Source organism: Azospirillum melinis, from assembly GCF_013340935.1.
Taxonomy (GTDB): Bacteria; Pseudomonadota; Alphaproteobacteria; order Azospirillales; family Azospirillaceae; genus Azospirillum; species Azospirillum melinis.
Genome location: NZ_WHOS01000017.1, coordinates 55,471 through 110,655 on the forward strand (window position 1 = coordinate 55,471; position 55,185 = coordinate 110,655).

The 55,185-nt window shown below is 68.9% G+C and carries 54 protein-coding genes and 1 riboswitch (2 of these 55 cut by a window edge); of the genes, 25 read left to right on the forward strand and 29 right to left on the reverse strand.

What is annotated here, in order from left to right; genetic code table 11:
• Positions 1–467, reverse strand: partial view of a trimeric intracellular cation channel family protein gene (locus GBZ48_RS15000; RefSeq protein ID WP_174471768.1) — the 5' portion only. 178 nt of this gene lie to the left of the window's left edge; only the first 467 of its 645 coding nucleotides appear in the window; it begins with the start codon at positions 465–467; its stop codon lies off the left edge, out of view.
• A gap of 88 nt (positions 468–555) precedes the next feature.
• On the reverse strand, positions 556–1,116 hold the full coding sequence (locus GBZ48_RS15005; protein WP_174471769.1) for a hypothetical protein: 561 nt from the start codon (positions 1,114–1,116) through the stop codon (positions 556–558).
• 178 nt (positions 1,117–1,294) lie between these two features.
• On the opposite strand from GBZ48_RS15005, the gene GBZ48_RS15010 reads away from it, so the two are divergent.
• On the forward strand, positions 1,295–3,733 hold the full coding sequence (locus GBZ48_RS15010) for a heavy metal translocating P-type ATPase (RefSeq protein ID WP_174471770.1): 2,439 nt from the start codon (positions 1,295–1,297) through the stop codon (positions 3,731–3,733).
• Entirely contained in the window at positions 3,730–4,131 is a 402-nt protein-coding gene (gene cueR, locus GBZ48_RS15015) for a Cu(I)-responsive transcriptional regulator (protein ID WP_425485996.1), read from the forward strand. The genes GBZ48_RS15010 and cueR overlap by 4 nt, the downstream gene beginning before the upstream one ends.
• A gap of 172 nt (positions 4,132–4,303) precedes the next feature.
• Here the strand turns inward: cueR and GBZ48_RS15020 are convergent, their stop codons facing one another.
• Entirely contained in the window at positions 4,304–4,501 is a 198-nt protein-coding gene (locus GBZ48_RS15020) for a hypothetical protein (RefSeq protein ID WP_174471771.1), read from the reverse strand.
• 3 nt (positions 4,502–4,504) lie between these two features.
• Positions 4,505–4,705, reverse strand: a complete 201-nt coding sequence (locus GBZ48_RS15025) for a hypothetical protein (protein WP_174471772.1) — start codon at positions 4,703–4,705, stop codon at positions 4,505–4,507.
• Between the two features lie 161 nt (positions 4,706–4,866).
• On the opposite strand from GBZ48_RS15025, the gene GBZ48_RS15030 reads away from it, so the two are divergent.
• Positions 4,867–6,282 (forward strand): MFS transporter, encoded by a 1,416-nt coding sequence (locus GBZ48_RS15030; protein WP_174471773.1) that lies wholly within the window; start codon positions 4,867–4,869, stop codon positions 6,280–6,282.
• 4 nt (positions 6,283–6,286) lie between these two features.
• Here GBZ48_RS15030 and GBZ48_RS15035 read toward each other — a convergent pair whose 3' ends face one another.
• The 4 genes from GBZ48_RS15035 to metX form a co-directional block, all read right to left on the reverse strand.
• On the reverse strand, positions 6,287–6,856 hold the full coding sequence (locus GBZ48_RS15035; RefSeq protein WP_174471774.1) for a PRC-barrel domain-containing protein: 570 nt from the start codon (positions 6,854–6,856) through the stop codon (positions 6,287–6,289).
• 74 nt (positions 6,857–6,930) lie between these two features.
• Positions 6,931–7,200 carry a DUF3072 domain-containing protein gene (locus GBZ48_RS15040; RefSeq protein WP_174471775.1) on the reverse strand — a complete coding sequence of 90 codons (270 nt, stop codon included), beginning with the start codon at positions 7,198–7,200 and terminating at the stop codon, positions 6,931–6,933.
• 77 nt (positions 7,201–7,277) lie between these two features.
• Entirely contained in the window at positions 7,278–7,886 is a 609-nt protein-coding gene (gene metW, locus GBZ48_RS15045; protein ID WP_174471776.1) for a methionine biosynthesis protein MetW, read from the reverse strand.
• Between the two features lie 20 nt (positions 7,887–7,906).
• A complete protein-coding gene (gene metX / locus GBZ48_RS15050) occupies positions 7,907–9,121 on the reverse strand; it encodes a homoserine O-acetyltransferase MetX (RefSeq protein WP_246307197.1) in 1,215 nt (404 codons plus the stop codon).
• A 177-nt stretch (positions 9,122–9,298) separates the two neighbouring features.
• Between metX and pheA the strand changes: the two genes are divergently transcribed.
• Positions 9,299–10,195: a chorismate mutase gene (gene pheA / locus GBZ48_RS15055; protein ID WP_098737531.1), complete on the forward strand. Its 897-nt coding sequence runs from the start codon at positions 9,299–9,301 to the stop codon at positions 10,193–10,195.
• Positions 10,196–10,346: 151 nt separating this feature from the next.
• Entirely contained in the window at positions 10,347–11,438 is a 1,092-nt protein-coding gene (gene hisC / locus GBZ48_RS15060; protein ID WP_174471777.1) for a histidinol-phosphate transaminase, read from the forward strand.
• A gap of 62 nt (positions 11,439–11,500) precedes the next feature.
• Here hisC and GBZ48_RS15065 read toward each other — a convergent pair whose 3' ends face one another.
• The 8 genes from GBZ48_RS15065 to GBZ48_RS15100 form a co-directional block, all read right to left on the reverse strand.
• Complete coding sequence (locus GBZ48_RS15065) at positions 11,501–11,692, reverse strand: DUF2283 domain-containing protein (RefSeq protein ID WP_014188100.1); 192 nt, start codon at positions 11,690–11,692, stop codon at positions 11,501–11,503.
• 256 nt (positions 11,693–11,948) lie between these two features.
• Complete coding sequence (locus tag GBZ48_RS15070) at positions 11,949–13,229, reverse strand: amidohydrolase family protein (protein ID WP_174471778.1); 1,281 nt, start codon at positions 13,227–13,229, stop codon at positions 11,949–11,951.
• On the reverse strand, positions 13,229–14,152 hold the full coding sequence (locus GBZ48_RS15075) for an ABC transporter permease (protein WP_109050142.1): 924 nt from the start codon (positions 14,150–14,152) through the stop codon (positions 13,229–13,231). The genes GBZ48_RS15070 and GBZ48_RS15075 overlap by 1 nt, the downstream gene beginning before the upstream one ends.
• A 6-nt stretch (positions 14,153–14,158) precedes the next feature.
• The gene (locus tag GBZ48_RS15080; RefSeq protein ID WP_174471779.1) at positions 14,159–15,208 is read right to left on the reverse strand and encodes an ABC transporter permease; all 1,050 of its coding nucleotides are present in this window, start codon (positions 15,206–15,208) and stop codon (positions 14,159–14,161) included.
• The gene (locus tag GBZ48_RS15085) at positions 15,198–16,766 is read right to left on the reverse strand and encodes an ABC transporter ATP-binding protein (RefSeq protein ID WP_174471780.1); all 1,569 of its coding nucleotides are present in this window, start codon (positions 16,764–16,766) and stop codon (positions 15,198–15,200) included. The genes GBZ48_RS15080 and GBZ48_RS15085 overlap by 11 nt, the downstream gene beginning before the upstream one ends.
• 17 nt (positions 16,767–16,783) lie before the next feature.
• On the reverse strand, positions 16,784–17,779 hold the full coding sequence (locus GBZ48_RS15090; RefSeq protein WP_174471781.1) for a BMP family protein: 996 nt from the start codon (positions 17,777–17,779) through the stop codon (positions 16,784–16,786).
• A 317-nt stretch (positions 17,780–18,096) separates the two neighbouring features.
• A complete protein-coding gene (locus GBZ48_RS15095; protein ID WP_174471782.1) occupies positions 18,097–18,276 on the reverse strand; it encodes a DUF2256 domain-containing protein in 180 nt (59 codons plus the stop codon).
• Complete coding sequence (locus tag GBZ48_RS15100) at positions 18,273–19,160, reverse strand: IclR family transcriptional regulator (protein WP_209798297.1); 888 nt, start codon at positions 19,158–19,160, stop codon at positions 18,273–18,275. The genes GBZ48_RS15095 and GBZ48_RS15100 overlap by 4 nt, the downstream gene beginning before the upstream one ends.
• A 189-nt stretch (positions 19,161–19,349) precedes the next feature.
• Between GBZ48_RS15100 and GBZ48_RS15105 the strand changes: the two genes are divergently transcribed.
• Genes GBZ48_RS15105 through GBZ48_RS15135 form a run of 7 tightly spaced genes read left to right on the forward strand, consistent with a single transcriptional unit; the run spans position 19,350 to position 26,073 of the window.
• Positions 19,350–20,444: an ATP-binding cassette domain-containing protein gene (locus tag GBZ48_RS15105; protein ID WP_174471783.1), complete on the forward strand. Its 1,095-nt coding sequence runs from the start codon at positions 19,350–19,352 to the stop codon at positions 20,442–20,444.
• A complete protein-coding gene (locus GBZ48_RS15110; RefSeq protein ID WP_209798298.1) occupies positions 20,441–21,346 on the forward strand; it encodes an ABC transporter permease in 906 nt (301 codons plus the stop codon). Before GBZ48_RS15105 ends, GBZ48_RS15110 begins: the two co-directional genes overlap by 4 nt.
• Positions 21,347–21,353: 7 nt before the next feature.
• Complete coding sequence (locus tag GBZ48_RS15115; protein ID WP_174471784.1) at positions 21,354–22,148, forward strand: ABC transporter permease; 795 nt, start codon at positions 21,354–21,356, stop codon at positions 22,146–22,148.
• Between the two features lie 40 nt (positions 22,149–22,188).
• Entirely contained in the window at positions 22,189–22,479 is a 291-nt protein-coding gene (locus GBZ48_RS15120; protein ID WP_174471785.1) for a (2Fe-2S)-binding protein, read from the forward strand.
• Positions 22,476–23,861: an FAD/NAD(P)-dependent oxidoreductase gene (locus tag GBZ48_RS15125; RefSeq protein ID WP_174471786.1), complete on the forward strand. Its 1,386-nt coding sequence runs from the start codon at positions 22,476–22,478 to the stop codon at positions 23,859–23,861. Before GBZ48_RS15120 ends, GBZ48_RS15125 begins: the two co-directional genes overlap by 4 nt.
• Positions 23,861–24,979: an NAD(P)/FAD-dependent oxidoreductase gene (locus tag GBZ48_RS15130; RefSeq protein ID WP_174471787.1), complete on the forward strand. Its 1,119-nt coding sequence runs from the start codon at positions 23,861–23,863 to the stop codon at positions 24,977–24,979. Before GBZ48_RS15125 ends, GBZ48_RS15130 begins: the two co-directional genes overlap by 1 nt.
• A gap of 32 nt (positions 24,980–25,011) precedes the next feature.
• The gene (locus GBZ48_RS15135) at positions 25,012–26,073 is read left to right on the forward strand and encodes an ABC transporter substrate-binding protein (protein ID WP_174471788.1); all 1,062 of its coding nucleotides are present in this window, start codon (positions 25,012–25,014) and stop codon (positions 26,071–26,073) included.
• A 77-nt stretch (positions 26,074–26,150) separates the two neighbouring features.
• Here GBZ48_RS15135 and GBZ48_RS15140 read toward each other — a convergent pair whose 3' ends face one another.
• Positions 26,151–27,542 (reverse strand): class II 3-deoxy-7-phosphoheptulonate synthase, encoded by a 1,392-nt coding sequence (locus tag GBZ48_RS15140; RefSeq protein WP_174471789.1) that lies wholly within the window; start codon positions 27,540–27,542, stop codon positions 26,151–26,153.
• A 320-nt stretch (positions 27,543–27,862) separates the two neighbouring features.
• On the opposite strand from GBZ48_RS15140, the gene GBZ48_RS15145 reads away from it, so the two are divergent.
• A complete protein-coding gene (locus GBZ48_RS15145) occupies positions 27,863–29,227 on the forward strand; it encodes an AmpG family muropeptide MFS transporter (RefSeq protein ID WP_174471790.1) in 1,365 nt (454 codons plus the stop codon).
• A 49-nt stretch (positions 29,228–29,276) separates the two neighbouring features.
• On the opposite strand, the gene GBZ48_RS15150 is transcribed toward GBZ48_RS15145, so the two are convergent.
• From GBZ48_RS15150 to GBZ48_RS15165, 4 genes are all read right to left on the reverse strand, one after another.
• On the reverse strand, positions 29,277–30,173 hold the full coding sequence (locus GBZ48_RS15150; RefSeq protein WP_174471791.1) for a manganese catalase family protein: 897 nt from the start codon (positions 30,171–30,173) through the stop codon (positions 29,277–29,279).
• Between the two features lie 275 nt (positions 30,174–30,448).
• Positions 30,449–30,931 carry a hypothetical protein gene (locus GBZ48_RS15155; protein WP_174471792.1) on the reverse strand — a complete coding sequence of 161 codons (483 nt, stop codon included), beginning with the start codon at positions 30,929–30,931 and terminating at the stop codon, positions 30,449–30,451.
• Positions 30,932–31,106: 175 nt separating this feature from the next.
• The gene (gene gor, locus GBZ48_RS15160; RefSeq protein WP_174471793.1) at positions 31,107–32,474 is read right to left on the reverse strand and encodes a glutathione-disulfide reductase; all 1,368 of its coding nucleotides are present in this window, start codon (positions 32,472–32,474) and stop codon (positions 31,107–31,109) included.
• A 132-nt stretch (positions 32,475–32,606) separates the two neighbouring features.
• Positions 32,607–33,101: a flagellar basal body-associated FliL family protein gene (locus GBZ48_RS15165; RefSeq protein ID WP_246307198.1), complete on the reverse strand. Its 495-nt coding sequence runs from the start codon at positions 33,099–33,101 to the stop codon at positions 32,607–32,609.
• 432 nt (positions 33,102–33,533) lie between these two features.
• On the opposite strand from GBZ48_RS15165, the gene GBZ48_RS15170 reads away from it, so the two are divergent.
• Entirely contained in the window at positions 33,534–34,727 is a 1,194-nt protein-coding gene (locus GBZ48_RS15170; RefSeq protein WP_174471795.1) for a nicotinate phosphoribosyltransferase, read from the forward strand.
• 51 nt (positions 34,728–34,778) lie between these two features.
• Here the strand turns inward: GBZ48_RS15170 and deoA are convergent, their stop codons facing one another.
• The 6 genes from deoA to GBZ48_RS15200 are packed head-to-tail and all read right to left on the reverse strand — an operon-like array spanning position 34,779 to position 40,343.
• Positions 34,779–36,098 carry a thymidine phosphorylase gene (gene deoA / locus GBZ48_RS15175; protein WP_174471796.1) on the reverse strand — a complete coding sequence of 440 codons (1,320 nt, stop codon included), beginning with the start codon at positions 36,096–36,098 and terminating at the stop codon, positions 34,779–34,781.
• 3 nt (positions 36,099–36,101) lie between these two features.
• Positions 36,102–36,941 (reverse strand): deoxyribose-phosphate aldolase, encoded by an 840-nt coding sequence (deoC, locus tag GBZ48_RS15180; RefSeq protein WP_174471797.1) that lies wholly within the window; start codon positions 36,939–36,941, stop codon positions 36,102–36,104.
• The gene (locus GBZ48_RS15185) at positions 36,938–37,771 is read right to left on the reverse strand and encodes a purine-nucleoside phosphorylase (RefSeq protein WP_174471798.1); all 834 of its coding nucleotides are present in this window, start codon (positions 37,769–37,771) and stop codon (positions 36,938–36,940) included. The genes deoC and GBZ48_RS15185 overlap by 4 nt, the downstream gene beginning before the upstream one ends.
• 15 nt (positions 37,772–37,786) lie before the next feature.
• Positions 37,787–38,206, reverse strand: coding sequence for a cytidine deaminase (cdd, locus tag GBZ48_RS15190; protein ID WP_174471799.1), 420 nt, complete (start codon positions 38,204–38,206; stop codon positions 37,787–37,789).
• A 4-nt stretch (positions 38,207–38,210) separates the two neighbouring features.
• A complete protein-coding gene (locus tag GBZ48_RS15195; RefSeq protein ID WP_174471800.1) occupies positions 38,211–39,185 on the reverse strand; it encodes an ABC transporter permease in 975 nt (324 codons plus the stop codon).
• 3 nt (positions 39,186–39,188) lie between these two features.
• Positions 39,189–40,343, reverse strand: coding sequence for an ABC transporter permease subunit (locus GBZ48_RS15200; protein WP_174471826.1), 1,155 nt, complete (start codon positions 40,341–40,343; stop codon positions 39,189–39,191).
• Positions 40,344–40,529: 186 nt separating this feature from the next.
• On the opposite strand from GBZ48_RS15200, the gene GBZ48_RS15205 reads away from it, so the two are divergent.
• The 8 genes from GBZ48_RS15205 (at position 40,530) to GBZ48_RS15240 (ending at position 49,975) form a co-directional block, all read left to right on the forward strand.
• Positions 40,530–40,862: a (2Fe-2S) ferredoxin domain-containing protein gene (locus GBZ48_RS15205; protein WP_174471801.1), complete on the forward strand. Its 333-nt coding sequence runs from the start codon at positions 40,530–40,532 to the stop codon at positions 40,860–40,862.
• Between the two features lie 131 nt (positions 40,863–40,993).
• Entirely contained in the window at positions 40,994–41,908 is a 915-nt protein-coding gene (locus GBZ48_RS15210) for a DMT family transporter (RefSeq protein WP_174471802.1), read from the forward strand.
• 33 nt (positions 41,909–41,941) lie between these two features.
• Positions 41,942–42,056: riboswitch (TPP riboswitch) on the forward strand.
• A gap of 81 nt (positions 42,057–42,137) precedes the next feature.
• Positions 42,138–43,274, forward strand: a complete 1,137-nt coding sequence (locus tag GBZ48_RS15215) for an ABC transporter substrate-binding protein (protein WP_174471803.1) — start codon at positions 42,138–42,140, stop codon at positions 43,272–43,274.
• Between the two features lie 4 nt (positions 43,275–43,278).
• Complete coding sequence (locus tag GBZ48_RS15220; protein ID WP_174471804.1) at positions 43,279–44,151, forward strand: branched-chain amino acid ABC transporter permease; 873 nt, start codon at positions 43,279–43,281, stop codon at positions 44,149–44,151.
• On the forward strand, positions 44,144–45,859 hold the full coding sequence (locus GBZ48_RS15225) for an ABC transporter permease subunit (protein ID WP_174471805.1): 1,716 nt from the start codon (positions 44,144–44,146) through the stop codon (positions 45,857–45,859). Before GBZ48_RS15220 ends, GBZ48_RS15225 begins: the two co-directional genes overlap by 8 nt.
• Positions 45,856–46,557 (forward strand): ABC transporter ATP-binding protein, encoded by a 702-nt coding sequence (locus tag GBZ48_RS15230; protein ID WP_174471806.1) that lies wholly within the window; start codon positions 45,856–45,858, stop codon positions 46,555–46,557. The genes GBZ48_RS15225 and GBZ48_RS15230 overlap by 4 nt, the downstream gene beginning before the upstream one ends.
• Positions 46,558–46,683: 126 nt before the next feature.
• Positions 46,684–48,072 carry a hypothetical protein gene (locus GBZ48_RS15235; protein ID WP_174471807.1) on the forward strand — a complete coding sequence of 463 codons (1,389 nt, stop codon included), beginning with the start codon at positions 46,684–46,686 and terminating at the stop codon, positions 48,070–48,072.
• 61 nt (positions 48,073–48,133) lie between these two features.
• Positions 48,134–49,975 carry a chloride channel protein gene (locus GBZ48_RS15240; RefSeq protein ID WP_174471808.1) on the forward strand — a complete coding sequence of 614 codons (1,842 nt, stop codon included), beginning with the start codon at positions 48,134–48,136 and terminating at the stop codon, positions 49,973–49,975.
• A gap of 113 nt (positions 49,976–50,088) precedes the next feature.
• Here the strand turns inward: GBZ48_RS15240 and GBZ48_RS15245 are convergent, their stop codons facing one another.
• On the reverse strand, positions 50,089–50,724 hold the full coding sequence (locus tag GBZ48_RS15245; RefSeq protein ID WP_174471809.1) for a peptidoglycan-binding domain-containing protein: 636 nt from the start codon (positions 50,722–50,724) through the stop codon (positions 50,089–50,091).
• Positions 50,725–51,165: 441 nt separating this feature from the next.
• Here GBZ48_RS15245 and GBZ48_RS15250 point away from each other — a divergent pair, with 441 nt between their 5' ends.
• Together GBZ48_RS15250 and GBZ48_RS15255 are read left to right on the forward strand one after the other, a co-directional pair.
• Positions 51,166–51,753, forward strand: coding sequence for an efflux RND transporter permease subunit (locus tag GBZ48_RS15250; protein ID WP_343049550.1), 588 nt, complete (start codon positions 51,166–51,168; stop codon positions 51,751–51,753).
• A gap of 226 nt (positions 51,754–51,979) precedes the next feature.
• Positions 51,980–52,936 carry an RNA polymerase factor sigma-32 gene (locus tag GBZ48_RS15255; RefSeq protein WP_174471810.1) on the forward strand — a complete coding sequence of 319 codons (957 nt, stop codon included), beginning with the start codon at positions 51,980–51,982 and terminating at the stop codon, positions 52,934–52,936.
• Here GBZ48_RS15255 and GBZ48_RS15260 read toward each other — a convergent pair.
• Positions 52,881–53,762, reverse strand: coding sequence for a DUF2243 domain-containing protein (locus GBZ48_RS15260; RefSeq protein ID WP_174471811.1), 882 nt, complete (start codon positions 53,760–53,762; stop codon positions 52,881–52,883). The genes GBZ48_RS15255 and GBZ48_RS15260 overlap by 56 nt on opposite strands.
• A gap of 329 nt (positions 53,763–54,091) precedes the next feature.
• Here GBZ48_RS15260 and GBZ48_RS15265 point away from each other — a divergent pair, with 329 nt between their 5' ends.
• Positions 54,092–55,185, forward strand: the 5' portion of a protein-coding gene (locus GBZ48_RS15265) for an OpgC family protein (protein ID WP_174471812.1). It continues 94 nt past the right edge of the window; only the first 1,094 of its 1,188 coding nucleotides appear in the window; it begins with the start codon at positions 54,092–54,094; the stop codon falls past the right edge of the window.

The window sequence follows — 55,185 nt, forward strand, 5'->3', positions numbered from 1 at the left end:
ACCCGCGGCACCTCGGCGACCAGCAGATCGCGCACCGCTCCGCCGCCGCAGGCGGTCAGCGCTCCCAGCAGGGCGGCCGGCAACGGGCTCAAGCCATAGGACAGCGCCTTGCCACAGCCGGCGACGGTGAACAGCGCCAGCCCGGCGGCATCCAGCACCATCACCGGCTTGCCCAGCCGGTTGATCGGCTTGTGGAACAGGAAGGCGGTCATCCCGGCGGCGAGCGCCACCATCAGATAGCGGTCGTCATGCAGGCTGGCCGGCGGCAGCGCGCCGATCAGCAGGTCGCGCACCACGCCGCCGGCCAGCGCCGCCGCCAGCGACAGGACCATCACCCCGAACAGGTCCAGCCGCTTGCGCACCGCCAGCGTGCCGCCGCTGAGGCCGAAGACGAACACGCCGATGAAATCCATCACCGTCAGCAGGGCGGAGAGGTCGGTCGGCATCGGAATGGGAAGCGGCGGCATGGTCGGACTCGGGCAAGGTCGTGTGCCCACCGATTGAGCACAGCCGCCCCGGCCGCGCCAAGCAAAACCTCCGCTCCCGGAACCTCCGCTACACCGTGTCGGGCACAGACAGCCGGATGCCCATCCGCCGCGCTTCCAGCATGAAGGCGCGGGTCATCTGCAGCAGGTCGGTGCGCCAGTAGAGCTGGGTCAGTGGTTCGTCCAGGAAGTCTTCCGGCAGCATGGCGTAGCAATAGGTCTCCACCACCCGGATGTCCTGCTTCCAGGGGTCGACGCCGTCGCGCCAGCCGATGGTCCAGCCGGCATGGCCGGCGCCGATGGCCCAGCGTTCGAAATGCGGGGCGATGGTGTTGCTGTCGATGGGGTCCTTCACCGGCACCTGGTAGAGCGCGACGAAGCGCCGGACATTCAGCTGAAGCCGCATCAGCAGCGAATCGCCGAAGGCGCCGATGCGGTAGAGGCAGTCGGGCGAACCCGGGGCGTGGCTGAAGCTGACCTCCGCCCGCCGCAGTTCGCTCAGCGGCGTGGCGGACGGAGCATCGGCCAGCGGCGGCGTCTCATACTCGACGGCCCGCAGATCCTCTACCACGTCATGGGTCAGCATGTGGGAAACGCGGATCTGCGCCTCGGCGATGGTCAGGCGGGTCAAGGGGCTGGTCCCTTCGGGCAAGTTGCGCGGCGGTCAGGAGACGAACGCCCTCTCCGGCGATTTGTTCAGGAACCATTTGTTCAGGGAGCGGCCAATCTGCGGCGATCCGCCCCTTGACCTTCCAATTGCTGGAAGCCCCATATCCCGTCATGCCGAGCGGAATCGAAGGAGAACCGGCATGACCACGACCCAGCACAGCAGCAGCCCCTCAGCCACCGCCGATCTCGACCTCGGCGTGTCGGGCATGACCTGCGCCTCCTGCGTCCGCCGGGTGGAGAAGGCGCTGGGCCGGGTGCCGGGCGTCACCGCCGTGGCGGTCAATCTGGCGACGGAGCGGGCGAGGCTGAGCTTCGCCGGTCCGCCCGACGCCAGGGCCGCGGCGCAGGCGGTCGAGGCCGCCGGCTTCCACGCCGAACGGCGCGAGTTCGATCTGTCGGTCACCGGCATGACCTGCGCATCCTGCTCCGGTCGGGTGGAAAAGGCGCTGAACCGCTTGCCCGGCGTGGAGTCGGCGTCGGTCAATCTGGCGACCGAGCGCGCCCATGTCGTCGCCTTCGCCGGCAGCCTGGACACCGCCGATCTGGTCGCCGCGGTGGAAAAGGTCGGCTATGGCGCGGCTCCGGTCACCCAAGGCGGCGAACAGGCGGAAGAGGAGCTGCGGGCCGACCGCAGCCGGCGCGAGCTGCACCATGTGCTGATCGCCGCGGCGCTGTCGCTGCCGCTGCTGGCCGGCATGGCCGGCGACCTGTTCGGGGCCGACTGGATGCTGCCGGGTCCGGTCCAGCTGGGGCTTGCCAGCGTCGTGCAGTTCTGGCTCGGCGCGCGCTTCTACCGCGCCGGCTGGAACGCGCTGCGGGCGGGGGCCGGCAACATGGATCTGCTGGTGGCGCTCGGCACCTCGGCAGCCTGGGGGCTCAGCCTCTACCTGATGCTGACCGCGCATGCCGGCCACGAGCCGCATCTCTATTTCGAAGCCTCGTCGGTGCTGATCACCTTCGTGCTGTTCGGCAAATGGCTGGAGGCGCGGGCCAAGGGCCAGACCGCGGCGGCGATCCGCGCCCTGATGGATTTGCGCCCGGCAACCGCCCGTCTGCGCCGCGACGGCGTCGAGACCGAGGTGCCGGTGGAGCGCGTCCGTGTCGGCGACCATGTGGCGGTCCGCCCCGGCGAGCGGGTGCCGGTCGACGGCCGGGTGGTCGAGGGCAGCGGCGGCGTCGACGAATCGATGCTGACCGGCGAGAGCCTGCCGGTCGACAAGGAGCCCGGTGCCCGCGTCACCGGCGGCTCGATCAACGGCGACGGCCTGCTGGTGGTCGAGACCACGGCGGTCGGCACCGAGACCATGCTGGCGCAGATCGTCCGCATGGTGGAGGGCGCCCAGGCGTCGAAGGCGCCGATCCAGCGGCTGGTCGACCGGGTCAGCGCCGTGTTCGTCCCGGCGGTTCTGGCGGTGGCGGCGCTGACGCTCGCCGGCTGGTGGATCGTCGGCGGCGATCTGGAAACCGCCATCGTCACCGCCGTCTCGGTGCTGGTCATCGCCTGCCCCTGCGCGCTCGGTCTGGCGACGCCGACCGCGATCATGGTCGGCACCGGCGTCGCCGCCCGCCATGGCATCCTCATCAAGGACGCCGAGGCGCTGGAGCGCGCCCATGCCCTGACCGCCGTCGCCTTCGACAAGACCGGCACGCTGACCGAAGGCAAGCCGCGCGTCACCGACCTGATCCCCGCAGACGGCACCGACGGCGAAACCCTGCTGCGCCTTGCCGCCGCCCTCCAGGCCGGCAGCGAGCATCCGCTCGCCCATGCGCTGCGCGACCGCGCCGCCGCCGCCGGCATGGCGCCGGGATCGGCGGGCGATTTCCGCGCGCTGCCCGGCCGCGGCGTCGCCGGCACGGTGGCGGGACGGCGCCTGCAACTCGGCAATGCCCGCGCGGTGGCGGAGGCCGGCTTGCAGCCGGGCGCCCTCGCCGCGCGGGCGGAGGACCTGTCGGCGAACGGACGCACCCTGTCCTGGCTGATTGAGGTCGGCGAGACGCCGCGCCTGCTCGGCCTCGTCGCCTTCGGCGACACGGTGAAGGAGAGTGCCGTCACCGCCATCGCCTCGCTGAAGGCGCAGGGGGTGGAGCCGGTGATGGTGACCGGCGACGGCCAGGGTGCCGCCCGTTCAGTCGCTGCGGCGCTCGGCATCGAGCGGGTGTTCGCCGAGGTGCTGCCGGGCGACAAGGCCGCCGTGGTCGCGACCTTGAAGGGGGAGGGGAAAATCGTCGGCATGGTCGGCGACGGCATCAACGATGCGCCGGCGCTGGCTGCCGCCGATGTCGGCATCGCCATGGCGACCGGCACCGATGTGGCGATGCACAGCGCCAGCGTCACCCTGATGCGTGGCGACCCGCGTCTGGTCGCCGGCTCCATCGACGTGTCGCGCCGGACTTATGCGAAGATCCGCCAGGGGCTGTTCTGGGCCTTCGCCTACAATGTGATCAGCATCCCGCTGGCAGCGTCGGGCAACCTCAGCCCGGTGCTGGCGGGAGCGGCGATGGCGCTGAGTTCGGTCAGCGTGGTGGTGAACGCCCTGACCCTGCGCGGCTGGACGCCGCCGAAAAACGAGGACGCATGATGAAGGACGGCATGACCATCGGCGACGCCGCCAAGGCGTCGGGCGTCAACGCCAAGCTGATCCGCTATTACGAATCCATCGGCCTGATCCCGGAGGCCGGGCGGACGGCGTCGGGTTATCGCGTCTACAGCGACCGCGATGTGAATGTGCTGCGTTTCGTCAAGCGGGCGCGCACGCTGGGCTTCGGGATCGAGCGCATCCAGAAGCTGGTCGGGCTGTGGCAGGACCGCTCGCGGTGCAGCTCGGAGGTCAAGCGGATCGCGCTCCAGCACATCGACGAACTGGAGGCGAAGATCGCCGAATTGCAGGCGATGCGCGACACGCTGCACGAGCTTGCCGACGCCTGCCACGGCGACGAGCGGCCCGACTGCCCGATCTTGAAGGATCTGGCGTCGTAAGGGGAGTATCCCTCTCCCGCGCCGGGAGAGGGAAGGGGCCCAAGCGAAGCTTGGGAAGGGTGAGGGGTGATCCAAGGATCAGGGGCTCCATGTCCGGATAACCCCTCACCCTCCCCACGCCTGCGGCGCGGGTCCCCTCCCTCTCCCGGGGCGGGAGAGGGCCTTCCACCCCCTATCGCTTCGTCTTAGGATCGTGCGTGTGGTGGAGGTCGCGTTCGCCGCCGCCGCTGGAGCTGCCGGACTGGCGGCCGTTGGTCGGCTCACCCGGATGCGGGTGCTTTTCCGGATTGGCCGCCGGCTTGTCGGCGTTCTGCTGGCTGCTGCCGGGACCGCCATGGTGGCGGTCGGTCGCCTCATTGCGCTTGCTCATGCCTCACCGATCCTGCTGGTAGCCCTGGTGGGTGGTGTTTTGCCGGGTATTGCCGGGTTGGCCCTGTTCCTTGGTGTTGGGTGCGCCGCGGTTGCCGGCGCCGTCATCGGGCGAGGCGCTGGTCGCCGGCTCGCCGGGGCCCCCCTTGGTGCCTCCCTTGTCGCTGCGGCCCTCGGGCGGGACGGGCGGGATGTGCTTGGTCATGGTGGCGCTCCTTTTGTTGGCTCGCGTTTTCTTCCAACAGAAGGGCGGGGGAGGGGTTCCGGCCGGACATGGATCCAGCCTTGCGCTCGGCCTCCGCAATGCTTTCATGCGAAATTGCTGCGACCGCGCAGAGTGGATCGGACTCTATGCTGATCCCCACCATGCCAGATCTTCCCATCCAGCCTCTCGCCCCCGCCCAATCCGCGACCCGCAAGCCGCCCGTGACGGCGTCCGACGGACTGCCGATCCCGCAGCGCTATTGGGCGATGGCGGCGATGACCGTCGCGTTGATCATGGCGGTGCTGGACGGCGTGGTCGCCAACATCGCCCTGCCGACCATCCAGCGCGAGTTCGCGGTCGATGCCGCCAGCGCGATCTGGGTGGTCAACGCCTATCAGCTGGCGGTCACCGTCTCGCTGTTCCCGTTCGCGTCGCTGGGCGACATCATCGGTTACCGCAAGGTCTACTGGTTCGGGCTGGCGGTCTTCACCGTGGCGTCGCTGGCCTGCGCGCTGTCGCCGAACCTGCCGGTGCTGACCGCCGCCCGCGTGGTGCAGGGCATCGGCGGCGCCGGGATCATGAGCGTCAATCTGGCGCTGGTCCGCCACATCTACCCGTCCACCCATCTCGGCCGCGGCGTCGGCTACAACGCGATGATCGTCGCGGTGTCCTCCGCGGCGGGGCCCAGCCTTGCGGCGCTGATCCTGTCGGTGGCCTCTTGGCCCTGGCTGTTCGCCATCAATGTGCCGCTGGGGCTGGCGGCTCTGGCGGTGGCGGCGCGGGCGATGCCGGCGTCGAACCCGGCCGGTCACCGCTTCGACTGGCTGAGCGCCGCGCTGAACGCCGGCATGCTCGGCCTGCTGATCGTCGGCTTCAAGGGGGTGGACGGCAGCCAGCCCTACTGGCTGGTGGCGGCGGAACTGCTGGCGGCCCTGGCGCTCGGGGCGACGCTGGTGCGCCGTGAACTGGCACAGGCGGCGCCGTTGCTGCCGGTGGATCTGCTGCGCCGTCCGGTCTTCGCCCTGACGGTCGTGACTTCGGTCTGTTCCTTCGCCTCGCAGAACATCGTCTTCGTCGCGATGCCCTTCTTCTTCGAAGATGTGCTGAACCGGTCGCTGACCGAATCCGGCCTGCTGATGACGCCCTGGCCGCTGGTGGTGGCGCTGGTCGCCCCGATCTCCGGCCGGCTGGCCGACCGCTACGAGCCGACGCGGCTGGCGGCGGCGGGCCTGCTGGCCTTCGCCGCCGGTCTCGCTTTGATGGCGCTGCTGCCGTCCGACCCGTCGACGCTGGATGTGGTCTGGCGGATGGCGTTGGCCGGCTTCGGCTTCGGCCTGTTCCAGACCCCGAACAACAAGGTGCTGGTCAGCAGCGCGCCGAAGGAGCGCAGCGGCGGCGCCAGCGGCATCCAGGCGACCGGCCGGCTGTTGGGCCAGACGCTGGGCGCCGCCACGGTCGGACTGGTCTTCACCGCCATCGGCAAGGCAGACGGCAGCGTCGTGGTGCTGTGGCTGGGCGCCGGGTTGTGCCTCGTTGCCTGCCTGACCGGCATCTTCCGCCGCCGCCCGGCCGCCTGACCGATTACGGCTTGGGCTGCTGGCTTTCCGGCCGGGTCAGCGTCGGCTCGTCGCCATAGGCGAAGGTCGGCGCCTTGCCGAGGTCGGCCTGTCCGATGTCCAGCATCGGCCCGTCGGGACCGTTGGCGAGCGTGCCTGCCGGCACAGCCACCAGCTTCTCGCCCAGCCCCCGCACCTCGTTCGGCGCCACCACGATGCGGTCGATCCGGTCGCCGCTCCGGTCCATGGTGAAGTCGAGGATGCGGCCGGCCATCTGCCCGTCGCGGGTGCGCAACTCCGTCCCCACCATCGCCCGCGCCTGCTCGGGATTGAGTGCTGCGGAGGGCAACGCCGCCACCGGCGGCGACGAGCCCTGCGCGCCCGTCACAGGTGGGGCGGGGTTTTCGACCTCATGCGACGGCGCTTCGCCGCTGACCCCGGGCGGGGAGGCGATCTGCCCGGTTGCCGGCTGGTCGTCCGGACGCGGCGCGGTCATCAGCGGCGGCGAGGTGGCGACGCCCGGCGCGGTCTGGGCAAAAGCGGTGCCGGTCAGCAGCAGCGCCGCGGCCGGAACAAGCATGAGGGGGCGGAGCATGAGGGCGACCCTTCCGTTCGGATTCGGTATCGCCCTGGTTAACAGCGGAACCCGCCCGCAGGTTGCCGCCTGACTTATTTCCCGCGCCCGGTCTTGTCCTGAAGCGCGTCGATGCGCTTGGACGCTTCCGCCTTGGTCAGGCCGTCATCGAAGGATTCGCCAGCCTCTTCGCTCAGCGTCTTCAGGTACGAGGCCTGGGCGCCGGTCATCGGCTCGTCGCCGGTGGTCCAGTCGTCGGGGTTCTTGTCGCGGTTGGAATGATCGTCGCCGGTCTTCGGATTCTCGTGGTCGGCATGGTCGTGCCGGTCGGCGGCGTGATTATCGGCGGTGTGCTTGGTCGTCATGATCCGTGCCTCTCAAAAAGGAACATATCATGAACAAGCATGGAGGCGGAAGGTTCCCACACTCCGGCCCGAAAACCTCAGCCGTTCCGTCGCAGCAGGAAGACGCCCTGTTCGCCCAGCAGGTTGGCGAAGCCGGAATGGGCGTGGCTGGTCACCCGGCCGGCGCGGTCGATGATGCGGGTCTGCTCGATGGTGATGCCCATCTCCTCCGTCAGCACGACGAAGTCGCGCAGCGTGCAGAAATGGATGTTGGGCGTTTCCCACCACTGGTAGCCCAGCTTTTCCGTCACCGGCATGCGGCCGGTCAGCATCAGCTGCATGCGGACGCGCCAATAGCCGAAATTCGGCACCGACACGATGGCGCGTCGGCCGATGCGGCACAGCATCTCCAGCACGTCGCGAGGCTGCTTCATCGCCTGAAGCGTCTGGCCCAGGATGACGTAATCGAACGCCTCCGCCGGATAGTCCTTCAGGTCGGTCTCGGCATCGCCCTGGATCACCGACAGGCCGTGCGCCACGCACTGGCGCACGCCGTCCATGCTCAGTTCGATGCCGCGCCCGTCGACATTCTTGGTGTGGGATAGGTAATCCAGCAGGGCGCCGTCGCCGCAGCCGACGTCCAGCACGCGGCTGTTCGGCTCCACCATCTCGGCGATCAGCTTCAGGTCGTCGCGAATGTCCACCATGGTCGGTCCTTTTGCCCCACTCAACGCGCGCGGCGGCGGACGGACAGGCCGCGATGCTCGGCGCAGCCCTCCAGGAAGCCGTGGATGACCTGATGGAACTCCGGCTCGTCCAGCAGGAAGGCGTCGTGGCCCTTGTCGGTCTCGATCTCCACGAAGCTGACATTCGCAGCGACGGCGTTCAGCGCATGCACAATGGCCCGCGATTCCGAGGTCGGGAACAGCCAGTCGCTGGAGAAGCTGGCAAGGCAGAAGCGCACCGGCGTGGTCTTGCCCCCCGGCCGGAAGGCGTTGGCCAGCGTGCCCCCGGCGTCGGCGGCGAGGTCGAAATAATCCATCGCCCGCGTGATGTAGAGATAGGAGTTGGCGTCGAACCGCTCGACGAAGGCCGCCCCTTGGTAGCGCAGGTAGCTTTCCACTTGGAAATCGGCGTCGAAGCCGTAGGTGATCGCCTTGCGGTCCTGCAAATTGCGGCCGAACTTGCGGTGCAGGGCCGTTTCGGACAGGTAGGTGATGTGCGCCGCCATGCGGGCGACGGCCAGACCGGCCTCCGGCCTGGTGCCTTCCAGCAGATAGTTGCCGCCGCGCCATTCCGGGTCGGCCATGATCGCCTGGCGCCCGACCTCGTGGAAGGCGATGTTCTGCGCCGAATGGCGGGCGGCGGTGGCGATGGGCACCGCGGCGAACACCGATTCGGGATAGGCGACCGCCCATTGCAGCACCTGCATGCCGCCCATCGAGCCGCCGATGACGCAGAACAGCTTCTCGATGCCGAGATGCTCGACCAGCAGCTTCTGCGCCCGCACCATGTCGCCGATGGTCACCACCGGGAAGGACAGGCCATAGGGCTGGCCGGTGGCAGGATCGACATCCTTCGGCCCGGTGCTGCCCAGGCAGCCGCCCAGCACGTTGGAGCAGATGACGAAATAGCGGTCGGTGTCCACCGGCTTGCCGGGGCCGACCAGCATCTCCCACCAGCCGGGCTTGCCGGTGACCGGATGCCTCTCCATGACGAAATGGTCGCCGGTCAGGGCGTGGCAGATGAAGATCGCGTTGGACTTGTCGGCGTTCAGCGTGCCGTAGGTCTGGTAGGCGATCTGGAAGCCGCCGATCTCCACCCCGCTGTCCAGCCGCATCGGCCGGTCGACCGCCAGACGCACGCGCTTGCCCGGCATGACCTGTTCATTGGGGTCGTGGGCGGGAGCGTTGGGGGCGGAGCTGTCGAGGGCCGCGGACATCTCGTTTCGTGCCTTGTCGGAAGCCTTACGGCGCCTTGATGGAAACCGTCAGGGAGCTGTGGCGGAACGGGAGCGTATAGCTACGAAGCCGGCCTTCGGAGTGTCAATGTTTTCTTTGATTTCAGGGCGCATGCGGACTACTACTAACCGGCTCTGCATTCGATGGTTTTTTGACCCATGGCTTCCGCCCGGACCCCGCTCGACGATTTGCGCCGCGAAATCGACCAGATCGACGACGCGATCCATGACCTGCTGATGCGCCGCGCCGCCGTGGTGGAACGCATCGGGGCGGCCAAGGGCAATGGCGCGGCCGAAACCGGTGCCCAGCCCGTCTTCCTCCGCCCGGCGCGGGAGGCGACGATCCTGCGCCGCCTGATGGCCCGCCATGCCGGCACCTTCCCCGCCCAGGTCGTCGTCCGCATCTGGCGGGAGATGATCACCGCCTTCACCCGCATGCAGGGACCCTTCGCCGTCGCCGTCTATGCGCCGGAAGACCGCCGCGGCTTCTGGGACGTCGCCCGCGACCATTTCGGCGGCTTCGTGCCGATGACCGCCGTCAACACCCCGGCCGCAGCGCTCCGCGCCGTGTCGGAAGGGACGGCGACCGTCGCCGTAGTGCCCTATCCGGCCGAGGACGATTCCGATCCCTGGTGGCGCTTCCTGGTGTCGGCCGACGCCGGCCGGCCGCAGGTGGTGGCGCGTCTGCCCTTCGGCGGGCGCGGCAATGCCCGCGGCGAGAACCGCGACGCGCTCGCCATCGCCGCCGTCCCGCACGAGCCGACCGGCGACGACCGCACGCTGCTGAGCATCGAGATCGGCGGCGACCTCAGCCGCGGACGGCTGAAGGATTCGCTGGAGGCCTGCGGCCTGCCGCCGGTCGGCTTCTGCACCTGGCATCCGGCCGGCCACGCCACCGGGATGAGCGGCGGCGGCCCGTCGGTCCATCTGGTCGAGATCGCCGACTTCGTCGGGCAGGGCGACCCCCGCCTCGCCAAGCTGCTGGAACGCTCGGGCGACATCCCGGTGCGGGTCAACGTCGTCGGCGGCTATGCCGTGCCGCTCGCTCTGGGCTGATGTGCGCGAATGAGGCGAGCCGCCGGGGCGGCTCCTGCCTTATCCTGCCGGCCCTCCGTGAAACAATGGAACAGTGCCGTCGGCAGTGTTCCATCCTGTTCCACCCCATCCATGAACCGCCCATCCACCATCGTCGGAAGGTAAGCAGACCATGACCCAGCCGAACGGCCCGCAGCCGCGTCCGGGGATTCTCGACATCGCCGCCTATGTCGGCGGCGAGCATCAGGGTCATATCCGCCTCGCCTCCAACGAAGGGGCGCTGGGGCCGAGCCCGAAGGCGATGGACGCCTACGCGGCGGCGGCCTCCACGCTGCACCGCTATCCGGACGGCGGCTCGGCGGCGCTGCGCGGCGCCATCGCCAAGCGCTTCAACCTGGATGCCGACCGCATCGTCTGCGGCGCCGGGTCGGACGAGATCATCAGCCTGCTGATCCGTTCCTATGCCGGGCCGGGCGACGAGGTGCTGTATTCGCAGTACGGCTTCCTGATGTATCCGATCGGTGCCAAGTCGGTCGGCGCCACCCCGGTGACCGCGCCGGAGGACGGGCTGACCGCCAGCGTCGACAATCTGCTGGCCCGCGTCACCCCGCGCACCCGTCTGGTCTTCCTCGCCAACCCGAACAACCCGACCGGCACCTATCTGCCGGCGTCGGAGGTGGCGCGTCTGCATGCCGGCCTGCCGCCGGACGTTATCCTGGTCATCGACGCGGCCTATGCCGAATACATGAACAAGGACGACTACACCGCCGGCGAGGAGCTGGTAGAGCAGTTCCCCAACGTGGTGATGACCCGCACCTTCTCGAAGATCTTCGCGTTGGGCTCGCTGCGCATCGGCTGGTGCTATGGGCCGGCCGGGATCGTCGACGTGCTGAACCGGGTGCGCGGTCCCTTCAACGTGTCGAATGCCGCCCATGTCGCCGGCGTCGCCGCGGTTGAGGATGCCGAGTTCCTCGACCGCTCCCGCCGCCACAATGAGCAGTGGCGCGAGTGGTTCTCCGCCACCGTGCGGGAGCTGGGCCTGACGGTGCACCCCAGCGTGACCAACTTCGTGCTGGTCGATTTCAAGGGCCAGCCCGCCGGCAAGGACGACGCCGAGGCCGCTCGCCAGTTCCTCAAGGCCCGCGGCATCCTGGTCCGCCAGATGCCGTCCTACGGCCTGCCGAGCTGCCTGCGCGTCACCATCGGCACCGAGCAGGAAATGCGCGCGGTGGCCGACGCGCTGCGGGACTTCCTGAAGGCGTAACGGCTTTCAGCCTGGAAAAAAGCCCGCCGGAACGGCCGTTCCGGCGGGCTTTTTCCGGGTTCTTACTCTGCGGCGATGGGTATTGCGCCGGCTGCCATCTTCTCTTTTGCGTTGAGAACTTCGAGAGCGACGATCCGGTTCTGATCGTCGAAATCCAGAATGATGCCCGGCGCGACCTCCTGGGAATCGATGATGGTGCCCTCCGAAAAGCGCACGAACAGCGCGTCGGCTTCGGGATCGTATCGCGAGTTCATAGCTTGGCTCCCCGGTCGAGAAAGGCCGTGATGACCAGTATATCCGCACCGTCCCGTCGATGAACAACCCGGATGATCCGGTTGCCGGCTTCCGGGATTGCCTTGAACGACCGCCATACGTCCGGTCCGCTGGGGTCGGCTTCGATCCTGTCGGGGCCCTCAATGGCGCTCGACCCATTCAAGAGCCAACCCCCGCTCTTGAATCGTTAAGCGGGCATGCGCGGTCAGGCTGAGCCACATTGGCGCTGGCTCGCTCTCAACCCCGGTTCAGCAGGAAATCGACCGTTTCCGGCCGACCCGGCAGGCCGAGCTTCGCCTGCACCGGTTCGCAGCGGCTGACGATCCGGCCGCGGCGCAGCACGAACAGGCGGGCGGCGCGGGTGCGGATCGCCTCCACCGGGTTGCCGGCCTGGAGCACCACCAGATCGGCGTTGCAGCCGGGCTCCAGCCCGTAGCCGTCCAGGTGCAGCAGATTGGCCGGGTTGACAGTCACCGCGTCGAAGGCGGCCTTGATGCCGTCCTGGCCGGTCATCTGGCCGACATGCAGGCCCATATGCGCCACCTCCAGCATTTCGCCGGAGCCCAGCGGATACCAGGGATCCATCACGCAGTCATGTCCGAAGGCGACGGTCAGTCCGGCCGCCATCAGCTCCGGCACGCGGGTCATGCCGCGGCGCTTGGGATAGGTGTCGTGGCGGCCCTGGAGGACGATGTTGATCAGCGGATTGGCGATCACCCCCAGCCGCGCCTCCGCCATCAGCGGGATGAGCTTGGAGACATAGTAATTGTCCATCGAGTGCATGGAGGTCAGATGCGACCCCGTCACCCGGCCGTGCAGCCCCAGCCGCTGCGTCTCGTAGGCCAGCGTCTCGACATGGCGGGACAGCGGGTCGTCGCTCTCGTCGCAATGCATGTCGACCAGCAGCCCGCGTTCCGCCGCGATCTCGCAGAGCAGCCGGACCGAAGCTGCGCCATCAGCCATGGTGCGCTCGAAATGCGGGATGCCGCCGACCACGTCGACGCCCATGTCGAGCGCCCGGATCAACAACTCCTTGGCTCCGGCCGAGCGGAGAACGCCGTCCTGCGGGAAGGCGACCAGCTGCAGATCGAGATAGGGGGCGACGCGCTTCTTGACGTCCAGCAGCGCCTCGGTGGCCAGCAGGCGCGGATCGCAGATGTCGACATGGCTGCGGATCGCCAGCAGCCCGCGCCCGACCGCCCAGTCGCAGTAAGCGAGCGCCCGCTCGACGATGGCGTCCTGCACCAGCTGCGGCTTCAGCTCGCCCCACAGCGCGATGCCTTCCAGCAGGGTGCCGCTCTGGTTCACCCGCGGCAGGCCATAGCTGAGCGTGCTGTCCATATGGAAATGGGCATCGACGAAGGGCGGGCTGACCAGCCGGCCGGTGGCGTCGATCTCCGCCGCCGCTTCGCCCGCCAGATTCGCTTCCACCGCGGCGATGCGGCCGTCCTTGATGCCGATGTCGATGCCGCTGCGGCCATCCGGCAGGGTGGCGCGGCGCAGGATCAGGTCGAACATCAGCGTTCTCCTTTGCGGTACGGGATCATCAGGGCACGTGGGTAGGAGGCCCGGCGGGCCACCAGCACCAGCGCCAGGATGCTCAGCAGATAGGGCATCATCAGGAACAGCTGGTAGGGCAGGACGCCGCCGCTCGCCTGCTGCAACCGCAGTTGCAGCGCGTCGAACACCGCGAACAGCAGGGCGCCGAGCAGAGCCTTGCCCGGCCGCCAGGAGGCGAAGACCACCAGCGCGATGCAGATCCAGCCGCGACCGTTGACCATGTTGAAGAAGAAGGCGTTGAAGGCCGACAGCGTCAGGAAGGCACCGGCCAGCGCCATCAGCGCGCTGCCCGCCACCACCGCGCCGATGCGGATGGCGGTGACGTTCAGCCCCTGCGCCTCGGCGGCGGCCGGATTCTCGCCGACCATGCGCACCGCCAGCCCGACCGGCGTACGGTACAGGACATAGGCGACGACCGCGACCAGCAGGAAGGCAAGGTAGGTCAGCGGAGTCTGGGCCAGGGCTCCCGGCAGGGCCAGCGGCTGGAACGGCTCGACGGTCGGCGGGGTGCTGGCCTGCGGCAGGACGAGGCGGTAGACGAAATAGGACAGGCTGGTGCCCAGCAGGGTCACGCCGATACCGGTCACATGCTGCGACAGGCCGAGCGGCACCGTCAGCGCCGCATGCAGCAGGCCGAGCAGCGCGCCGCAGGCGGCGGCTGCCAGCACGCCGGTCCACAGGTCGGCCCCCTGGTAGACCGCCATCCAGCCGGCCATGGCGCCCAGCGTCATGATGCCTTCGATGCCGAGATTCAGCACGCCGGCCCGCTCGCACACCAGCTCGCCCAGCGTGCCCAGCACATAGGGGGTGGCGATGCGCAGCACCGCGGTCCAGAAGGCGGCCGACAGCAGGATGTCGAGGATGATCGACAGGAAATCCATGACCCCTTACCCCCGCCGCAGCCGGTAGCGTGCCAGCAGCCCGGCGACCAGCATGCAGAGCAGGCTGGTTGCGACCAGGACGTCGGCGATGTAGTTGGGAACCGGCATGGCGCGGCTCATGGCATCGGCGCCGACGAAGATGCCGGCGATGAACAGCGCGGCCCCGACGACCCCGATGGGATGCAGCTGTGCCAGCATGGCGACGACGATGCCGCTGTAGCCGAAGCCCGGCGACAGGTCGAGCGTCAGATAGCCTTTCAGCCCGCAGACCTCCGCCGCCCCGGCCAGCCCGGCGAGCCCGCCCGACAGCAGGGCGGTGCGCAGCATGACCCGCGTCACCGGCATGCCGGCGAAGGCGGCGGCGCGCGGGTTGGCGCCGACCGCCCGGTTCTCGTAGCCCCAGATGGTGCGGGTGTCGATCAGCCACAGCAGGACTGACAGGCCGAGCGCGATGGCGAGCCCGGCATGCAGACGGGTGCGCGCCACCAGCTTGGGCAGTTCCGCCGCCTCGACCACGGGGGCCGACTGCGGCCAGCCCATGCCCATAGGATCCTTCAAGGCCCCTTCCAGCAGCAGCGACACCAGCAGCAGGACGACAAAGTTCAGCAGCAGGGTTGTCACCACCTCGTCGACGCCGAAGCGGACCTTCAGCACGGCGGGGCCGAGCAGGGTGACGCCGCCGGCAGCCATGCCGGCGATCATCACCGCCGGGATCAGCGCCCAGGCCGGCAGGTCGAGCATGCCGCCGCCGACCACCACGGCGGCCAGCGCGCCCATGTAGAGCTGCCCCTCCGCCCCGATGTTCCACAGCTTGGCGCGGAAGGCGACGGCGGCGGCCAGCCCGGTCAGGATCAGCGGGGTGGCGCGGGTCAGCGTCTCGGTCAGGGCGAAGCGGGAGCCGATGGCACCTTCGAACAGCAGGCCGTAGGCGCGCAGTACCGGCGCGCCGGTCCAGGCGACCAGCAGGGCGCAGAGCGCCAGCGCCGCCACGACGGCGCCCACCGGCGCCAGCAGCCGCAGGGCGAGCGGGGTATCGGTGCGCGGTTCAAGCCGCATGAACGGTCTCCGGCAGGATGTCGCGCAGGATGTCCCAATGCCCGGCCATCAGCAGGCCGAGCTGGCTGACCGACACCCGGTCATGCGGCAGCAGCGGGGTGAGGCGCCCGTGATAGGCGACGGTGACGCAGTCGGCCAGCGCCAGGATCTCGTCCAGATCCTCGGAGATCAGCAGGATGCCGGCCCCGGCGGCGCGGGCGTCGAGCAGCCGGCTGTGGACGTAGGACACCGCACCGATGTCGAGCCCGCGCGTCGGCTGGCTCGCCAGGATCAGGTCCGGCCCATGGGCCAGCGTGCGGCCCAGGATCAGCTTCTGCATGTTGCCGCCCGACAGCAGCTGCGTGCGGGCATCCGGACCGGGGCAACGGACGTCGAACTCCTCAATCACCTCGCGGGCGTAGGCCCGCGCCGCGCTGCGCCGCAGCACGCCGAGGCGGGAGAAGGATGAGTCGCGATAGCGCTCGGCGATCAGGTTTTCCCACACCGCCATGGTGCCGACCAGACCGGCGCTGTGCCGGTCCTCCGGGATGCGGGCGACGCCGCGCCGGACCATGTCGGCGGGGTCGCCATGCTCCACCACGCTGCCCTTCAGGGACAGCCGGCCGGAGTCGGGGCGGATCAGGCCGCTGACCAGCTCGGCCAGCGCCGTCTGGCCGTTGCCGGACACACCAGCGATGCCGACCACCTGATGGCGGCACACCGTCAGGTCGACCCTGTCCAGCAGCGGGCGGCCATGGCCCGAAGCGACGGTGACGCCGGCCAACTCCAGCACCGGTTCGCCGGGGCTGAGCGGGGCGGGGGCCGGCGGCTTGACGCTGCGGCCGACCATCAGCTCGGCCAGCTTGGCGCGGTCGGTGGAGGCGGTGGCGTGGGTGGCGACCAGCTTGCCGGCGCGCAGCACGGCGACGGTGTCGCTGGCGGCGAAGACCTCGTTCATCTTGTGGCTGATGAAGACGACGGCGAGCCCGTCGGCGGTCAGCCGGCGCAGCGTCTCGAACAGCCCGGCCGATTCCTGCGGCGTCAGCACCGCGGTCGGTTCGTCCAGGATCAGGATGCGGGCGTCGCGGTAGAGTGCCTTCAGGATTTCCGCCCGCTGGCGCTCGCCGACCGACAGCTCGCCGACCGGCGCGTCCGGCCGCACCTCCAGCCCGAAGCGCTGGGACAGGTCGAGCAGACGGCGGCGGGCGGCGCCCCGGTCGGAGCGCCAGCGCCACAGCAATTCGGTGCCGACGGCGATGTTGTCCAGCACCGACAGGTTGTCCGCCAGCGTGAAATGCTGGTGGACCATGCCTATGCCGGCCTCCAGCGCCGCGCGGGGAGACCCCGGCGGCAGCGGGCGCCCGAACGCCTCGATGGTGCCCTCGTCGGCGACGTAATGGCCGAAGAGGATGTTCATCAGGGTCGTCTTGCCGGCGCCGTTCTCGCCAAGCAGGGCCAGCACCTCGCCGGCGTGGAGCGTCAGCGAGATGTTGTCGTTGGCGAGCAGCGGACCGAACCGCTTGGAAATGCCGGCGAGCCGGAGGACGACCTCCGGCCCGCCTTTTACGGGTGATGACATTGCGGATACGCCGGGCGTCACATCGTCGACTTCGGCTCGGCGTCGTTGACCTTCACGGTGAACTTGCCGTCGCGGATCTGCTGCTCGCGCTCCTTCACCTTCGCCTTGATGGCATCGGGGACCTTCGACTCGAAGGTGCCGAGCGGCGCCAAGCTGGAGCCCTTGTGTGCCATCATGCTGTAGGGGCCGTAATCCTCGGCCTTGTAGCTGCCGGCCTTCACCGCGGCGATGGCGCGCTCCACCGAAGGCTCCATGTGCCAGAGGGCGCTGGCGACGACGGTGTCCGGATATTGCGGCTGGGTGTCGATGACGTTGCCGATGGCGAGGACCTTGCGCTCCTTGGCGGCATCCGACACGCCGAAGCGCTCGGCGTACATCACGTCGGCGCCGCGGTCGATCATGGCGAAGGCGGCTTCCTTGGCCTTGGGTGGGTCGAACCAGGAGCCGATAAAGCTGACCGAGAACTTGACCTGCGGGTTGACCTCCTTGGCGCCTTCCATGAAGGCGTTCATCAGGCGGTTCACTTCGGGGATCGGGTAGCCGCCGACCATGCCGATGACGTTCGACTTGGTCATGCCGCCGGCGACCATGCCGGACAGGTAGGCCGGCTCCTGGATGTAATTGTCGAAGACCGAGAAGTTGGGTTCTTGCGGCTTGAAGCTGGAACCCATGACGAAGGCGGTCTTCGGGTAGTCCTTGGCGACGGCGCGGGCGGCGCGCTCCACCCCGAACACCTCGCCGAAGACCAGTTGCTGGCCGGTCTCGGCATACTGGCGCATCACGCGCTCATAATCGGTGTTGGCGACCGACTCGGCCCAGACATACTCGATGTCGCCGCGGTCGGCGGCGGCTTTCAGCGCGACATGGATGCGGCTGACCCACTGCTGCTCGATCGGCACGGTATAGATGCCGGCGACCTTAACCTTGCCGTCCGCGAATGCCGGCAGGGCGCCGCCGGCCGCCGCCGCGAAGGCAACTGCGGCGACGCCGCACAGCACCGCACGGCGCGTCATACCCCCAGCCGCCTTCCCAAAGACGTTCATCGCCCGATCCCCCATCCCCCGAACCGACATCATGAGTCCCCTTCGTCGCTGAGTATCGTTGGTCGCGTATCGTTGGCCGTCGTCACCGGCGGCGGTATGGCCGAGCCGCCGGAGTCATGAATACTCGGGAATGTGCCCGTAAATCCATGGACCCGTGCGGCCGCAATTTCGAATGCAACGGAAATGCCATCGACCGGAAGCGCTGCCCATCTCGCAGGCAGAAACCCCCGGCTGTTCAGAATGCTGGCATGTGATTGAATAAAGGGCAATTCTTCCTGACGGTCCGGTCAGGATCGCGGCGTGTCGCTCTCCCGCTTCCCCTCGCGCTTGCGGGCGTCTCCGCGGCAGCGGTCGGAGCAGTATTTCACCTCGTCCCACACCCGCTCCCACTTTTTCCGCCAAGTGAAAGGGCGGTTGCAGACCGGGCAGGTCTTGGTCGGCAGGTCGGCTTTCTTCACGCCCTTCATGCCGGGCCGCCTCCCAGAATCGCGGCGGGACGGCGCAGAACGGGGTCGAAGGGGTTCAACTGGCGGCTGATCGCGGCGGATTCGCGTTTCAGGATGTCGACCACCACCGGCAGTCGTTCCTCGTTCAGACGCTCGCTGATCGTGCCGACGCTGAGCGCCGCCACGGCATAGCCGTCGCGATCCAGCACCGGAACCGCCACGCCCGACATGCCCGGCAGCAGGCCGGTGGACCGGCTGGCATAGCCGAAATCGCGCACCCGCGCGATTTCCGTGCGCAGATAGACCTCGTCGATGATGCCGACGCCCTGCATGCGCGGAAGATTGAAGCGGATGACCTCCTCGCGCTCCTCCGCATGCAGGAAGGCCATGATGGCGAGGCTGCCCTGGCCGACGCCCAGCGTCACCCGGCCGCCGATGTCGCCGGTGAAGGAGCGGATGGGGAAGGGCCCCTCGCTGCGGTCCAGGCAGACCGCATCGAAGCCGCTGCGCACCAGCAGGAAAATGGTGTCGCGCAGCGTCGCCGACAGGCGCAGCAGGATCGGCCGGCAGATGTCGCGCAGGTTGTTCGGATTGCCGGCCTGTGCCGCGAGCCCGAACAGGTCGATGCCCAGCCGGTAGCGCTTGGTCGCCTTGTCCGCCTCAGCCATCCCCTCTTCGACCAGGATCTTCAGCAGGCGGTGGACGGTCGGGGGGGTGAGGTCGAGCGCGCGGGAGATGTCGGTCAGCCGGGCCCCCGCCTCGTTGGAAGACGCCAGCAGGCGCAGGATCGCCAGCCCGCGCTGCAGGCTGGACTTGCTGCCCGCCTCGTCAGTGCCGGCGTTTTCGGGGCCGGCGCTCTCGACACCCGCACTCCCTTTTGCCCTGCGGCGGAGGTCGGCGCTCATGTTGGGCTCCGTTCTGAAAATCGGTGATGTTGGTTGCCCCATCTATTCCGTATATCGGAAGCTTTTGCAAAATCTTTTCTGTTGGTGGAAAAAGCGGATTGACGCGACCGGGGGTGCGGCGGAACCATCGGGGCAACAGGTGAGGCCCGGAGACCGAGGCCAATTGTCGCAAGAGGGAGAATTCCCCCCGTGTCGTTCCTCGAATTGAAAAACATCACCAAGCGTTACGGCCCGATGACCGCGGTCGGCGACGTCTCGCTGTCGGTGGAGAAGGGCGAGTTCGTCTCCCTGCTCGGGCCTTCGGGCTGCGGCAAGACCACGACCCTTCAGATGATCGCCGGTTTCGTCGAACCGTCGGCCGGCACCATCCGGCTGGACGGACGCGACATCACGCGGGCCAAAGCGAACAGCCGCGGGCTGGGCATCGTGTTCCAGAGCTACGCGCTGTTCCCGCACATGACCGTGTTCGACAATGTCAGCTTCGGCCTGGAGATGCAGCGCGTGCCCAAGGGCGAGCGCAAGCCGCGGGTGGAAGAGGCGCTGTCGCTGGTCCACCTCGCCCCCTATGCCAAGCGCTACCCGCGCGAATTGTCGGGCGGCCAGCGGCAGCGCGTGGCGCTGGCGCGCGCGCTTGTCATCCGCCCGCCGGTCCTGCTGCTGGACGAGCCGCTGTCGAACCTTGACGCCAAGCTGCGCGAGGCGATGCAGTTCGAGCTGCGCGAGATTCAGCGCAAGGTCGGCACCACCACCGTCATGGTCACCCACGACCAGGCGGAAGCCTTTTCGATCAGCGACCGCGTCGTGGTGATGGAGGCCGGGCGCATCACCCAGATCGACCAGCCCTACCGCATCTACGAGCATCCGGAGACGGAGTTCATCTCCCGCTTCGTCGGCAAGACCAACCTGCTGCCGGGCAAGGTCGCGACCGCGACCGGCGCCGGCGCCACGGTGTCGCTGGCCGGCATCGCCGTTCCGGTGGAAACCGCCGGCCTGTCGGTGGGCGAGACGGTGACGCTGTGCATCCGGCCGGAAAAGTTGCACCTGACCGCGCCGTCGGGCGGGCTGCTGACCGGCCGCGTCGCCGACCGCTTCTTCCTGGGCAGCCAGTGGCTCTATCACATCGACGGGCCGCTCGGCACGCTGATGGTGGTGACGCCGAACGACGGGTCCACCCCGGCGGAGCAGGGGGCCCCGGTTGGGCTGGAATGGTCGCCGTCGGTCGTCCGCGTCCATCGCGGCGCCATGGCGGAAGCACCGGACGTTGCCCTCGAGGTGACGGGATGAGCACCACCCTTCCCGACGCCGCCCCGGCCTCGCCGGGCGGGGAGACGCCTGAGCGGCGCTTTCCCTCCGCCCCGCTGTTCCTGTCGGGGCCGGCCGCCCTGCTGTTCGCGGCACTGGTGCTGACACCGCTGTTCCTGACGGCGCTCCTGTCCTTCAACCAGTTCGACTATGCGACCGGGCGCACCGGCGGCTTCACGCTGGAGCATTATCTGGCGGTGGTGACCGACGAGTATTACCTAGAGATCTTCCTGCGCACCTTCCGGATCTCGGCGCTGGCAACCGCCATCTGCGTGGTGATCGGCGTGCCGGAAGCCTACATCCTCAGCCGGATGAGCAACCCCTGGCGGTCGATCTTCCTGCTGGTGATCCTGGCGCCGCTGCTGGTGTCGGTCGTCGTCCGCGCCTTCGGCTGGAGCATGCTGCTGGGTCCGGAAGGGCCGGTGAACGGGGCGCTGATCGCGCTCGGCATCGGGCGGATGAAGCTGCTCTACAGCGAGGGCACCGTGGTGGTGGCGCTGGTCCACGTCATGCTGCCATTCATGGTCATCCCGGTCTGGACCTCCTTGCAGAAGCTGGACCCGGCGGTGGAGCAGGCCGCACTCTCCTTCGGCGCCTCGCGCGCCACGGCCATCGTCCGCGTTGTGGCGCCGCAGATCCTGCCCGGCATCCTGTCGGGAAGCCTGATCGTCTTCGGCCTCAGCGCCAGCGCCTTCGCCATCCCCGGCCTGCTCGGCGGGCGGCGGCTGAAGATGGTCGCGACCGTGGTCTACGACCAGTATCTCAGCGACCTGAACTGGCCGATGGGGGCCGCGGTCGCCGTCATCCTGCTCGCCGCCAACCTGATCATCATGCTGACCTACCACCGCATGGTGGAAGGCCATTACCGCCGCCGGCTGGGGTGAAGACGCCATGACCCGCAACGGACCCGTCGCCCTGTTCTTCCACGCCTTGGTCGTCATCTTCATGCTGGCGCCGCTGGTGATCGTCTGCCTCGTCGCCTTCACACCGGAAAACACGCTGTCGCTGCCGACCAGGGGTTTTTCGCTGCGCTGGTTCGAGGCGGTGTTCCACCACCCGGACTTCGTCCAGTCCTTCTGGAACAGCCTGTGGCTCGCCGTGCTGTCGGCGACGCTGGCGGTGGCGCTGGCGGTTCCCGCCTCGCTCGCCATCACGCGCTATGAATTTCCCGGCCGCGGCTTCCTCAATGCGCTGTTCCTGTCGCCGCTGATCATCCCGCATCTGGTGCTGGGCGTTGCCATGCTGCGGCTGTTCGCCGTCGTCGGCGCCGCGGGCAGCTTTGGCTGGCTGGTGGCGGCGCACATGGTGATCGTCACCCCCTATGTCATGCGCCTGCTGATCGCCGCCATTTCCGGCTTCGACCGCAGCGTGGAGCAGGCCGCTTTCTCGCTGGGCGCCAGCGAGGCCACCGTGTTCCGCCGCGTCACCCTGCCGATGATCCTGCCCGGCGTCACCGGCGGCTGGCTGATCGCCTTCATCAACAGCTTCGACGAGTTGACCATGTCCATCTTCATCACCTCGCCGTCCACGGTGACGCTGCCGGTGCGGATGTACATGTACGCCACCGAATCCATCGACCCGATGATGGCGGCGGTGTCGGCGCTGATCATCGGCATCACCGCGGTCGCCGTGCTTCTGCTCGACCGTGTCTATGGGTTGGACCGCATCCTGGTCGGCCAGCAATGAGCGTCCGCTCCGGCCGTCCTCTCTTCGGAGACCAGTCATCATGGCTTTGCTGCAGCGTGTGGCCGAACAGGGCCGGCGCGTGGTCCGCTTCACCCTCGATGGGCGTCCGGTGGAGGCGCTCGAGGGCGACACCATCCTGACGGCCATGCTCACCAACGGCGACCGGCTGCGCCGGACGGAGTTCGCCGACACCCCGCGCGCCGGCTTCTGCATGATGGGCGCCTGCCAGGATTGCTGGGTAAGGACAGAGGAGGGCGAGCGGCTGCGCGCCTGCGGCACCTTCATCGCCGACGGCATGCGCCTGCTGAGCAATGGGGAGTGGAATTCGTGAGCGAGGTTCTCCCTCCCGTCATAGTCGGCGCCGGCCCGGCCGGCATCCGTGCGGCGGAACGGCTGGTCGCCGCCGGCCTGCGTCCGGTGGTGGTGGACGAGGCGGCACGCTGGGGCGGCCAGATCTACCGCCAGCCTCCAGATGGTGGGTTCACCCGGCCGAAGACCGCGCTGTACGGCTTCGAGGCCGGCAAGGCCGACGCGGTCCACCGCGCCATGGCGGCGATCCGCGACCGGGTCGATTACTGTCCGCGCACGCTGGTGTGGAACTGCGAGGCCGGGGCGCTCGATCTGCTGAGCGAGGGGGCCAGCGAAGCCTTGCCCTTCAGCCATCTGATCCTGGCGACGGGCGCCACCGACCGCGTGCTGCCCTTCCCCGGCTGGACGCTGCCCGGCGTCTTCACGCTCGGCGGGTCGCAGGTGGCGCTGAAGTTCCAGGGCTGCGCCGTCGGCCGTCGGGTGGCCTTCCTCGGCACCGGGCCGCTGCTCTATCTGGTCGCGTACCAGTATCTGAAGGCCGGGGTCGAGGTGGCGGGGGTGTTCGACACCACGCCCTTCACCACCCAGGCCTGTGCCACCGCCGGCATGCTGCGCGACCCGGCGACTCTGGCGAAGGGGCTGCTGTTCGTCGGCTGGCTGCGCGCCCACGGCGTGCCGATTCACAACGGCGTCCGTCCGGTGCGCGGCGAGGGTGCGGAGCGGGTCGATGCGCTGGTCTGGCGCGATGCCCGCGGGCAGGAACGGCGCACCGCGTGCGACGCTATCGCCTTCGGGCTTGGCCTGCGGTCGGAGACCCAACTGGCCGACCTCGCCGGCTGCCGCTTCCGTTTCGACGAAGCCGACCGGGCCTGGCTGCCGGAGCGGGACGGGGCAGGGCGCAGCTCGGTTCCCGGCGTCTATCTCGCCGGCGACGGCAGCGGCATTTCCGGCGCCGATGCGGCGGAACTGGCGGGGGAGCGCGCGGCGCTGGCCATGCTGGAGGATCTCGGCCGGCCGGTCGAGGCCGCGCGGGTCAAGGAACTGGACGGCCGGCTCGCCCGCATCGCCGCCTTCCGCCGCAGCCTGTCGGCCGCCTTCCCCTTCCCGGTGGACTGGGCCGACGCGATTGCCGACGACACGATGATCTGCCGCTGCGAAGGCATCACCGCCGGTGCGGTGCGCGAGGTCGCCCGCAGCGGACAGGCCCGCGAGATGAACCGTGCCAAGGCGCTGACCCGGGCCGGCATGGGCCGCTGCCAGGGCCGCATGTGCAGCGCCACCACGGCGGAGCTGCTGTCGCGTGCGCTCGGCACCGGCCCCGACGGGGTGGGGCGCCTGCGGGCGCAGCCGCCGATCAAGCCGCTGCCGGTCTCCGCCGGTGCCGAGCGGCGGGAGGTCGCGTGATGCGGGAACGGATCGACTGCGATGTCGCCATCGTCGGCGGCGGGATCGTCGGCGGGTCGGCGGCGCTGTTCCTGCGGCAGGCCGGCCTGTCAGTGACGCTGCTGGAGCGCGACTGGTGCGGCGCCAAGGCGAGCGGCGTCAATTTCGGCGGTGTGCGCCGGCAGGGCCGCCCGCTGGAGCAGCTGCCGCTGTCGCAGCGTGCCCATTCCATCTGGGGCCGGCTGCCGGAGCTGCTGGGCACCGATGCCGAATATATCCGCTCCGGTCATCTGAAGCTGGCGCGCAGCGAACCCGATCTTGCCTCCCTGATCGCTTATCGCGAGCGCACCCAGGGCTTCGGCCTTGGGCTGGAGATCGTCACGGGCGAGGAGTTCCGCCGCCGTTGGCCGGCGCTGGGCGACCGCGCCATCGGCGGATCGCTCTGCCCCGAGGACGGCCATGCCAACCCGCGCCTGGTTTCTCCCGCCTTCGCCCGTGCTGCGGCCAAGCTGGGCGCGGTGGTGCGCGAACAGACGCCGGTCGACCGGGTGGAGAAGGACGGCGGCCGCTTCGTCCTGCTGAGCGGTGACGCTCTGGAGGTGCGCGCCCGCTTCCTGCTGAACACCGCCGGTGCCTGGTCCTGGCGGGTGGCGGAAGCCTTCGGCGAGCCGGTGCCGCTGGAATCGCTCCATCCCAACATGGCGGTGACGGAACCGCTGCCCCGCTTCCTCGACGTCAACATCGGGGTGGAGGGTGGCGGGGTCTATGGCCGTCAGGTGCCGCGCGGCAACATGGTGGTCGGCGGCGGGCGCGGCTTCGCGCTGGACGCCGACCGCGCCCGGCCGCAGCGCGACGCCGTGCTGACGCTGATGCGCGACGCCGCGGAGCTGTTCCCCCAACTGCGCCACGCCCACGTCATCCGCTGCTGGACCGGGGTGGAGGGCTACACGCCCGACCGCAACCCGATCGTCGGCCCCAGCCGCACCACGCCCGGCCTGTTCCACGCCTTCGGCTTCTCCGGAGCCGGCTTCCAGATCGGCCCCGGCGTCGGCCAGACGCTGGCCGAACTGGTCACGACCGGCGGGACGCCGATGCCGCTGGAGCCCTTCCGCATCGACCGCTTCACACCGACCGCTTAAAATCCCACCCCTTGGCCCTTTGGAGGACGTGCATGCCCACCTTGCGTTCCCTGTCGCTCACCGGTCTCGCCACGGTTGCCATCGCGGCCGCCGCCGCCTTTTCCACCCCCGCTGCCGCCCAGACCAAGACGGTCTATATCGGCATGAACGGCGGCACGATGGAGAAGACCTATACCGAAAACGTCTTCCCCGCCTTCGAGAAGGCGACCGGCATCAAGGTGGTGGTTGTCCCCGGCACCTCGTCCGACATCCTGGCCAAGCTGCAGGCCCAGAAGGACAATCCGCAGATGCACGTCGTCTTCCTCGACGACGGGCTGATGTACCGCGCCATCGGCATGGGCCTGTGCCAGAAGATGGACAGCTCGCCGGTGCTGAACGACGTCTACCAGTCCGCGCGCCTGAAGGGCGACATGGCGGTCGGCGTCAACATGGGCATGACCGGTCTCGCCTATAACAAGGCGATGTTCGACGAGAAGGGCTGGGCGCCGCCGACCAGCTGGATGGATCTGGCCGATCCCAAGTACAAGGGCAAGATCGTCGTCCAGTCCGCCGCCAGCAGCTCCTTCGGCCTGCACGCCTTCCTGATGTACAACCGCATCAAGGGCGGCACCGAGGCCAATGTCGATCCCGGCTTCACCACCTGGCGCAAGACCATCGGCCCGAACGTGCTGGAATATATCCCCAGCTCGGCCAAGATCGCCGAGATGGTGCAGACCAACGAGGCGGCCATCTTCCCGCTGACCCCGACCGGCGTCGGCAGCCTGAAGGCCAAGGGCATTCCGGTGGAATACGCCCAGCCCAAGGAAGGCTCGGTCGTCCTGATGGTCGGCGAGTGCGTCGTCGCCAAGAACCCGGACAACGAGGCCGCGCAGAAGCTGGCCGCCTATCTGCTCGGGCCGGAGGCGCAGCTCGCCGCCCTGCAATATGGCGCGCAGATCCCGTCCAACACCAAGGTTACGCCGCCGGCCGATGTCGCTGACGAGATGAACAAGTTCCAGGGCTACATGAAGAACGCCGTCACGGTGGACTGGGACGTCATCAACGAGAAGCGCCCGGACTGGAACCAGCGCTGGAACAAGGAAATCGAGCGGTAACGCAGGCAATAACCGGGGCACGAAAAAGGGGGCGTTTCCGCCCCCTTTTTTTTGTCCGGACCTCTTCGGCGGATGCCTTACTCCGCCGCCACCGCGGCGCGGCGCCGGGCCTCGCGGGACTGGCGGCCTTCCTTCAGCTTTTCCGACAGCAGGAACGCCAGTTCCAGCGACTGGCTGGCGTTCAGGCGCGGATCGCAGGCAGTGTGGTAGCGCAGAGCCAGATTGTGATCGGTGATCGCCTGGGCGCCGCCCGTGCATTCCGTCACGTCCTGGCCGGTCAGCTCGAAATGCACGCCGCCAGCATGGGTGCCCTCGGCCTGATGCACCTCGAAGAAGCCTCTAGCCTCGGCCAGAACCCGCTCGACGGGGCGGGTCTTGTAGCCGGTGGTCGACTTGATCGTGTTGCCGTGCATCGGATCGCAGGACCACACCACCGTGCGGCCTTCGCGCTGGACCTTGCGCAGCAGCGGCGGGAACTTCTCCGCCACCTTGTCGGAACCCATGCGCACGATCAGCGTCAGGCGCCCGGCCTCGTTGGTCGGGTTCAGGATGTCGATCAGGCGGATCAGCTCGTCCGGGTCGGTGGTCGGGCCGCACTTCAGGCCGATGGGGTTCTTCACCCCGCGCAGGAACTCGACATGGGCGCCGTCGGGCTGGCGGGTGCGGTCGCCGATCCACAGCATGTGGGCCGACACGTCGTACCAGTCGCCGGTGGTGCTGTCGATGCGGGTCAGCGCCTGCTCGAACGGCAGCAGCAGCGCCTCATGGCTGGTGAAGAAGTCGGTCTCGCGGATCTGCGGGGTCGTCTCCGCGGTGATGCCGCAGGCGGCCATGAAGGCCAGCGTCTCGTCCAGGCGGGTGGCCAGCTCCTGGAAATGCTCGCCGGCTGGCGACTTCTCGACGAAGCTCAGCGTCCACTGATGGACCTTGTGCAGGTCGGCATAGCCGCCCTGGGCGAAGGCGCGCAGCAGGTTCAGCGTCGCGGCGGCCTGGGTGTAGGCCTGCATCATGCGCTCCGGGTCGGGAACGCGGGCATCGCTGGTGAAGTCGAAGCCGTTGACGATGTCGCCGCGGTAGGATGGCAGCTCCACCCCGTCGATGGCCTCCATGTCGGCCGAGCGCGGCTTGGCGAACTGGCCGGCCATGCGGCCCACCTTGATGACCGGGATCGAGGCGCCGAAGGTCAGCACCACGGCCATCTGCAGCAGGACGCGGAAGGTGTCGCGGATGTTGTTGGGATGGAACTCGGCGAAGCTCTCGGCGCAGTCGCCGCCCTGCAGCAGGAAGGCCTGGCCGGCGGCGGCCTCGGCCAGCTTGGCCTTCAGCCGGCGGGCCTCGCCGGCGAAGACGAGCGGCGGATAGGAGGACAGGCGCTGTTCGACCGCCTCGACCTTGGACAGATCGGGATAAGTCGGCAACTGCTTCGCCGGTTTCGTCCTCCAACTGGCGGGTGTCCAACGCTCGACCATGACGCGCCTGCTCTTCCTTGACGATTGCGGAACGGGGGCCGGGCGGGCGGCGAACGACCGGCGGCAAACCCCGTGGGAGGTACTCTATAGCGCGACTCGCGGAAACTTTTCCATAGTTTCGGCTCCCTTGCCGGCAATGCTGTGCCGCGGGCATAGGCCGCCTGCCACCGGGGGTGATTTCAGATGAAAGGAAATTCGCGTCAGGCCCTCGTGCTCTTGCCCGATGGGCAGGGGCCGGATCAGCAGGGTCCGCTGGCGGCGGATGCCTGCGGCCTTTATACATCGGGGGCGATGGACCACCCCCTAGAGGAGCCTTCCCGGTGAAACCGACATCCTGGCGGACAACGCGCCTGTCTTCCTGGGGGCAGGCCCTGGCGGTCTACCGCGACCCGCGCGTGCTGGCGATCCTGTTCCTCGGTTTCTCCGAAGGGCTGCCGCTGGCGCTGACCGGCGCCACGCTGAATGTCTGGCTGACCGAGCAGGGCGTCAGCCGGACCAACATCGGCCTGTTCGCGCTGGTCACCATGCCCTATGCGCTGAAATTCCTGTGGGCGCCGCTGATCGACCGGCTGCGCCTGCCGGTGATGACGCGGCTGTTCGGGCGGCGGCGCGGTTGGGCGCTGACGGCGCAGGCGGCGCTGATCGCAGCATTGCTGGGGCTTGGGACCACCGATCCGGGCCAGGATCTGTGGTGGACCGCCATGTGCGCGGTGCTGGTCGCCTTCTGTTCGGCCAGCCAGGACATCGTGGTCGATGCCTATCGCGTCGAGGTGCTTGAGGAAAACCAGCAGGCCGCCGGTGCGGCGGTTCTGGTGCTGGGCTATCGCTTCGGAATGATGGCGGCGGGGGCGGGCGCCCTCTATATCGCGCAGTTCCATGGCTGGCGCACGGCCTACGAGGTGATGGCCGGGCTGGTCCTGGTCGGCATGGCGACCATCCTGTTGTGCCGCGAACCGAAGGAGCCGCCGCCGAACGCGCGTGAGAGGCTGATCGCCGAATGGCTGGGCCACCGGCCCCATCTGTCGGGCCGCAGCGCCGTGCTTCTCGCCTGGTTCTATGGTGCGGTGGTGGCGCCCTTTGCCCAGTTCATTGAGCGGCGCGGATGGGTGGTCATCCTGGCCTTCATCGCCAGCTACAAGCTGGGGGAGGTGCTGGCCGGCCAGATGTCCTCGACCTTCTACATCAGCCTGGGCTTCACCAAGGTGGAGATCGCCAACGTCAGCAAGCTGTTCGGCCTGTGGGCGACCATTGCCGGCGGTCTGCTGGGCGGCCTGCTGGTGGGAAAGGTCGGGGTGCTGCGCGGCCTGATGATCGGTGGCATCCTGCAGATGGTGTCGAACTTCGGCTATGTCGTGCTGGCGTGGAGCGGCAACGACGTGTCGATGCTGGCGGTCACCGTGGCGGTGGAGAATGTCTGCGCCGGCATCGCGACCTCGGCCTTCGTCGCCTACCTGTCCAGCCTGTGCAACGTCGCCTACACGGCGACCCAATACGCGCTGCTGTCCAGCCTGTACAAGCTGGGCGGCGACCTGTTCGGCGCCTCGTCGGGCTGGCTGGCGGAGCGGATGGACTGGGTCAGCTTCTTCCTGCTGTCGATGGCCGGCGCCATTCCGGCCCTGTGCCTGCTGGTCTGGCTGATGGGCCTGCACAGGCGCGAGGAAGAGGCCGCCGTCCCCGCCCAGTGACGGGGACGGCTTGTCTGGAGGAGCGTGTTATCAGCCCCCGCCATTAGCCTCAGGTGGTCGTCTTGGTCTTGCCGGCGCCCGGCCCGGCGCCCAGGTCGGCGCCGGTCAGCGGATCGGAGTCGGGCTTCGACATGGTGCGGGCGGCCACGGCATTGACCGCCGCCAGTTCCGAGGCGGCGAGCTTGACCGTTGGGTTGCCGTCGCCGCCGTTGACCGGGGCGTCACCCATCTTGACGTCCACGAACTCCCACTGGGCGCCCTGGTTCCAGGGGCCGCGCATGTCGCCTTCGCCCTGGCTGGTGTTGTAATACTTGTCGGTGTATTCCGGCTTGCCCGGCAGCTTGCCCGGCGGGAAGTTGTTGTCGATGGCGTACAGCGCCTTTTCGAAGCTCTTCTGGTGGGCGATCTCGCGGGTCATCAGGAAGCCCAGCGCATCCTTCACGCCCGGATCGTCGGTGACGTTGATCAGGCGCTCATAGATGATCTTTGCGCGCGCTTCCGCCGCGACGTTGGAGCGCAGATCGGCCGTCGGTTCGCCGATGCTGTCGATGTAGCCGCCGGTCCACAGCTGCCCGGCCGAATTCACCAGGGCCGGACCGCCGCCATACAGCAGCGACAGGGTGTGGCTGCCATTGCCCTGGGTGATGTTGGCATACAGGTCGGCGGTCGCCTCCGCCCCCTCGGCCAGCTTGCCCTTGGCGCCCTTGGTCAACATGGCGACGATGGAGCCGATGATTTCGAGGTGGCTCAATTCCTCGGTCGCGATGTCAATCAGCAGATCCTTGCGGCCCGGATCCTCATCGGCCAGGCCCTGGGTGAAATAGCGCATGGCCGCGGCCAGCTCGCCCTGCGGGCCGCCGAACTGTTCAAGCATCAGGCTGGCGAGCACTAGATTCGGCTCGGACACGCGGACCGTGTACATGAGCTTTTTGTTGTGCATGAACATGCGAGGACTTCCTCCTGGGTCAGATGGCCCGCCTTGCAGGGGCCGCGGATCGGCGCGACCGGGGCTGGACCGGATCGCTTCACGTCCTCAACCAAGGATTTTTAGAAGCGTTCCAGGAAGAATGCCTGTTTCGGAGTGCTATGCCGGATGGATCACAATGGCGGCGGGAACGATTGCCTTCCGTATAGACGGTGGCTCAGGAACAAAGGCGCCCACCCGGTTTTCAAATCCGGGTGGGCGCCTTTGCCGAAAAGTACCGCCGAGTGCCGGGGAGCTTACTGCGCCTGGGCGCGGCAGGCTTCCAGGGCCGAGATCGCCTTGCGGGTGTCGTCGAGATAATAGGTGTAGGCGTAATCGTCGCCCTTGCCGTCGATCTCCATGTAAAGCTCGCGGCCGTTCATCAGGGCATCGATCGCCTTGGAGGTCGCCGGGATGCCGACGACGGCCATCGTCTTGTCGATGGCGGCGCCCGGAACCTTGTCGCCCCACTTCTTGTCGACCGACAGGGAGATCGAGAGATCTTCCTTCTCCTTCAGCTTCCAGGCGGAATCGCCGAAGATCAGAACCATCGCCTGGCCCTTGTTGGTATAGGCTAGGGCGATGGTCGCGGTGTCCTTCGAATCCGTCTTCCACTCCTGCGTGATGGCGCAGTCCTTGTCGATCTTGACGTCCCAGACGCCGATCTTGGTCTGAGCATGAGCCGCGCCGACCGAGGCGAACGCCGCAACGCAGGCAGCCGCTGCAAAAATTCCACGCATGTTTGGAGTCATTCCCTGGGAAAATTGTTCGTGCCGCCATGGTAGGTACCACAATCGGCGAAGGTCCAGGGATTTCCGGTCCTTATTGGCATGCAACGGGGGCCATGAGCGGAGGATTCCACCCATGGTCCCTGTTGCGGACGGCCTTCCGCTGCCTTGCGGTGGGCTTGTCCACTCAGATCTTCTTTTCCGGCTCCGCCTTCTCGCGCATCAGCACGAACTCCTCCGCAGTGGAGGGATGGAGCGCGATGGTGCGGTCGAAATCGCGTTTGGTGGCCCCGCAGTTCAGCGCGATTGCCAGGGCCTGCATCATCTCGGGCGCGTCCATGCCCATCATGTGGCAGCCCAGCACGCGCTGGCTTTCACCATCCACCACCAGCTTCATCAGCACCCGCTCGTCCCGGCCGGACAGGGTGTGCTTCATCGGGCGGAAGCCGGCCTTGTAGATGTCGACCTTAGGATACTTCGCACGCGCCTGCATCTCGGTCAGGCCGACGGTGCCCAGCGGCGGCAGGGAGAACACGCCGGTCGGCACATTGTCGTAACCGATGTGCATCGGATTGTCGTTGAACAGCGTCTCGGCCAGGGCGCGGCCCTCGGCGATGGCGATGGGAGTGAGGGCCATGCGGTCGGTGACGTCGCCAATGGCATAGATGTTGTCGACGGAGGTGCGCGACCACTGGTCGACCGGGATCGCGCCGGCCTCGTCCAGGGCAATGCCGATCTCTTCCAGGCCCAGATTCTTCGTGTTCGGCCGGCGGCCGGTGGCGGCCATCACCAGGCCGGCGGAATGCTCACGGCCCATATGGTCGGTCAGGGTATAGCCGCCAGGACCCTTTTCCAGCTTGGCCGGCTTGCAGCGCGAGATGATGTTGATGCCGCGCTTGCGCAGTTCCTGCGCCAGAGCGACGCGGATGTCGTCGTCGAAACCGTTCAGCAGATCGTCGCCGCGGATCATCAGCGTCACCTCCGCGCCCAGACCGCGGAAGATGCTGGCGAACTCCACCGCGATGTAGCCGCCGCCGATGATCAGGACGGAATGGGGAAGCGTTTCCAGATGCAGCGCCTCGTTGGAGGTCACGGCATGCTCCATCCCCTCCACCTGCGGCAGCGTCGGCCAGCCGCCGGTGGCGATCAGGATGTTGCGGGCGGTGTAGCGCTTGCCGTCGACCTCCACGGTATGGCGGTCGACGATCCGGCCAAACCCCTCATACAGGGTGACGCCGGAGTTCTTCAGCATGTTGATGTAGATGCCGTTCAGCCGGTCGATCTCGCTGTCCTTGCGCGCGATCAGCGTTTCCCAGTCGAAGGACGGCATGGGCGCGCTCCAGCCATAGCCGGCGGAGTCCTCGAAACCGTCGCGGAACTGGGCGGCGTAGACCAGCAGCTTCTTCGGCACGCAGCCGCGGATCACGCAGGTGCCGCCGACGCGGCTGCCCTCGCAGATCGCCACCTTGGCGCCATAGGACGCAGCGCGCCGGCTGGCGGCGACGCCGCCGGACCCCGCCCCGATGGTGAAGAGGTCGAAATCGAACTCGGCCACGGCCGTCTCCTTCCGCAACTGGACCCTGATCCTGCAGACGGTTCTCCCGAACGGCTCTTGCGAACAGTTGGGGGACCGTCGAATGTGGACCGGCAGCATATGGGGAGGCATGGGGCGTTGGGAAGCGCGCCCTCAGCGCAGCAGCATGTCCTGGATCAGGACTTGTCGAAGCTTCAGCGGGCGCATGGTCTTGTTGGCAACGTAGCGCAGCGCGTCCTTGATGTAGACCTGCCCGTCGGCCCCGCGCAGTTCGGCCGGATCGACCTCCAGCAGGCGCCGGCCCATGGCGTCGGCGATGTGCGGCAGGTGGGGCGTCACCGCCTCCATCGGGGTTGCCGGATCGAATTCCAGCACGGCGCGCAGCCGCAATTCCTGCAGGCGGCGGCCGTCGTTCAGCGTGATCGTCAAAGTGGGCAGGGCGGCATAGACGGCTGGCGAAACCTCGACCCGTGCCGGGGGATGGGCGCCCTGGGCAGGGGCGGGACGCAGCAGCAGCACACCGCCGACCCCGGCGCCGGCAAAGGCAAGCATCAGCCCCAGCAGGGCCAGGACGATCCGGTTCCCGGTGCCGTCGAAGGAGGGCAGGCCGTCCGGGTTGGACTCGGCGAACTCCAATTCCGCGGACATCGCTGCCTTGCTCATTCCGCTCTGCCTGAATGTTGCCGATCAACCGGTTCGTAAAACCTTAAAAGCGCGGAAGTGGTAGGTCAAATAAAGGTATTTTATTGGATTTTTTCTTTGATTGTCGATGGGTGGCTGGAATTCGACTGCGGACTTGGGACGTAGCTATTGGCGGCAGTCGCTGTATTCCGTGACGGCCGCAATCAGGTTTCCCGCGGAAAACGCAACTCAGCCATCCGCCGGGGGGCGGCCGGACGGGAAGCCTCTTCCCCCGTCCGGCCGGGACGTATAATGCTGGGATTCCAACACAACCGGCCGGCTGCCCTATCCGGGGGCCGGGCCATCGACGACGAAGCACTGAACACCATGCGCAGACCGATGCGTGGACTCATGTGCAGATGCATGTGCAGACTGGGGCGAAAGGCGAGGGTGACGGGTATGAGCGACACCGATAACCGTTCAGCTGGCAACCAAGCGGCCGGCAGCCGAAAGGCCGGACAGGGGCCGACGGCTCTTCTCCCGTCCTCCGCCTCGGTTCCCGACTGGACGGACACCTATTTCCGCCGCACCAAGGAAGCGGTGGGCAAGTTCGGCGACAAGACCGTGACCTATGCCATCTTCATGCGGCGTCCCGTCGTCTGCGCCCCGCGCCTTGCGGTGGAGTGGCTGGAGTCGGTGGCGCGCGAACGCAACACCGGCTTCCAGATCGAGCTGAACTACCCCGAAGGCAAATGGGTCGGCGCCGGCGAGCCGATCATGTACATCACCGGCTCCTTCTACCATCTGGTCGATTGCGAGACGATCCTGTTGCAGAAGCTGGGTCCGGCCAGCGTCGCCGCCTACAACGCCTTCACCATGTGCGCCGACCTGCCGAAGGTCGCCTTCCTCGCCATGGATGCCCGCCACTGCGCCGGGACGGAGATGGCGGAGATGATGGCCTATGCCGCCTCCGTCGGGTCCGACCGCGCCAAGCGCAAGGTCGGCGCCAAGGGCTTCATCGGCAACGCCACCGATGCCACCGCCCCCTATTTCGGTCAGGAGAAGGGCATGGGCACCATGCCGCACGCCCTGATCGGCTATGCCGGGTCGACGGTGCGCGCGGCGGAGATGTTCCACGAGACCTTCCCCGACCTGGGCCTGACCGTGCTGGTCGATTATTTCGGCCGCGAGATCACCGACGGGCTGGAGGTCTGCCGCCGCTTCCCGCAGCTGGCCGCCCAGGGCAAGCTGTCGCTGCGGCTCGACACCCCCGGCGGCCGTTTCGTCGAGGGGCTGGACCCGCCCGGATCCTATGCCGTGCTGGAGCGCCATGCGCCGCACGCCATCCGCGGCTACCGCGACGAGACGCAGCTGCGCTATCTGATCGGCACCGGCGTGTCGGCGGCGGCGATCCATTACGTTCGCGAAAGGCTGGACGATGCCGGCTTCCCGGCGGTGAAGATCGTCGCCAGCAGCGGCTTCGGCCCGGCCAAATGCCGGCTGATGGCGGAAGCCAACGCGCCAGTGGACATCATCGGCACCGGCAGCTACCTGCCCGAACGCTGGACCGAGACCTACGCGACCGCCGACATCATCGAGTATGATGGCGAGCGTCGCGTGAAGGTCGGTCGCGAGTTCCTGTTCCGGCGGTAAAGTCCCGACCGAGATTTCGCCCTCTCCCGCCCCGGGAGAGGGCGTTATCTTTCACCCCAGACGCTTCGCGATCAGCGGTCCGCGGACCGGCGCGGTGTCCGTCACCGTGACCGACGCGCGCAGGCGGCGCTCCGCCTCGTCGGCCTGGGCGTCGCTGCGGGCGTGCAGGATCGCCAGCGGACGGTCGCCCGGTCCCACCGCATCGCCCAGCCCGGCCACCGCGTCGAAGCCGACGGCGAAGTCGATGGCATCGGTCGTTTTGGTCCGGCCGCCGCCCAGCGCCACCACCGCCATGCCGACCCCGCGGGTGTCGATGGCGCCGACGAAGCCGGCCCGTTCGGCGAACAGCGGGCGGACGATGGGCGCGCTTTCCAGATGGCGGTCGGGCTGCTCCAGCAGGTCGGCCGGCCCGCCCAGCGCCGCCACCATGCGGGCAAAGCGTTCCGCCGCTTCACCGCTGGCGATGGAGCGGTCGGCTAGGACGCGGCCCGCCGCAGCGTCCGGCGCCAGCCCGGCCAGCGCCAGCAGTTCGGCGGCCAGCGCCGCGGTCACCTCGTAGAGCCGCGGTTCGGCCGGCTCGCCGCGCAGGATGGCGAGGCATTCGCGCATTTCCAGTGCGTTGCCGGCGCTGCGGCCCAGCACCTCGTTCATGTCGGTCAGCAGGGCCACCGCCGGCAGGCCGGCGCCCTTCGACACGGTGACGATGCTGTCGGCCAGCGCCTCGGCATCTTCGAAGCGCTGCATGAAGGCGCCGCTGCCGAACTTCACGTCCATCACCAGGGCGGCCAGCCCGGCCGCCAGTTTCTTCGACAGGATCGAGGCGGTGATGAGGTCGAGCGATTCCACCGTCGCCGTCACGTCGCGGATGGCGTAGAGCCGCTTGTCGGCCGGGGCGATGTCATCGGTGGCGCCGATCACGGCGCAGCCGACCTCCTTCACCACCCGGCGGAGCAGCTCGTTGTCGGGCTTGGCGCGGTAGCCCGGGATGCTCTCGAACTTGTCGAGCGTGCCGCCGGTGTGGCCCAGCCCGCGCCCCGACACCATCGGCACAAAGCCGCCGCAGGCGGCCAGCATCGGTGCCAGGATCAGGCTGACCTTGTCGCCGACACCGCCGGTCGAATGCTTGTCGATCACCGGACCGGGCAGGTCCAGCGACTTCCACTCCATCACCGTGCCCGAATCGCGCATGGCGCGGGTCAGCGCCACCCGTTCGTCCAGGCTCATGCCGCGGAAGAAGACGGCCATGGCGAAGGCCGATGCCTGCGCCTCCGACACGCTGCCGTCGGTGATGCCGCGGACGAAGTCCTGGATGGTGGCGGCGTCGAGCGGCTGGCCGTCACGCTTGGCGCGCACGATTTCCTGCGGAAGCATGCCTCAGTACCCTCCCGCCGGGGCCGGCTCGCGCTCGCCCTCCCGCTCGCCGTCCCGTTCCCCGTGGCCGGCCGCCGTCAGCAGCGCGTCGAGCAGGCTGGAGGCACCGAAGCGGAAGGCCTGGGGCGTTGCCCAGCCATCTCCCAGGATATGGTCGGCCAGCGCCAGATAGCGCGCAGCCTCCGCCGCGTCGCGGATGCCGCCGGACGCCTTGAAGCCAACCTTCTTGCCCGATTCATAGATGCTGTCGAGCATCACCGCCGCAGCGGGCAGGGTCGCGGCCGGCTGCGTCTTGCCGGTGGAGGTTTTCAGGAAGTCGGCGCCGGCGGCGATGGCGTCGCGCGAGGCCCAGGCCAGCAGGTCGGCATCGGGGAAGGCGCCCGATTCCAGGATCACCTTCAGCAGCGCCTTGTCGCCGCAGGCCTCGCGGCAGGCCTTCACGACATTCATCGGCTGGGTGCGCGCCCCGTCGATGAAGGCTTTGTAGGGCAGCACCACGTCGATCTCATCCGCCCCGTCGGCGATGGCCCGCCGGGTTTCCGCCGCCACCGAGGCGGCGTCGGCCTCGCCGGTCGGGAAATTGACCACGGTGGCGATCTTCACCGGCGTGCCGTCCAGCGCCTTGCGCGCGGTGGGGACGAAGCGCGGCCAGACGCAGACCGCGGCGACCGGCCCCACGGGCGTGACGGCGCGGGCGCAGAGATCCTGCACCACCCGGTCGCTGTCGTCGCCGTTCAGGCTGGTGAGGTCGAGCATGCCCACGGCACGGCGCGCCAGATCGGCGTCGGACGGGGCGTTGGCGCTGGCGTCCAGCGCGCTTTGCAGGTCGGCAGACAGTTTCATGACCGGGACCCGTCCTTCTCATGCAGGCGTTCGAGGAAGCCGACCAGCAGGCGCTCGAGGTCGGCGGCTGCCGCCGAGGCGGCGGTCAGGGTCTGGTGATGGTCGACCGGCCCGTCGCCGAGCCCGACGCCCAGATTGGTGACGACGGCGCAGCCGACGACCCGCAGGCCGCAATGGCGCGCGACGATGCATTCCGGAACGGTGGACATGCCGACCGCGTCGGCGCCCAGCAGCTTCATCATCCTCACCTCGGCCGGCGTCTCGAAGGACGGGCCGGGATAGGCGGCATAGACGCCCTCCGCCAGATCGATGGACAGGCTGGCGGCGACGTCCTTCAGCAGGCCGCGCAGCTCCGGATTCCAGGCGTCGGTCATGCTGGGGAAGCGCTCGCCGAAGGCCTCGTCGTTCGGGCCGGTCAGCGGGTTGCTGCCCAGCAGGTTCAGGTGGTCGCTGATCGCCATCAGCCGGCCGGGTCCGACCTCCAGCCGCAGCGACCCGACGGCGGCGGTCAGCACCAGCGTGTCGCAGCCGGCCAGCTTCAGCGCCCGCACCGCGGTCTTCAACGCATCGAAGCCGTTGCCCTCATAGGCATGGACGCGGCCCTGCATGCAGGCGACCTCGACGCCGCCGAGCTGCCCCACCACCAGCCGCCCGGCATGGCCGGACACGCTGGGGATCGGGAAGCCGGCGATGTCGGTGTAGGGGATAACGACCGCGTTGGCGATGCGGTCGGCGATGCCGCCCAGGCCGGAGCCCAGCACGATGCCGACCCGCGGCCGATGGCCGGAGGCACGGTGGAGGATGTCCGCGGCGGCGCGGGCTGCGGTCATGTCGGGAAACTCCGCTCAGAAGGCTAAATTGGTGGGGCCGAACGATTCGGGCAACAGGGTTTCCAGCGGAAAGCTCCGCCGCAGTCCGGCCGGGTCGCAGATGTGGATCGGCGTGTCCGGGGACGCAAACTCTCGGATGCGCTGGCGGCAGCCGCCGCAGGGGGTACAGATTTCCTCCGCTCCCGCCTCGCCGCCCATCACGACGATGGCGCGGATGCGGCGGTCGCCGGCTGTGACCATGGCGCCGATGGCGCTCGACTCCGCGCATTGCCCCTGCGGATAGGCTGCGTTCTCCACATTGCAGCCGGCGAAGATGCGGCCGGATTCGCCGAGGATCGCCGCACCAACCTTGAACTTGGAATAGGGGGCGTGGGCGTTCTCGCGCGCGGCGCGGGCCGCTTCGATCAGCTGGGGCAGTTCTGCGGTGTCGGCCATCGGCTCAGCGTTCCTTCACATAGGGGATGCCGCTCGCCTTGGGGGCGATGGCCTTGCCGACGAAGCCGGCCAGCAGCAGGACGGTCAGCACATAGGGCAGCATCTGGATAAACTGCACCGGGATGACGCCGATGCCCGGCAGGACAACACCCTGGAGGCGGACCTGCACCGCATCGGTGAAGGCGAACAGCAGGCAGGCGAACAGGGTCGGCCCCGGCCGCCACTTGCCGAAGATCAGCGCCGCCAGCGCCAGGTAGCCCTTGCCGGCGGTCATGTCGCGGACGAAGCCGGCGCCATGGCCGGTGGAGAGATACGAGCCGGCCATGCCCGTCAGCACGCCGGTGACCAGCAGCGCCTGATAGCGCAGCTTCGCCACCGACAGGCCGGCGGTGTCGACCGCCGCCGGATTCTCGCCCACCGCCCGCAGCCGCAGCCCGAAGCGGGAGCGGTAGAGCACCCAATGGGTGGCGATCACCAGGACCAGCGTCACCCAGATCAGCACATTGTTGCCGTTGAGCAGCTCGCGATAGACCGGCCCCAGGACCGGGATGCCGGACAGGGCCTCCACCCCCGGCAACTCCACCGCGGGGATGCGCGCCTGGTTGGGTAGAAGCGGGGTCTGGCCGCCCTGCTGGAACCAGGCATAGGCCAGCGTCGGCGCCAGCCCGGCGACCAGGATGTTGATCGCCATGCCCGACACCACTTGGTTGCCGTTGTGGGTGATGCAGGCGAAGCCATGGACCAGAGCCAGCGCCACCCCGGCGGCGATGCCGGCCAGCAGCCCCAGCCACGGGTTCAGCGTGGCCGAGGCGACGGCGGCGGAGAAGAAGGCACCGGCCAGCATCTTGCCTTCCAGCCCGATGTCGACCACGCCGGCCCGCTCGCAATACATGCCGGCGAAGGCGGCCAGCACCAGCGGGGTCGCCACGCGGATGGTGGCGCCCAGCAGCTGCAAGGCCAGAAGCAGCGCGTCTTCCATCGCTCAGCCCCTCCCCCCGGTTGCGGCATCCGCGGCGGCGGCGGCGGCGCCGCGGCGGCGGAACAGCGCCTCCACCTGCGGCTTGAACAGGTTCTCCATCGCACCGGCGAACAGGATGACCAGACCCTGGATGACCATCACCAGCTCGCGGTTGATCGTGGGGTATTCGAAGGACAGCTGGCCGCCGCCCTGCGCCAGGACACCGAATAGGAGTGCTGCCAGAATGATCCCGACCGGATGGTTGCGTCCCATCAGCGCCACGGCGATGCCGACGAAGCCGACGCCGCCGGTGAAGTTCAGGATCACCCGGTGCTGCACGCCCAGGATCTCGTTCACGCCCACGAAGCCGGCGAGCGCGCCTGAGATCAGCATGGCGATGACGATGTTGCGCGCCGGCGAGATGCCGGCATAGACCGCCGCCCGCTCGTTCCGGCCGACGGTCCGCAGCTCGTAGCCCCAGCGGGTCCGGCGCAGGAAGATGTGGAACAGCAGGCAGCAGGCCAGCGCCCACAGGAAGGACAGGTTCAGCGGCGAGGCCGGGATGGCGATGCCGAACCAGCCCAGCGCCCGGTCCATCGACGGCAGCCAGACGCCGGGATCGAACTCACGGGTTTCCGGCGACTGGCTGCCGGGGCGGATCAGCACGTCCACCAGCAGCCAGGTCATGATCGACGCGGCGATGAAGTTGAACATGATCGTCGTGATGACGATGTGGCTGCCGCGCTTGGCCTGGAGCCAGGCCGGGATGAAGGCCCAGGCGGCGCCGAACAGGGCCGAGGCCAGCACCGCCAGCACGGCCACCACCGGCCAGGGCCAGCCGGTCAGCGCCAGCGCCACCAGCCCGGCGCCGAGCCCGCCCAGATAGGCCTGCCCCTCGCCGCCAATGTTGAACAGCCCGCAATGAAAGGCGATGGCGACCGCCAGCCCGGTGAAGATGTAGTCGGTGGTGTAATAGAGGGTGTAGCCGATGGCCTCGGGATATCCGAGGGCCTCCGACAGCAGCAGCGACAGCACGTCCACCGGGTTCTCGCCGATCACCAGGATCACCAGCCCCGACAGCACGAAGGCCGCGACGAGGTTGAGAACCGGCAGCAGCGCATACCCGACCCAGCCCGGCACCGCGCCCGGCTGGCCCTTCCCCGATCCGCTCAGCAGCACCGGCGTCTCCTGGATTGCCCCTTGCCGGGGATTCTTAACCGCCAATGCTCTGCCGACCAAGCATTTCATGGCGCGGGGAATCCAACCGCCGCCGGGAGTTAGAAGGATTACAAAAAGTCTTGCCGCAACGCAGCATTCTGGCATGCTTCTTACCCATATAAATTTTATGGCTACGGAGCATGACCGATGCCGCTCGACATCCCGCAGACCTTCCGCCACCACGTCTTCTGCTGCGCCCAGCAGCGCCCGCCCGGCCATCCGCGCGGCAGCTGCGCCGCCAAGGGTGCGCATCCGCTCTGGCAGCGGCTCGACCAGAAAATCCAGGGCAGGGGGCTGACCGACATCGGCATGGCGATGACCGGCTGCCTCGGATTCTGCTCCGCCGGGCCGCTGATGGTGGTGTATCCGGAGGGCATCTGGTACCGGCCGGAAACCCCGGAGGACATCGACGAGATCGTCGACTCGCATCTGGTGAACGATGCGCCGGTCGAGCGGCTGGTGATGGTACTGACGCGGTGAGGCGAGGTCGGCGCACGAGCCGACCCTTGACCTTGGCTGCGCCTAGCAGACCTGCGGTTGCGGCATTGGGACGCGGGAGCATTTGCCCATAATGTGGGCAGCCCCCGCCATTGCCGTTCCGAACCGATTTCATGACCGACGCCGAAACCGCCGACCTGTTGCCTGCCGAGGCCGATTCGGTTCCCTATGCCGTCGGCTGCTTCCTGGGCGCGATCCTGCTGTTCGCGGCGATGGACACGCTCATCAAGTTTTTGACCGCCGATTACCCGGTGCCGCAGCTGATGTTCGTGCGATCGCTGGTCGCCTTCCTGCTGGTGGGCGGCTACACCCTGGCGTGCGGCGGCGGGATCGCGGCGATGCGGACGCGGCGGCCCCTGGGGCACGTCTGGCGCGCCTTCGCCGGGCTGATCTCGATGGGATGCTTCTTCTATGCGTTCCGCGAGCTGCCGCTGGCCGACGTCTATGTGCTGAGCTTCGCCGGACCGCTGTTCATCACCGCCCTGTCGGCGCCGCTGCTGGGCGAGCCGGTGGGGTGGCGCCGCTGGGCCGCCGTGGTGGTCGGGTTCGGCGGCGTGGTGGTGATGGCGCAGCCGTCGGCCGGGGCGCCGCTGGTGCCGGTTCTGGTCGGGCTGTGCGCCGCCCTGTTCTATGCGCTGGCCGCATTGGCCGTGCGCGGCCTGTCGCGGACCGAAACCAGCGCGTCCATCGTGCTCTACCTGCTGCTGACGACGACGGTGGTCAGCGGGGCGCTGGCGGTGCCGGTCTGGACGGCGCCCACCGCCTTCGCGCTGGGGCTGATGGCGCTGGTCGGTGCCATCGGCGCCGGGGCGCAGGTCCTGCTGACACAGGCCTTCCGCCGCGCGCCGCCGGCGGTGGTGGCGCCCTTCGAATATACCGGCATGGTCTGGGCCAGCCTGTTCGGCTGGCTGGTGTTCGGCGATCTGCCGACGGTGCCGGTTCTGGCCGGCGCCATGGTCATCATCGGCAGCGGGCTCTATATCCTGCATCGTGAAACCATGGTGGCGCGCCGCCGGTTGGGTTCTTGACAGGACGGGGCCGGCGGCGACACTCTCGCCGCCTGTTCACGGCTGGGGTGCCCGTACGGATGCCGGTTCGGCAACCGTGGGGGCTGAGACAACACCCATCGAACCTGATCCGGGTCATGCCGGCGAAGGGAGCCGACCGGAACCCGACGGACCCGCTGAAAGCTGCCGCAAAGCGCCCCGTCCCCTCCGCGTCGCCCCAACCGCCGGCGCGTGTTGAGGAGTATCGGTCATGCGGCGCGCGCTTCCCCTCCTGATCGGCCTGCTGGCCGTATCCTCCTGCCTGTCGTCCGCCGCCCGTGCCGACGACACGCTGTCCTTCCCGGTGCTGGTGCCGCTGACCGGCTTCCTGTCGCTGGAGGGCACCAGCCAGCGCAACGGTGCCGTCCTGGCGCTGAAGCAGACGCCGGCCGGAATCGCCATCGCCTCGGAGGTTGTCGACACCGGCACCTCGCCCGAGGCGGCGGTGACGGCGCTGGAGCGCGCGGCCGGCCGCGGCACGGTCGGAGCGGTCGCCGCCAGCATGCTCGGCACCCAGATGCTGGCGATGCTGCCGCTGGCGGGCGAGTTGAAGCTGCCGCTGGTCACCGTGTCGGGCACCGCCTCGATCACCGAGCAGGGCAATCCCTGGGTCTTCCGCTTCTTCCCCGGCGATGCGGTGACCAAGGCCGCCCATGCCCGTTATGTGGTGGAGGAGCTGGGCAAGCGGCAGCCGGCCGTCATCTACCAGACCACCGCCTACGGCCAGAGTGGCAAGGCCCATCTCGACGCCGCCTTCGAGGCGCTGGGCGTCACGCCCGTCTTCGAGGAGGGGGTGGACCCGGCGGCCAAGGATCTGCTGCCGGTGCTGACCAAGGCGCTGGCCGCCAAGCCGGACGTGCTGGTCCTGCACCTGCATTCCGGCCCGACCGCGCTGCTGCTGCGGCAGGCGGCGTCCAGCGGCGTGACCCTGCCCATCGTCGCCGGCTCCGCCATGCACCAGCCGAGCACCGCTGCCCTGCTGGAACCGGCGGAACTCAAGGGCGTCTGCGCCGAGACCGCGGCCTCGCCGATCTCGGGCGGCACGCCGGAGGTCAAGGCCTTCACCGACGCCTACCGCGCCGCCTTCGGCAAGGAGCCGGACGCCTTCGCGCTCGGCCAGTATGACGGCATGACCATGGTGCTGGAGGCGGTGAAGGCCGGCGCCCGGTCGCCGGACGCCATCCGCAAGGCGCTGTCGGCCGAAACGTTCCAGGGCCTCGCCATGACCTACAAGTCCGACGGCAAGGGCAACATGGCCCATTCCGCCGTCATCGTCTGCTATGACGGGGCCAGCCGCGTGCCGGTGCTGGTGAAGCGGTACGACGACCCGACGCTTGCGGCGAAGTGAGCGGATGGCGGCGCTTCAACTGCTGGTCAACGGGGTGGCGCTGGGGGCGGCCTATGCCCTGGTGGCGCTGGGCTTCGTGCTGGTGCTGAACGCCACCTCGGCGGTGAATTTCGCCCAGGGCGATCTCGTCATGGCCGGCGGGCTGCTGGCGGTGGCGGCGGCGCCGCTGATCCCGCTGCCGGGCATCGTCCTGCTGCCGGTGGTTCTGGTGCTGATGGCGGCGCTGGGGCTGTTGCTGGCGCTGGCGGCCTATCTGCCGCTGCGCCGCCGGCCACCGGTCTCGGTCTTCATCAGCACCATCGCGGTCGGCATCATCCTGCAGAACGGCGCCGCCATCCTGTTCGGGCCGGAGCCGCGTGCCGCGCCGCCGCTGTTCGGCGACGACACGCTGCACATCGCCGGGCTGGCGGTGCCCGAGCAGTCGCTCGCCATCGTCGCGGTGGCGGGGCTGCTGATCGGCGCGCAGCAATGGGTGTTCGCCCGCACGCAGCTCGGCCGCCGGCTGCGCGCCACGGCGCAGGACCCGGAGATGGCGCGGGCCTGCGGCGTGCCGGTGACCGCGATGATCCTGGTGACCTTTGCCATCGGAACGGCCTGCGCCGGGGCGGCCGGGCTGCTGCTGGCCAACCGCTATTTCGTCACGCCGACTTCGGGCGGCGACCTGATTCTGAAGGCCTACATCGCGGTGACGGTGGGGGGCTGGGGCTCCGTGCCGGGAGCGGTGGTGGGGGCGCTGCTGATCGCACTGTTCGAGGTGGGAGTGTCGTCGGTGCTCTCATATCCGGTGGCGCTGGGAGCCCTGTACCTGACGTTGCTGGCGATTCTGGTGCTGCGCCCGCAAGGGCTGTTCGGCGAAGCGGTGCGGCGCCGTGGCTGAGCGCCGGTCAGCCGTCATTCTTGTTGCTGGCGCGCTTGCCCTGCTGGTCTATGCGCTGGCCTTCGCGTCCCCCTACGGCCTGCGCGTCCTGACCGTCGCCGGGGTCTATGCGCTGGCGGCCTTCGGTTTCCAGATCGTCTTCGGGCTCGGCGGTGCGCTGTCGCTGGCGCAGGGCGCCTTCTTCGGCGTCGGCGCCTATGTGACGGGCATTCTCGGCAGCCGCTACGGCTTCGGTTTCGAAGCGACCTTCCCGCTGTCGATGCTGGTGCCGCTGCTGCTGGCCCTGCCAGTGGGGCTGGCGGTGCTGCGGCTGGAGTCGCATTACTTCGCCCTGGCGACGCTCGGCATCGCGCAGGTCCTTCATCTGCTGGCGGTCAACCTGCCGGAGCTGACCGGCGGCTCCAACGGGTTGGCCGGAGTGCCGGCGGCGGTGCTGTTCGGCCGGGCGGTGCAGCGCGGACTGCCGATGGCCGGGCTGGTCTGGGGGCTGGTCGCTCTCGGCGGGCTGATCGGCTGGCGGCTGGCACGGGGAAGGCTCGGCCGGTCGCTGGCGATGCTGCGCGACGATCCGCTGGCGGCGGCGACGCTGGGGCTCGACGTCGGGCGGCTGCGGCTGGCCGCCTTCGGCATCAGCGCGCTGTTCGCCGGGGCCGCCGGGGCGCTGGCCGTCCACACCCAGCGCGTCGTCTCGCCGGAGGTGCTGGAATTCCCGGTCATGGTCTCCATCCTGACCATCGCCATCGTCGGCGGGCGGGGGCGGATGGCCGGGGCGGTGCTAGGCGCCGTGCTTCTGCTGCATCTGCCGGAATGGTTCCGCTTCCTGGAGCGCGGCTATCTGGTCGTCTATGGCGTGGCGCTGCTGCTGACCGTGGTGCTGGCGCCGGACGGGCTGACCGGCCTGCTCGACCGCATCGCGGCCCGCCTGTTCGGCCGCCGGCCGCGGGCTTCGGCGGTGGCGATGGAGCCGCCGCGTCCGCCAAACCCTCCGGACGGACTGGCAGTCGACGATCTGCGCAAATCCTTCGGCGGTGTGCGGGCGGTGGATGGCGTGTCGCTCGATCTGCGGCCGGGAGGCATCACCGGGCTGATCGGGCCGAACGGCTCCGGCAAATCCACGGTGATCAACCTACTGTCGGGCTTGGAACGGCCGGATGGCGGGCGGGTGCGGCTGGGTGGGCGCGAGGTCACCGGTCTCCGCGCCGACCGGCTGGCCCGCGCCGGACTGGCCCGCAGCTTCCAGGCGGCGGTTTTGCCGATTGGGGTCGGCGTGCTGGAGGCGGTCGCCGCCGCGCGGCTTGCCGTCGATCCCGATGCCGCGACAGCCGAGGCGCATGCCCGCTGGGCGCTCGACCGGCTGGGCGTCGGCGACCTCGCCGGCCAGGGCTGCGACGGGCTGCCGGCGGCGCTGCGGCGCCGGGTGGAGCTGGCCCGGTCGCTGGTCCGCCGGCCGGCGGTGCTGCTGCTGGACGAACCTGCTGCCGGCCTGACCGACGGCGAAAAGGCGGAACTTGCGGTCCTGCTGCGCGAACTGGCGGAGGAGGGCGTGGCGATCCTGCTGGTGGAGCATGACATGGGCTTCCTGCTGCCGCTTGCCGGCCGGGTGCTGTGCCTCGACCGCGGCCGGGTCATCTATGACGGGCCGGCCGGCGGCGTGCGCCGGGATCCGGCGGTGGCCGCCGCCTATCTGGGCCGAGCGGTGCCGGCATGAGCGTGCTGTTGTCCATCCGCGGCCTGACCGCCGGCTATGGCGGGGCGAGCGCACTCGACGACGTGTCGCTGAGCCTCGCGGCGGGAGAGACGGTGGCGCTGCTCGGCGCCAACGGGGCGGGCAAGTCGACCCTGCTGAAGGCTCTGCTCGGCCTCGTGCCGGCGCGGGGGGAGCTTCGCTTCGACGGGGCGGACATTGGCGGCCTTGCCACCGAGGTGCGGGTGCATCGCGGCATCGGCTATGTGCCGGAAGGGCGGCGGGTCTTCGCCGGCATGAGCGTGCGCGACAATCTGGAGGTCGCCGGCCTGCCCGCCGCCCGCGACCGCGCACGGGATGTCGAGCGCGTCTTCGCCCTGTTCCCCGACCTTGCCCTGAAGAGCCGCGAGAGCGCCTGGCGCCTGTCCGGCGGCCAGCAGCAGATGCTGAGCCTGGGGCGCGCGCTGATGGGGCGGCCGCGCCTGCTTCTGCTGGACGAACCATCGCTCGGCCTGTCGCCCAAGCTGGCCGATGAACTGTTCGCCGCCGTCCGCCGCATCGCCGACACCGGCACGGCCGTTCTGCTGGCCGAGCAGAGCGCCGCCCGCGCCTTGGCTGTCGCGCCGCGCGCCGTGCTGCTGCGGCTGGGGCGGATCGTCGGCGACGGGCCGGCGGCGACGCTGTCCGACGAAAGACTGCGCGAGACCTTCTTCGGCGGCTAGACGCCTGTCTATGCGTGTCCTGTGCAACAGGTGTCTGCTTCGTGCCACAGGATGGGCGGTTGGGCTTGCGGACGGGGGCAGGCGCGGATAGCTTCGCCGCCACAACCATCTATGGATTACCTCGTCATGACCGCCCGCTTCGCCGCATCGCTGTCCGCGCTTCTCCTGCTGGGGGTGGCGTCGGCTCCGGCGATGGCCGAACTGGTGCCGGTGCAGCCGACGATTCCTCCCGCCGCCTATTACGGACTGCCCGAACCGGAGGCCGAGATCGTCGTTCCCGGCGGTCAGGTGCAGGACGCCAAACCGGGCAACGCGCCGAACAGTGCGCCGGGCAAACCGGCCGCCAGCCCGTCCGCGTCGGCCCCGGCCAAGCCCGACGGGCCGGGTGAACTGATCGAAAGCTGGGACGGCGGGGCCGCCAAGAAGAAGGACGGCAGCTTCGCCTATTGCGTGGCGGAGGGCGAATTCACCTCCGGCCATGTGCTGATGTTCGCGCGCAGCCCGAAGGGCGAGACCAACATCGGCATCGGCATCCCCGGCGCCGACCTGCCCAAGGGCGGCGAGTGGCCGGTGACCATCGAGGTCGACAAGAAGCTGAAGCGGGAGCGGACCGCCGTCGCGTCTCAGCCGGACATGCTGGTGGTTTCCAACGGCAAGGACGAAGAACTGATCAACGCCCTGATGGGCGGCAACGAGCTGGTGGTGTCGTCGGCCAGCGACCGCATCGTCTTCAAGCTGGCCGGCACCAAGAAGGTGCTGGGCGACCTGAAGACCTGCGTCGACAAGGGCGGCAACGTCCCGCCGATCAAGGTCGCCGCCGGCCGCCCGGCGGATAAGGACAGGAAGAGCCGCCTGCCGGAAGGGCTGGACAGCCTGCTGACCGCCGCCGGCGTCCATGACGCCGAACTGGTGCCGATGGACAAGGTCCCGCAGGACCGCCGCCCGGCCGACGTCGCCTGGCGCTTCGGCCCCATCGTCGGCGGCATCCGCGAGCGTGCGGTGGGCGAGGGTGCCAGGATCGACGAGCTGTCCGACAGCTTCGCCGAGGCGATGAAGCAGCGTTGCGAGGGGACGCCGACCGTCGCCCTGAACCAGTCCGAGCAGGCGGGGGCCGTCTGGCTGCGCACCGGATCGGTCGACTGCGCGATGCCGCAGGGCAAGCTGCATGTCACGCTGAACTTCCTGCTGTCCCAGCGCCGCCTGTTCACCGTCATCTTCCACGAGGCCGGCGAACCCGATGTGCAACTGGCCGACAAGGTGCGCGACAACCTCGCCCAGGTGCTGCGCCGTGCCGGCGTCGCCCCGGCACCCGCCGTCACCGACGCCGCGCCTGCCCAGCCTGCACCCGGCCAACCCGCCCCGGCCCAGCCTGTACCGGCACCGGCCACCCAGTCTCCGGCACCTGCTCCAGCAGCGGCTCCCGCACCTACTCCCGCTGCTCCCGCCGTCACCCCCGCGGCCCCCGTTCCGCCGACGGTGAAGCCGCAATCGAAACCGCAACCGTCGAAGCCCTGACGGAACTCACGCCCTTCCGGTCCATTGACCCTATACGGAAGGGCCTTCAATCAGCGTGACCATGCCTGACAACTCCGCGTCAATCGACGGCGTGGGCGACAACGCCCGCGCCGGAAGCGATCCCTATGCGACGCTCGATGCGTCCGCCGCCACCACCGTGTCCGAGCGTTGGAGCGTGCGCAACAGCACGCTCGCCGTTGTCGTGCTGGCAGCGCTTGTCGGCGGCGCGGTCGGTCTGGCGGTCGGTCTGCTGCATGAGGCGGTGCTGCTGATGCAGACGCTGGCCTTCGATCTGCCCGACGGCGAGCGGCTGGGGCAGGGCGCGCCGGACCTGTTGCGCACCCTCGGCGTGCCGGTGGTGGGCGGGCTGCTGCTGGGCATCCTGTCGGTGCTGGTGCGTCGATGGCGCCCCAACGCCATCGTCGACGCGGTGGAGGCAAACGCGCTCTATGGCGGCAAGATGTCGCTGGTCGACAGCCTGCGCCTGACGGTGACCACCGCCCTGTCCAACGCGTCGGGCGCATCGGTCGGCATGGAGGCGGCCTATACCCAGGCCGGCGCCGGGCTGGCCTCGTCGCTGGGCCAGCGGCTGCGGCTGCGCCGGGCCGATCTGCGCACCATGGTCGGCTGCGGGGCGGCGGCGGCCATCGCCGCGGCCTACCATGCGCCGCTCGCCGGGGCCTTCTACGCTTTCGAACTGGTGCTGGGCGGCTACACGCTGGCGGTGCTGGCCCCGGTCGGGGCGGCTGCGGCGCTGGGGGTGGCGGCGTCGGCCCTGCTGACCGGCGGCGAGGTGCCGCTGGCGCTTGGCCGGCCTGTGGAGATCGCCGGTTGGGATTATGCCGCCTGCGGCGTCGTCGGCTTCCTGGCCGGCTGGCTCAGCATCCTCGCCATGCAGGCGGTGACGATGGCCGAACGCGGCTTCAACCGTCTGCCGGTTCCGCGCTGGATGCGCCCGGCCATCGGCGGGCTGGCGGTCGGCGCGCTGTCGTTGGCGGTTCCGGCGGTGATGGGCAGCGGCCCCGGCGCGGTGCCGCCGGAACTGGCTGGCGGCGCGCTGGCGCTGGCCCTGACGCTGGTGGCGAAGATCCTCGCCTCGGCGGTGTCGCTTGGCTCGGGGTTCCGCGGCGGCCTGTTCAGCGCCTCGCTGTTCATCGGTGGGCTGTTCGGCGGCCTGCTGGGACAGGCCATCGCGACCTTCCTGCCCGGGCTGGGGATCGACGGCGGCCTGCTGCTGCTGGTCGGCATGGGGTCGGTCGCCGCCGGCGTCGTCGGCGCGCCGGTCACAATGGTGCTTCTGGTGCTGGAGACGACCCAGGATCTGTGGGCGGCGTCGGGCGTGCTGATCGGGGTCGTGCTGTCGACCACCGTGGTCCGGCAGGCATTCGGCTACTCCTTTGCTACCTGGCGTTTCCACCTGCGCGGCGTGCCGATCCGCGGGGCCTACGATGTCGGCTGGCTGTCGGAGCTGACGGCCTTCCGGCTGATGCGCCGGGACGCCAAGACGGTGCCGGCCACCCTGACGGTGGAGGCGCTGCGCCGTCTCTACCCGCTGGGCTCCACCAAGGCGGTCTTCGCGGTGGACGAGATGGGCCGTTATGCCGGGATGGTCGACATGTCGGTCGTCCACGACCCGGAACAGGACACCGCCGCCACCGAAACCCGCGTCGGCTCGCTCGCCAGCAAGGCCGACGCCGTCCTGATGCCGGGCGATGACGCCCGCACCGTGCTGAACCGCTTCGGCAGCGAGGAGGTGGAGGCCCTGCCGGTGCTGTCCTCCCCCACCGACCGGCGGATCATCGGCTATGTGACGGAGTCCTTTGCGCTGCGCCGCTATTCCCAGGCGCTGGAACGCCAGCGTGGCGAGGATCTGGGCGAGCGTGGGCTCTGGGGCCGGGACTGACCGGAAAATGACGGCACCGGTAAAACGACATCGCCGGTTCCGGGACGCCGCGGCGGCTGCCTGCCGTCGCGATGCCCCGGAACCGGCGATGCGGTTACGGCCTTGAGCTGCCGTTACTGCTGGGTGCCGGTCGTGCCGGTGGCGCCCGGCGTGGTGTTGTTCGTCGTGCCGGTCGTCCCGGTGGTGTTGCCCGTGGTGTTGCCGGTCGTGCTGCCCGAGGTGGCCTGACCGGTGCTGCCCATGTTCAGGGCGGACATCGTCTGCTGGTCGGCGCGGCCGGTGACGCGCAGGCCGTTGTCACGCTGGAACTTCATCAGGGCGCTGCGGGTGCCGGCGCCCCAGACGCCATCGACGGCGATGTCACGCCCGTCGTTGCGGTCGTTCAGCGCCTGCTGGAGCTCGCGGACCTGATCGTGGCTCAGCCGGGTGCTGGAGGCCATGCTGCCGGAATGGTTGGCCGACGACCGGCGCGTGGAGCTGCCCGAGGTCTCGTCCTTCACTTCGGCCGTGGCGCGGTCGGTCACGCGGTCGGTCTTCTTGCTCAGGCTCTCGTCCATGGTGTTGCCGGCCACCGCGCCGCCGACGCCGCCGACCACCGCACCGACCGGACCGCCGACGACGGCACCGGCCACTGCACCCGAGCCGGCGCCGGTGGCCGTCCGCGAGGTTTCGGTGCTGCCGCAGGCGCTGAGCGCGAACAGGGCGCCGGCCGCAGTGGCGGTCATGACGATCTTCGAAATCCCACGCATGGTTGCCATCCTTCTCGATTACGCTTCGATGTTGGCGACCCGCCGCCCGGTGCGGCCTGTACTGTCCTGCCGCACGGCAAGCGACAGCTGGGTCATGTGAAGAACAATCAACAGCGGGCCTTCTTGTTCCCTGACGTCGTGTCACGATTTTCCGCATACGCCGTTCACCATGGCGCAAACGGAGCCTCGGCCGGAGTAATACTCCGCCACGGCCCCGCTCTGCTCGCCGTACTTGCGGCGGAGAATGGCTCTGGCCGTTGCAGTGACAGGGTTTTTGCGCGGCGCCCACGCCGTGCCGGCCCATGTGCCGCATGAAAGCCCCGCGATTGGCCGAAAGCGGGAGAGGACCTAATTCTTCCGCGCTCATCCTTTTGCGCTGCCGCGCAACGGCTGTCGCCGACCCCGGCAAATCCGATCTGTTGCCCCTGTCGCCACGCCCCGGTGTGCAGGGAGCAGAACGTCGGCCAGCGCGGCAACCTCCCGCGGGCGCAGTTCGATCAGGCGCTCGCCGACCGCGACGCCGCCACCATCGAAGAGATCGTGCTGACTTTGGGCATCACCTTCCTGCTGGTGGTGGTGGTCATCCACGTCTTCCACCAGGACTGGCGGGCGACGCTGATCCTGACGCTGGCGATCCCGGTGTCGATCATCGGCGTCTTCGCCGTCCTGCTGGTTCTGGGATACAGCGCCAACATCATCACGCTGTTCGCACTGATCCTCACCATCGGCCTCGTCGTCGGCGATGCCATTGTCGTGGTGGAGAATGTCCGCCGGGTGATGGAGGAGCATCTTGAGCTGTCGGCGCCGGAGGCGTCGGCCCAGGCGATGGGGCAGGCCAGCGGCGCCATCGTCGCCGCCACCCTGTTGCTGGCGGCGGTCGATTGGCACCACCGTGTTCAGCGGCATGGTGGCGGCGATGGTGATCGGCATCGTCTTCGTGCCGTGCTGTTCGTCGCCTTCCAGCGCCTGACCGAACGGCTGCGCGGTCATCCGCGTGCCGCCAGCATACGCCCGGCAACGGAGTCCTAAGAAACCTGCGGCGGCCTTGATTCGGCTGCATAAGACCCCACATCAGCGTGGTCCCCGACATCCTTGAATCTGGCGTCCTCCGTGCGACGCTCCCCGCGCATTGGCGCGATGGCAGCCGGCTCCGGGCCAGACGCCGACCGATCCGTTTCCTCTCCGGCCTGCGGCTGACCGGGAGGGCGGATGGCGGCTTTGCGGAGCGATGGGCGGTCGGGGCAGGGAGTTTTCCATGCCGAACAAGAGCCAACCGCTCACTCACCAACCGCTTGCGGAAATCCGGTCGGCCGAACCGCTGACCCTTTTCCTGAAGGACATGCGCCGTTACGACCTCCTGACGCCGGAGGAGGAGCGGGAGCTTGCCCGCCGCTGGCGCGACCATGACGATGCCGAGGCGCTGGACCGGCTGATCGGCGGGCACCTGCGTCTGGTGGTCGGCGTCGCCAAGCGGTTCCAGCGCTATGGCCTGCCGCTGGCCGATCTGGTGGCGGAGGGCAACATCGGGCTGATGCGCGCCGCCCGGAAGTTCGATCCCGAGAAGGGGTTCCGCTTCTCGACCTATGCCCACTGGTGGATCCGCGCGGCGATCCAGGACCATGTCCTGCAGAACTGGTCGCTGGTGAAGATCGGTTCGACCACCGCGCACCGCACCTTGTTCTTCGGCCTGCGCCATCTGAAGGCCAAGTTGAAGGAATTGGACAGCGGCGACCTGTCGCCGGAAGCGGCGGCGGCCATAGCGACCGAACTCGACCTGCCTGAACGCGATGTGGTGGAAATGAACCGCCGCCTCGCCGCGGACCACTCGCTCAATGCCACGGTGGGCGAAGAGAGCGAGATGGAGTGGCAGGATTTGCTGGCCGACGACCGCGCCGACCAAGAGACCGCGTTGGCGGAGACAGAGGAGCGCATTCAGCAAAAGCGCCTGATCGCGCTGGGGCTGGAGAAGCTGACGGAACGCGACCGCCAGATCCTGATTGCGCGCCGCCTGCTGGACGAACCGGTTCCCGCCGACGAACTGAGCCGGCGCTTCAACCTGTCGCGCCAGCGCATCGGCCAGATCGAGGTGGCGGCACTGCAGACCATCCGCAAGGCGGTGCTGGCCGGCCGCGCGGCCCAGACGACCCGGAAGCCGGTTAAAGCGCAGCCGGCGGGATCCCAGCCGGCCCGGCCTGTTCGGGAGCGGGCCTGAACCAGTCCAGGCAGCCGGCCGGGACCACGCCGTTGCCGACCAGCAATGCCCCCCGCCGATAGAGGTGGCGGTAGAGACCGGCCGTGCTGCCGCCGGGCAGGTCGATGGCCCAGAGCCGGCCGGTGGGGTCGCTCCACACCGTGCGTCCGTCGACGGTCGCCAGCGCCGCAAGTGCCTCGTCCGGGGTGGTGTCCGGGCGGAACAGCACCAGGGCGGTGGTGGCGCCCCGCGGCGGCAGAGCGGCGACCGTTCCCGCGGTTCCCACGGCAAGCGCCAGCAGCACCGGAACTGTGGCTCGGCGAAGGCCGCTTCCGCCCGATGCTCCGCTCGGCGTTCGCGTCAACAGCCATCCGGCCAGCATCACCGCGACGCCGAAGACGAAGAACCACAGCAGATCCCAGAACAGCTTGTTCTCGACGTCCATGCGGATGCGGTGCAGGCCGAGCAGCCAGTGGGACACCAGTCCGTCCAGCATGTGCCAGACACCGAAGCCCAGCAGAGCCCAGCCCACCAGCCGGCGCCCGCCGACAATGGCCAGACCCGCCCGCCCGCGCCACAGCAGCCACAGCCCGACGGCGGCGATGAGGTACATCAGGGTGTGGAACAGCCCGTCGGCCAGGATCTGCACCGCGATGTCGGCATAGGCAGGGCTGGCGAGGCCGGACAGCAGATGGTGCCATTGCAGGATCTGGTGCAGCATAATCCCGTCGAAGAACCCGCCCAGCGCAAAGCCCAGGCTGAAGCCGCCAAGGAGCAGGGTCCGCCCCGGCCCCCGAGGCAGATCCGACAGTGGAAGCGGGTGCGGCAGCGGATCGGCGGCGATCATCGGGCGGCTCTCCATGTATCACCTGACATGGTCCTGGCCCCCCAACAGGCCCATCCGTCCGCAGTTCCTGCGGCTCCCCGATAAGGGGTTGTTTCCCACACCCCTCCCGAGAAGGGTTTAACGCTTTTCCCCTCCCGCGCCGCGTTGGAAGGATTCCCCCATCGCGTTGGACACCCCGCCGGCGAAATTGCCCATGGTTGGGCTACATCCGTCGTGGCGGTGCCCGACCCAAGGTAGTCAGGCACCGTAGCGATTCGTCTGCTGACCCCCACCGGGGCCGCTTCCACACGGGCACAGGAGCCCGCGACAGCAGGAGAGGCGAGGGCTGCATGCAGCAACGTCAGACACGCGACGCCCGGCTCGATCTTTTCAAGGGCGTGGCCCTTCTGATCATCTTCATCAACCATGTCGGCGGGAATCCGCTGGCGAAGCTGATGCCCGCCCGTTTCGGACCGTCGGATTCGGCCGAGATCTTCGTCTTCATCTCCGGCTATGCCATCGCACTCGCCTATGGCCCGGTGCTGGCGGAGCGCGGGTTCGCAGCCTGCCAGCGCAAGGCGCTCGACCGCTGCCGTCAGCTTTGGGTCGCCAACATCCTGACCATGCTGGTCAGCGCGCTGGTGGTGGCCTTCGCCGTGTATATCGGCGACCTGCCAATGGAGGCATCGAACCGTCTGGAAAGCTTCGCGCCGCTGTTCGACACCCCGGTCACGGCGCTGGCGTGGACCCTGGTGCTGATGTATCTGCCCTTCGCCTTCGACATCCTGGCGCTCTACATCCTGCTTGTGGCGGTGGCGCCGCTGTTCCTGTGGAGTTATGCCCGCTTCGGCTATGCGGCGGTCGCGCTGTCGGTCCTGCTCTATCTGGTCGCGCAGGCAGCCCCCGGGCTGGTGCCGCCCAACCTGTGGGACGAGGACTGGAACTTCAGCCCGCTGGCTTGGCAATGTGTGTTCTTCCTGGGCACCGCCCTGGCGCTGGTGGTGCGCAGCGGGCGGGTCCGGCTGCCGCAGTCGCGCTGGCTGCTGACGGCCGTGCTGGCGCTGCTCGGCGGCATGGCGGTGTGGAAGTTCGCCGCCTCCGACATCGGCCATGCCGTGACGCCGGCGGCGCTCCGGGGCTGGTTGCCGGAGGAGACGATCCCATGGGCCGACAAGGACACGCTGGGGCCGATGCGGCTCCTGCATTTCCTGGCGCTGGCCTGTGCGGCGGCCCTGCTGGTGCCGCGGGATGCGGGATGGCTGCGCTCCGCCCCCGCCCGCCTGCTGGTCGCCTGCGGCCGACATTCGCTGCCGGTCTTCTGCGTCGGCGTGGTGCTGTCCATCGCCGGCTCCGCCCTGCTGGTCGCGGAGGACGGTGCGCTGATGGTGCTGGCGGTCAATCTGGTCGGGGTCGCCGCGCTGCTGGCTCTGGCGCTGGTGCTGGA

Excerpts from the sequence above, each read along its gene's own strand:
- GBZ48_RS15195 (WP_174471800.1), bottom strand. The coding sequence starts at position 39,185 with ATGGAAGACGCGCTGCTTCTGGCCTTGCAGCTGCTGGGCGCCACCATC.
- GBZ48_RS15245 (WP_174471809.1), bottom strand. The coding sequence starts at position 50,724 with ATGCGTGGGATTTCGAAGATCGTCATGACCGCCACTGCGGCCGGCGCC.
- cdd (WP_174471799.1), bottom strand. The coding sequence starts at position 38,206 with ATGGCCGACACCGCAGAACTGCCCCAGCTGATCGAAGCGGCCCGCGCC.
- GBZ48_RS15155 (WP_174471792.1), bottom strand. The coding sequence starts at position 30,931 with ATGCGTGGAATTTTTGCAGCGGCTGCCTGCGTTGCGGCGTTCGCCTCG.
- GBZ48_RS15235 (WP_174471807.1), top strand. The coding sequence starts at position 46,684 with ATGACCGCCCGCTTCGCCGCATCGCTGTCCGCGCTTCTCCTGCTGGGG.
- GBZ48_RS15165 (WP_246307198.1), bottom strand. The coding sequence starts at position 33,101 with ATGTCCGCGGAATTGGAGTTCGCCGAGTCCAACCCGGACGGCCTGCCC.
- GBZ48_RS15240 (WP_174471808.1), top strand. The coding sequence starts at position 48,134 with ATGCCTGACAACTCCGCGTCAATCGACGGCGTGGGCGACAACGCCCGC.
- GBZ48_RS15075 (WP_109050142.1), bottom strand. The coding sequence starts at position 14,152 with ATGGATTTCCTGTCGATCATCCTCGACATCCTGCTGTCGGCCGCCTTC.
- GBZ48_RS15095 (WP_174471782.1), bottom strand. The coding sequence starts at position 18,276 with ATGAAGGGCGTGAAGAAAGCCGACCTGCCGACCAAGACCTGCCCGGTC.
- GBZ48_RS15135 (WP_174471788.1), top strand. The coding sequence starts at position 25,012 with ATGCCCACCTTGCGTTCCCTGTCGCTCACCGGTCTCGCCACGGTTGCC.
- GBZ48_RS15185 (WP_174471798.1), bottom strand. The coding sequence starts at position 37,771 with ATGACCGCAGCCCGCGCCGCCGCGGACATCCTCCACCGTGCCTCCGGC.
- GBZ48_RS15210 (WP_174471802.1), top strand. The coding sequence starts at position 40,994 with ATGACCGACGCCGAAACCGCCGACCTGTTGCCTGCCGAGGCCGATTCG.
- GBZ48_RS15140 (WP_174471789.1), bottom strand. The coding sequence starts at position 27,542 with ATGGTCGAGCGTTGGACACCCGCCAGTTGGAGGACGAAACCGGCGAAG.
- GBZ48_RS15025 (WP_174471772.1), bottom strand. The coding sequence starts at position 4,705 with ATGACCAAGCACATCCCGCCCGTCCCGCCCGAGGGCCGCAGCGACAAG.
- GBZ48_RS15035 (WP_174471774.1), bottom strand. The coding sequence starts at position 6,856 with ATGCTCCGCCCCCTCATGCTTGTTCCGGCCGCGGCGCTGCTGCTGACC.
- GBZ48_RS15205 (WP_174471801.1), top strand. The coding sequence starts at position 40,530 with ATGCCGCTCGACATCCCGCAGACCTTCCGCCACCACGTCTTCTGCTGC.
- GBZ48_RS15255 (WP_174471810.1), top strand. The coding sequence starts at position 51,980 with ATGCCGAACAAGAGCCAACCGCTCACTCACCAACCGCTTGCGGAAATC.
- GBZ48_RS15085 (WP_174471780.1), bottom strand. The coding sequence starts at position 16,766 with ATGTCATCACCCGTAAAAGGCGGGCCGGAGGTCGTCCTCCGGCTCGCC.
- GBZ48_RS15080 (WP_174471779.1), bottom strand. The coding sequence starts at position 15,208 with ATGCGGCTTGAACCGCGCACCGATACCCCGCTCGCCCTGCGGCTGCTG.
- deoA (WP_174471796.1), bottom strand. The coding sequence starts at position 36,098 with ATGCTTCCGCAGGAAATCGTGCGCGCCAAGCGTGACGGCCAGCCGCTC.
- pheA (WP_098737531.1), top strand. The coding sequence starts at position 9,299 with ATGGCTTCCGCCCGGACCCCGCTCGACGATTTGCGCCGCGAAATCGAC.
- GBZ48_RS15115 (WP_174471784.1), top strand. The coding sequence starts at position 21,354 with ATGACCCGCAACGGACCCGTCGCCCTGTTCTTCCACGCCTTGGTCGTC.
- GBZ48_RS15220 (WP_174471804.1), top strand. The coding sequence starts at position 43,279 with ATGGCGGCGCTTCAACTGCTGGTCAACGGGGTGGCGCTGGGGGCGGCC.
- GBZ48_RS15260 (WP_174471811.1), bottom strand. The coding sequence starts at position 53,762 with ATGATCGCCGCCGATCCGCTGCCGCACCCGCTTCCACTGTCGGATCTG.
- hisC (WP_174471777.1), top strand. The coding sequence starts at position 10,347 with ATGACCCAGCCGAACGGCCCGCAGCCGCGTCCGGGGATTCTCGACATC.
- GBZ48_RS15130 (WP_174471787.1), top strand. The coding sequence starts at position 23,861 with ATGCGGGAACGGATCGACTGCGATGTCGCCATCGTCGGCGGCGGGATC.
- GBZ48_RS15120 (WP_174471785.1), top strand. The coding sequence starts at position 22,189 with ATGGCTTTGCTGCAGCGTGTGGCCGAACAGGGCCGGCGCGTGGTCCGC.
- GBZ48_RS15010 (WP_174471770.1), top strand. The coding sequence starts at position 1,295 with ATGACCACGACCCAGCACAGCAGCAGCCCCTCAGCCACCGCCGATCTC.
- GBZ48_RS15020 (WP_174471771.1), bottom strand. The coding sequence starts at position 4,501 with ATGAGCAAGCGCAATGAGGCGACCGACCGCCACCATGGCGGTCCCGGC.
- GBZ48_RS15065 (WP_014188100.1), bottom strand. The coding sequence starts at position 11,692 with ATGAACTCGCGATACGATCCCGAAGCCGACGCGCTGTTCGTGCGCTTT.
- metW (WP_174471776.1), bottom strand. The coding sequence starts at position 7,886 with ATGGTGGACATTCGCGACGACCTGAAGCTGATCGCCGAGATGGTGGAG.
- GBZ48_RS15100 (WP_209798297.1), bottom strand. The coding sequence starts at position 19,160 with ATGAGCGCCGACCTCCGCCGCAGGGCAAAAGGGAGTGCGGGTGTCGAG.
- GBZ48_RS15040 (WP_174471775.1), bottom strand. The coding sequence starts at position 7,200 with ATGACGACCAAGCACACCGCCGATAATCACGCCGCCGACCGGCACGAC.
- GBZ48_RS15090 (WP_174471781.1), bottom strand. The coding sequence starts at position 17,779 with ATGACGCGCCGTGCGGTGCTGTGCGGCGTCGCCGCAGTTGCCTTCGCG.
- GBZ48_RS15030 (WP_174471773.1), top strand. The coding sequence starts at position 4,867 with ATGCCAGATCTTCCCATCCAGCCTCTCGCCCCCGCCCAATCCGCGACC.
- GBZ48_RS15215 (WP_174471803.1), top strand. The coding sequence starts at position 42,138 with ATGCGGCGCGCGCTTCCCCTCCTGATCGGCCTGCTGGCCGTATCCTCC.
- GBZ48_RS15230 (WP_174471806.1), top strand. The coding sequence starts at position 45,856 with ATGAGCGTGCTGTTGTCCATCCGCGGCCTGACCGCCGGCTATGGCGGG.
- deoC (WP_174471797.1), bottom strand. The coding sequence starts at position 36,941 with ATGAAACTGTCTGCCGACCTGCAAAGCGCGCTGGACGCCAGCGCCAAC.
- metX (WP_246307197.1), bottom strand. The coding sequence starts at position 9,121 with ATGTCCGCGGCCCTCGACAGCTCCGCCCCCAACGCTCCCGCCCACGAC.
- cueR (WP_425485996.1), top strand. The coding sequence starts at position 3,730 with ATGATGAAGGACGGCATGACCATCGGCGACGCCGCCAAGGCGTCGGGC.
- GBZ48_RS15170 (WP_174471795.1), top strand. The coding sequence starts at position 33,534 with ATGAGCGACACCGATAACCGTTCAGCTGGCAACCAAGCGGCCGGCAGC.
- GBZ48_RS15110 (WP_209798298.1), top strand. The coding sequence starts at position 20,441 with ATGAGCACCACCCTTCCCGACGCCGCCCCGGCCTCGCCGGGCGGGGAG.
- GBZ48_RS15070 (WP_174471778.1), bottom strand. The coding sequence starts at position 13,229 with ATGTTCGACCTGATCCTGCGCCGCGCCACCCTGCCGGATGGCCGCAGC.
- GBZ48_RS15150 (WP_174471791.1), bottom strand. The coding sequence starts at position 30,173 with ATGTTCATGCACAACAAAAAGCTCATGTACACGGTCCGCGTGTCCGAG.